Origin of the sequence: uncultured Chloroflexus sp. (assembly GCF_938091255.1) — a bacterium.
GTDB lineage: Bacteria > Chloroflexota > Chloroflexia > Chloroflexales > Chloroflexaceae > Chloroflexus.
This window is the reverse complement of sequence record NZ_CALLJH010000010.1, coordinates 57,672-103,429: the sequence shown is the minus strand read 5'-3', so window position 1 is coordinate 103,429 and position 45,758 is coordinate 57,672. Positions and strand designations below refer to the sequence as shown.

Sequence of the window (45,758 nt, the reverse complement as noted above, 5' to 3'; positions counted from 1 at the left end):
CAGAACTTCTTGAACCCGCCACCAGTGCCCGAAATACCCACGCTTACCCGCACATTCGGCGCCAGCTTGGAGAACTCCTCCGCTGCCGCTGCCGTGACCGGATACACTGTCGATGAACCGTCGATCAGAATGTCGCCGCGCAGTGCAGCAAGATCCGAGGCGGGTGCCGCCGTTGGCTGAGCCGGTGCCGCCGTTGGCTGAGCCGGTGCCGCCGTTGGCTGGGCTTGCTGCTGACCGCCACATGCTGCGATCACTGGGATCAACAGCACCATGAGCATAAAACCGTAGATCCATCGTTTCGTGCTTCGTACCATACGTGTCACTCTCCTTACCAAGCCTATCTGCGAATCGCAAGCATGCTCTACCATAGCAGAATGTCTGCCCGGTACACACACTTCATGGTGCAACACTCTAACAGGATGCAGAGAGCAACGCTTGCAGGGATACGATATCAGTGATGGTTTAAGAAAATATCATTGGATAGTTAACCAAATGTTAAATACAGGTGAACGTTCGGGGGAACAAGGCGGTTATGGACGAAATGCCAACGGGATGTAGACGTGCGAGACGAGCGCCGCCACCCGCACCTGCGTCGCACCAACGACGCTTCCCGGCCCGCTAAGGCTGATAGTCAGCAAACCAAGGTCAGCGACATCGCTTGCAGTCAACGTCACCCGCACGGTTTTACTGTCAATAAACGTAGTCGTCCGTGGTTGCCCGTTCACCAATGCTTGCGTCGCATCAGTGAAATCAATCCCGAACAGCAGCAACAATACCGGTTGATCGAGCGTCACTAATGGCGGGGTTGCTATCAGGGGCACTTGCAGCTCGAATGCACCGAGATCACAGCCGTTAAGCTGAGGTCGCGGAACACCACGCTGATCGTTCACCGGGCATGCCACACCGGCATCACGTGCCGGGCTATCGGCAGGAATAGCCATCGTTTGGGTTGCCCCACCGTTATTAGCTAATGCTCGCAGCAGGGGATCACGAAACTGCAGATCGGCAGTCTGGGTTGGCGCACTCTTGCCGGCAAAACACGTCACATCATTCCAAAAACTTGCACCGGTTAACCGTGGCGGGTATTGCAGGCTGCGGCCATCGTGAGTCAATTCACGCGAGCAGTGCTGCTGAATATTCCAGCTATTCCCGCCATTACCGGCAGTGTTATACGCAAACAGACTGTTACTGACGCTACCGTTGCCAGAATGACTGATTGCACCGCCAACCCAGCCAGCGTAGTTGTGGGCAAAGGTACTCGTTTCGATAATGAATGGTGCTGAACGGTTATTGATGACGTACAGCGCACCACCGTTGGCACTATAACCGGTTCCCTCAGCCTGATTCGCTACAAAGGTTGAGTTGACAATCCGTAGCGCAACTTGCTGCGGGAAGGCTACTGCGCCGCCCGAACCATCTTCACGTGGATTCCCTTCCGCCCCCGCTGTACGACGAGCACGGTTAGCGTGAAACAGGCTACCGCTAATCAAGACGCTAGGGTTACCGGTACCACCACCGCTACTCGTACCGCCGCCGCCAATGGCGCCACCCTGCCCGCGATTGCCACCAATAACAGCATTATGAACAAACGAACTATCAATGATCTCAAGACCACTGCTGTCTTCGTACATGTTGGCATGAATCGCACCGCCGGAATTGTAGGCTTGGTTATCTTGAAACACACAGCGCACCACTCGCAATCGCCGGTCAGCACCACCAAGTCCATCGGCTGAAATCGCGCCGCCGAGACTATCTTGCGGACGCGCGCCGATAGCGGTATTGCCCACAAAGACGGTATCCTCAACCAATAAACTGCTCTGTAACAGGTGAATCGCACCGCCAGCGCCGTTGTTGGCATGATTGCCTTCAAACCGACTACTAGTCACAATTACAGCGCCACCGCGGCTGTAAATCGCCCCACCACCGTAATCGTAGGCGTCGCGACCGGCAGGTACAGCGGTCAACGTCGTTTGGTTATCACGAAAGATAACCCGATCAATGACCAATGTTGGCGTAAAGGCTGGATTGGCAGCGGCGAAATAGCTCCGGATCGCACCGCCGCTGCCGTTGACAGCCGACTCATCGGTACCGCCGCCGCTGGCCCTGCCGCCAATGATCGTCAAGTTACGCAGCTCAAGCCGGCTAGCGCCGATCAGACCGGTGGTGTAGTGGTCAATCAACCGGCTATTGTTACCTTGCAGGATGATCCGTCTGCCGCCATCAATGATCGTCTGCGGCGCAGTAATGATCAACGGAGAGGCGAGCAGTATGGTGTGCGGATTCGGCCCGCAATTGAAGCTAATCTCGCCGCCGCCGGCAACTGCTGAAACTAACGCTGCGGCGGTGCAACTGGCCGACGTACCATTGCCGACCACTTTTGCTTGGGCGCGCGCCGGCATCGCTGGCCAGCCGGTGAAAACCAGCATGGCAATACCGATCCAAAGTATCGACCAGAACCGCTGGGTAACGATACGAGCACAAGCGCGGTTCACCATAGCTAGCCTTTCTGCGCAGAGCTGCTTTGTTAACGCAGCAGAGGAGCATCACCGAACGAAATCCCTCTGCATCAAACACGCCCCCGGTTTACCCCATCAATGCCTCGCGCAACGCACCAAGTGGCAACCCAGCCAATGCCTCTTCATCGCTGCCGGCCAAGCTCGACCAGAGCACAATCGCATCGGGATCGAGCCGGTAACGGCCATCGAGCTGGCGCAGCAGCCAGCGCAAAGCACGCACCTGCGCATCGGTATTGCCGGCGTCGCGCGTTGCCGGCCATCCTGCTGGGCGCTCAAGGGCAATGCCGATACTGATCCGGTTGAGGTTATAGCGAGTGCCGCCGCTAGTGGCAAACCCGGCATGCCATGCCGCCTTGGCTTCATCAACTAGCCGGTAGATGTGGCCATCGAGGCTAATCAGGTAATGGGTAGCAAAGCGAGAGTTGAAATCGGTCATCGCGGCAATCGTCTCGGCGACCGGGCCGGGAATAGCGTGGAGCACGACCATACTCACCCGCTCACCGCCGCGTTCGCTAAAGGCCAGCGCCGGCGGCGCCACTTGGGTAATATTAAACCCGCCATCGGTCGGCGGTGTGATTTCGGCGCTACGCACTGCCAACACCGGCGCCGGCATCGCCGCACCAAGCACCGGCATCCCATGCTGGCGGGCCAAGTCACTCAGGCGCTTCACCTCGCTCCACTTTGGCACCACATTGTAGAGCACGTCGAGCGCAAACGGCTGCAAGGCGTAGGTCGTCTTTTCGAGCGTGACTTGATAACTCTGAGCCAACGGCGCGCCAATCGCCCACTGGCGGGCCAACTGGTGAAAAGCCCAATCAGGGCGGTAGGTTGTACCCGCCTGCCGATAGGTCTCAGTCAGCAAAGCATCACGTAGCCGCACCGTCGCCGGGTCGGTCGCGGTACTGATTTGACTCAACTGACGCACATCTTTCCAATTGGGCACAAGATTGTAGAGCGTATCAACCGCAAACGCCTGATAGGCGTACTGCTTGCCGTCAACCGTGATCTGGGCGCTTTTGCCAACTGGCGGCCCCAACTTACGGGCCACGGCGTATTGATGGAACGCCCAATCAGGCCGGAAGGGCGAGCCACCAGCTTGATAGGTTGCCTCAAGCAAGGCACGCCCCAAGCCGCTGGACGGAATACTCCCACCCAGTAAATCGCTCAGCGTCTTAACCTCACCCCAATTTGGGACTTCGCAGTAGAGAGTATCACGAGCAAACGGCTGATAGTTGTACTCCTTGCCCTCAAACTTCATCCGCACGCTTGGCCCCATCGGCATGCCAAGCTGATGCTCGAGCGCGTACTGGTGAAAGGCCCAATCGGCATTGTAGCCTTGCCCCTTTGTTTTATGCCGGTAGCCCTCTTCGAGCAATGTTTCGATCAACCGCTCTTCATCCGGCGACGGCGTACCAATCTGACCGGGCGGCAGCGCCGGCGGCGGCGCAGCATTATTCAGATAAGCTTCGACTTGCGACCAGACCCACTCTTTGGTAACAGCCCAGCCGGGGCAGCTCTTCTGATTGGTGTAGTCACGGTGAAACGAGATGAGCTGGCGTGGCGGTATCTTGAGCCGGCGCGAGAGTTCGCCCATCACGGCGACCGAATGTTCCCAGACCTTGCCAGAGGGTAACACCCGATCAAAATAGCCTACCATCTCTAACCCGATCGAATACCAACCTTGTGCCAGCGATCCGTTCCCGGTACCGGCGTGAATGCCAATCTGCGCCATCGGCGTCGCTAGCCAAATCCCATCAGGGCCGGTAAAGATATGCGGCCCCGCCGTCCAACCTTTACCGGCATAAAACTTCTGAATCCCGCGCATAGTGGTCAAGCCGCGCCACATGGTCTCATCAGGTCGATAGGTGTGATGCAGCACCAACCGGCTAGGCGCGAGGCGACCAAAATCGTAGTTCGCGACGTAATCACGCCACTCGGCGATCGTCAGCATACGGTTGATAAAGGGCGGCGAGCCTTCGGTAGGAAAATCGGGCATAACCAAGCTCCTTCCGGCGCTAATCGGTCGCCGCGGCCAATCGCCGCGACCGAATGATCGATGCTGCAACCGAGGCCAGCAACGTCACGACAATCACTGCTAGCGAGACCGTGGTGGGGATATGTAAGCCATGGCCACCAAGAAACCAACCGGTGACCAACGGGGTAAGCATCTTGACCCCAATAAAGGACAGAATTATCGCTAACCCGAAGCGGAGATAGTAAAATGCGCGCATAAAACTCGCCAGCAGGAAATAGAGTGAGCGCAGACCGAGGATGGCGCAGATATTCGAGGTATAGACAATAAACGGATCATGGGTGATACCGAAGATAGCGGGAATTGAGTCAACCGCAAACAGCAAATCGGTGCTCTCCACAATCACCAGCACCAGCAAGAGCGGGGTTGCGTTGAGCCGGCCCTCTTCACGCACAAAGAACCGATCACCGCGCAACTCGGCAGTCACCGGCAGAAACCGGCGCACTAAGCGAGCCAATGGATTCTGTTGCGGATCGACTTCCGGATCATCATCTTGCCAGAAGAGCCGCACGCCGGTCACGAACAAGAACGCACCGAACAGGTAGAGGATCCACTGAAACCGTTCAATCAATGCTGCGCCGAGCAAGATCATCGAACCACGCATGAGCAGCGCGCCGAGAATGCCCCAGAAGAGTACGCGATGCTGGTACTGCGGTGGAACGCGAAAGTAGCCAAACAGCAATACGAACACAAAGATATTATCAACACTAAGCGAGTATTCGACTAAATAGGCGGTGAGAAAGTTGAGCGCATCTTCGGGGCCGCGCCAGAGCCAAATCAGGCCGTTAAAAGTCATTGAAAGCGAGATCCACACCAACGTCCAGATACCAGCTTCACGCGCCGAAACCCGATGCGAACGGCGATGAAACACGCCCAAATCTAGGGCTAATACGAAGAAGACAACTGCATGGAAGGCAATCCATGCCCAGATGGCGGTTTCCACGATAGCTCCTTGGTTGTCCTATGATGGTGATACACGTGGGACACACAGCGAAGGGACGCACAACCATGCGTCCCTTCCGGGTTACAAATCGATCCGATCGTCTTCAATGATCCGTTGCGGAAACCGCACCTGTGCCCGCATCCAACCAGCGGTTTCGTCACGGATCAAACTGAACGAACCGTCCAGATCGCTCTTCACCAGCGTTTCGATAATTTGCAGGCCCAACCCGCTGCTGGGGCGCGGCGGCGGCGGCGGATGGCGCGGGCCATCATCGCGCACTTCCATCAACACGTGCCCTTGCTCAAGCACCGCTTCCACCTCGATCCGGCCACCTTCGGCGGCAAGCCCGTGAGTTAACGCATTATCAATCAACTCGTTAATGACTAACGCCAATATGGTCGCATCGCGCGAGCCAATCCGCACCTCATCGCCAAGAATCGCAAACTCAACCCGGATATCAGACTCGATCAGCGGAGTCTGAACATTTTCGATGACTTGCCGGGCGACGGCGCCGACCGTCGTCACGCCAATATCATCACGCGATAGCAAATTGTGAATGGCAGCAATGGCTTGAATGCGGGCAGCACTCTCGCGCAACGCTTTCGCGCCGGGACTGGCTGGGTCAAGCCGGCGCAACTGCATTGACAACAGCGCGGCAATGGTCTGCAGGTTGTTGCGCACGCGGTGGTGCATCTCTTTGAGTAGCGCCGACTTGACGCGCAACGCGCGCAAACTCTCTTCGTAGAGACGGGCATTCTCGATCGCAATGGCCGCTTCATCGGCGAACGTGTTAAGCAGGCGCACCTGTTCGTAATCAAACAAGTGCGGCTCACGCCGGTAGAGGCAGATACCGCCGATGGTGCGACCACGGGCGCGCAACGGCATGCAGAAGAGCGAGTGGAAGTTCTCGCGACGGGCCACCTCAGGCAACTGTGGAAAGCGCGCATCCTGATAGGCGTTCATCACTGCCAATGGGCGGCCATCGCGCACCGTCTGAATGATCAGGTCGCGCACGCCATCACCCTCGCCGCCATAGCTGGCCACTAGCTTCAGATTACCATCATCGCCGACTTGAAAGATGGCCGCCCGATCGACCTTCGACAAATCGACCGCCTTCTCAGCGATCAGACTTAGCACATCATGCAACCCAATCTGCTCGGCGATCGACTTCGAGACCTGTTGGAGCGTGGTCAACTCGCGCAACTTCTGATGCAGGCGTTCGTCGGTCTGCTGATAGAGCTGGGCATTGGCGATAAAGAAGGCCAATTCGCCGGCAGCCATCTCGACAAACGAAATCTCTTCTTGGGTAAAATCGCGGGGCGCGATTGTCTGCACTGTAATCACGCCTTGCAGTTTATCGGCGCTAAACTGAAATCGCTCAGCCGAGAAGAGCACGATTGGCACCGCCAGCATCGAGCGAAAAATCTCTTCGCCGAGTTGTGGCTCACGATGGTAGCGCGGATCTTTGTAAACATCGCTCACCGAAACGGGATAGCCGAGTTGGGCCGCCCAGCCGGTCACTCCTTCGCCCAAGCGGGCCACCACCTGCCCGACCGCCGCCCGATTCAGGCCATGGGTCGCGCGCAAGACCAGATCATCGCGGTGCTTGTCGTATAAATAGATCGAACAGACCTCGACGTTCATCACATGCGCCACCGTCTCGACTACGGTTTGCAGCGAGGTGTCGAGGTCGAGAGTCGAATTAGCGGCAGAAATAATCCGGTGGAGACCATCGAGCTGGTCGGCGCGTTCGACCAGCCGCGCTTCCCATTCGCGGGTGCGCTGTTCTTCTTGAGCAGCACCAAACGCGAGCAACAATTCGCTGACCACCACCCCTTGCGACATAGGCAAACGGGCGGCCAGATGCAACCCTAGTTCGGTCAACACCTCGGCCAAACCACCGCAGGCATGCCACTCGGTACCGATCTGCCGCAACAAGCTCAAGCGCATCGCCGGATCAGACTGGTGTTCCAGCGCATCGATCAACATGCCGATCGACGGAATTGTCTCGCGCAACGCGCCGATCAGATCAGGCGGTTGCGATGTCAGCACCTCATACATTGGCAAGCTTGTCGCGCTCATAGACCACCCTCAACGAATGTTTGGGTCAATTATACCCCGTCGCGCAAGGATGATCAGCGCCAGCGCGTGAGAATCTTTTCGCGCTGAAATACTTGGGTTGCCAACCAGAGCAAACCGACCGCAACCAACGCCAATACCAGCGAGAAGAGGAGCGCCACCACCGGATTCAGCACAAACAACCCCAACATCTGGCCGAAGAAGAGCAACATCACCGGCACGATCAGCACGCCGGCAATTTGCTGCGCGCTGCGTGGATCGTTCACCCGCGCCGAGACCATCACTGTTAGCGCAACGGAGATGAGGGCTAGGAGCGGGCTGGCCAACAGCAACATGACCATCCACCCCGGATGCAACACCAACCCCGGCACGGCCGGATCAATGGCAACGAAGCCTAAACCGGCAGCAAAGATCAGCGCGCACAACCATGTCAAGGCGATACCGGGAATAATTGCCGCCAACACCTTACCCAGCAACACATCGCCGGTCGAAATCGGCGCAGCCAGCAGCGGCTCAAGCGTACAGCGATTCTTCTCGCCGACGATGCTGTACGAAGCGAGCACATTGGGAATCACCATCGGCAACAGCAAAAAGAGGGTGGAAAACTGGCGGCCAAAGATCACTTGGGCCAAGGCTTCGAGACCGAGACCGGCCAGCGCCGGGTCAATCGCCGCAGCCGGTATCTCGGCAGTATCAGGATCGCTGACCAGACCCATAGCGAAGATCAAGCCGAGCGCAAGGAGTGCCAAGATCAGTGGCGGCAAAAAGGTGCTAAGCAGCAAACCGCGCGAACGGCGCAACTCCAGCCACTCTTTGCGGATCAAGACGGATATACGTTCCCAATGGAGCATAGCGATTCTCGCTCTCTTTGGATTGCGCGATGCTATGGAATGCGGTCGTTTGACTGTCGCACTCCCCATAAGAGGCACCCAGTCAGACGGCAGTCTAGCGTTCAGCCTGAGCCATTTACCGTTACCGCCTCCTGTATCAGCTCGAGGTAAACCGTCTCGAGCGAGGGGGTAAACGGTTCGAGGTAACAGATATCAGCGCCGGCAGCAACCAACGCCCGCACCAGCGCCGGATTATGCTGGTCAGGATTGGCGAGACGCACCAACAACACCCGCTCCTCAGCAGACACTTCCGACACAAACGGTAACCGCTGCACTAACGGCGCTAGCGGCGCAGCCGGGCCGGCCAACACCACCCGCACGCTCTGGCCAAACAGGCGGGCACGGAGATTGGCCGGCGTGTCGAGCGAGATCAAACGGGTACGGAAGACGCCGATCAGATCGCACAACTCATCAGCCTCGGCCAGATTGTGAGTAGTGAGAAAGATCGTGCGCCCACCAGCGCGCAGCGTCTTAATCACATCGCGCACTGCCCGCGCCGCAGCCGGATCGAGGCCGGCGGTCGGTTCATCGAGAAAGACCACCGGCGGATCGTGGAGCAAGGCCCGCGCGATCGCCAACTTCTGGCGCATGCCTTTAGAAAAGCCGCCAACCGGATCGTGGCGTCGTTCCCACAATTCAAATAGCCGCAGATAGTGGGCAGCGCGCTCGGCGGCTTGCATCGCCGAGAGACCGTACAGACGGGCGAAAAAGGTCAAATTTTCGAGCGCGCTGAGGGTATCGTACAAGCCGGGAGTCTCGGTCAAAATACCGGTCGCGGCTCGCACCGCAGCGGCTTGATTCTGCACATCAAACCCGGCCACCCGCGCCGTCCCACTCGATGGCGCGATCAAGGCGCACAACATACGCACCGTCGTCGTCTTGCCAGCGCCGTTGGGGCCAAGAAAGCCAAAGATCGTCCCCGCTGGAATCACGAGATCGAGATCGGCAACGGCTACCAAGCGATCAAACTGGCGGGTGAGACGGTGGCATTCGATGGCATTCATAGCATTCTCGTGATCACATCGCGAAGGCGGTTGGCGGATCAGCTAACAGGCGCTACAGAATGGCAAGCAGTGTTTACAGACCTTCGATTATTATGACAAGTTGACGCCGCAGACAAGGCATGTTGATTGCGAAGCAAGTTGGCGCTGGTTGGTTGATCCGCTACCGGTAACAATCGCGCTTAGAGGATTGCTGCGGGCAGAGCGTACCCGCACTATGACATAGTACCACGAGCGATAGCGTTGGCGCAGCGGAAAGCTAGCCAAGATTAGTTTCAAACTGCGCTGCCCCGCGCAGCGACGCCATCCCCCGCGAGCACGAACTGCACCCACTCAGCGCCCATACCCGCTACCGCGGGAGATTGCTTCGGTCGAGCGGCACCCAGCAGCGCTGGTCGCCGCCGCTCTCGCCCTATGACAGATCTCAGCGAACCCCTGCCACAAGAGCAGAAAAAGGAACCATCGCAGTATTCCATGTCGTTGTATATTGTACAGTGCGAACCACGCGAACTAGACCGTCACTCGCGATGCGCATCACAAAGTATCGCATGCAAAGATTCCTGAGTTCCCTATAATAGCGGGTGCAGGGGCAACTGTTTTATGATGGAGGGTGTATGGCGCGGCAAGATTTAGCCAGTCTGATCCGGAACATTCCCGACTTTCCGATCCCCGGCATTCAGTTCAAAGATATTACGACCCTCATCGGCAATGGGCCGGCGTTTAGCGAAGTGATCGATCGATTGCACGAACGGTACCGCGACCAACAGATCGACGCCGTTGTCGGCATCGAGTCGCGCGGATTCATCTTTAGCGCACCGCTAGCTTACCGGCTCGGCGTCGGGCTAGTGCCGATTCGCAAGCCGGGCAAACTGCCAGCAGCGACATACCAAATCGAATACCAACTGGAATATGGGACAAACAAGTTAGAAATTCACCGCGACGCTTTCCAGCCGGGGGCGCGGGTACTGGTGATTGACGATCTGCTGGCGACAGGCGGTACCATTGCGGCGGCGTGCGATTTAATCGGGATGGCTGGCGGGCAGGTGGCCGAATTAGCCTTCGTGATCGAACTGACGTTCCTCAACGGGCGTGAGCGATTGCGCAATCATAACATCTTCTCGCTAATTCAATTTTAAGTGCCCTTGCTGTGGAAGCGCGGTAGCAGGCGAGATACTTGCCGCCGCGCTTTCAGCGCAACAGCTTGCGGTGATCTTGACATACGTGTTATACTAGACCCAAATCCCGAATGCAAGATGACCGTAGCGCTCCGTGACTCCTGCGCCGCTGGCGCTGCGACGATTTCCCCATCTTCACATTGCTGAGCAGGCATCGCACTGATTACCGGCTCTCGTTGTATGCTGGTTCAATACACAACAAAGTAATTTCGTTTCTGCATGCTTGATGATCATGTACCGCTTGATCCAACCGGCCAAAGGATCTGGCGCGTATGGATGAATTCAGTCTTGTTTCCCTTCATTCTTGCTGTTCCAAGGAGTACGTATCGTGATGACGGTGGCCGAACTAGAAAACAAAACGCTCGCGGATTTGCGCGAGATGGCACGTAAACTTGACATCTCAGGGGTTAGCGCCCTCAAAAAACGCGAATTAATCGACAAATTACTGCATGCCCAAACGATTGAACAAGCGGTTGATCCCGGCACCATTTATAGTGATGGCATCTTAGACATTATGCCGGAAGGTTTTGGCTTTTTGCGCGGCAATCGAATGATCTCTAGCCCCGAAGATGTCTATGTGTCGCAATCGCAGATTCGCCGCTTTGCCTTGCGCAGCGGAGACCGGATCTGGGGGCAGATTCGCCCGCCGAAAGAGAGTGAGCGATACTATTCACTCTTGCGAGTCGAAAAGATTAACGACTTAGACCCCGAGACGGCGCGCAACCGGCCCTTCTTCGATCAACTGACCCCGATCTTTCCTAACGAACAAATCAAGTTAGAGACAGAGCCAAACCTCTTACATACGCGGCTGGTTGATCTGATTGCGCCAATCGGGCGCGGCCAACGCGGCTTGATCGTCTCGCCACCCAAAGCCGGCAAGACGATGCTGCTCAAAGCGATTGCGAATGGCATCACCACCAACTATCCGGACATTCACTTGATGGTACTGCTGATCGGTGAACGACCCGAAGAGGTGACCGATATGCGCCGCTCTGTCCGCGGCGAGGTCATCTCTTCGACCTTTGACGAGCCGGTCGAAAATCACACCAAAGTCGCCGAGATGACGCTCGAACGGGCTAAACGGCTAGTTGAGATCGGGCACGATGTTGTGATTCTGATGGACTCGATCACCCGGCTGGCCCGCGCATACAACGTCGCTATGCCGCCGAGCGGGCGCACCCTCTCAGGCGGTATCGATCCGGTGGCACTCTACCCGCCCAAACGCTTCTTTGGCGCGGCACGGAACATCGAAAACGGCGGTTCACTTACGATTATCGCCACCTGTTTGATCGATACCGGCTCGCGTATGGATGATGTCATTTACGAAGAATTCAAAGGCACCGGCAATATGGAGCTGCATCTCGATCGCAAACTGGCTGAAAAGCGCATCTTCCCTGCGATCGACATTCAACGCTCGGGCACCCGCCGCGAGGATCTCTTGCTCAGTCCAGAGACGCTCCGCCAAGTGTGGACACTGCGCCGCATGGTGAGCATGCTCGGCGACAACGAGGGCACCGAGCTAATGCTGACCCGGATGGCAAAGACCAAATCGAACGCCGAATTTCTGCAAACCTTGAGCAAGAGTTGAAACGTTTATGGCGCTCGCTGCGTAGATCGTTGCGTCTGATGTCGAACCAGTCGCAGTCTGAGGAGGTCGCGGTATGAATTGTCCGCAATGTGGTTCGCCCGTTGCTCCGGGAACACGTTTTTGCACGAATTGCGGGTATCGGCTGGCGCCAGCTACGCCGACCCCACCGCCGATGCCGCCCACCCCACCCTCGCTGATCCCGTCGTCGGGCGATGCCGCGAGTATGGCCGATGTGTACGATAACCGTCCCGGTGAACGGCTTGATCTGCCTGAGCCGCCGGTAGCGGGCACTGGTGTCGGCGCTAGCGGTCTCCGCTTCAAGATCATTGGCACTACTATGCAGGCGGTCATTCTAGAGGTACCCGCCGGCCAGACCGTCTACTCGGAACGCGGCGGCATGAGCTGGATGAGCGCTAACGTCCAAATGCAAACCAATATGGAGGGTGGCTTAGGCGGCGCATTTAAGCGCATGTTCTCAGGCGAATCAATCTTCTTAGTCAACTTCACCCCCCAAGGCGGACCGGGGATCATCGGCTTCTCGGCTGAGCTGCCGGGCAAGATCGTCCCGCTCAACCTTGGGCCGGGGCAGGTCATGATCTGTCAGAAGGATGCCTTCATGTGCGCCGAACGCAGCGTTTCGCTCGATATTCACTTTCGCCGCAAGCTAGGGGCCGGTTTCTTCGGCGGCGAAGGATTTATTATGCAAAAGCTGACCGGGCCGGGGCTAGCGTTTGTCGAGCTTGACGGCGATATTGTTGAGTATACGCTGGAAGCCAACCAGATGCTGAAGGTGGATACCGGCCACGTAGCACTGTACGAACCGACCGTCCAGTTTGATGTCGAGATGGTGCGCGGCTTCAAGAACATTCTCTTCGGCGGTGAAGGGTTGTTCCTAACCACATTGCGCGGGCCGGGGCGAGTCTGGCTGCAAACGATGCCGGCAATGAATTTGGCCAAGAAGCTTGCCCAATACATGCCGAGCACTGGCGGATCGAGCAGTTCAGGTGGGATTAATCTTGGAAGCCTATTTACGAACGACTAAGAGGGTCGAGCGCTGCTCGGCCCTATCGCTCAATATCATTGTACGGGTCGAGCGCTGCTCGGCCCGTACCATTCCTACGACCAACTATCGTACACACCCGCAAGACACAAACAGCCCGCCAAGAGCGGGCTGTATGAGCATCTTCCCGGCTGGCTGAGCGAGCAAGGGCTAGACGAGGTTAACCAACTCGTTCGCCGTGCGCCGCATATCGAGGAACACCAGACCGAGCTTAGCCCGGCTTTGCGCCAGCGCAGTCAATACCGCTTCCTCACCGATAGCCATTAGGATCACGTACCCATCTTCACCACGCACAAAGACCTGATCGAGCTGCCCGCGCCGTAACTCGCTAGCGATACGCTCGCCGAGCGAGAGCATAGCAGCGCTCATCGCCGAGACGCGATCTTCTTCGACATCTGCCGGCAGCGCCGAAGCCATGATGAGGCCATCGACGCTCACTACGGCGGAGGCCTCAATATCGGGCGTGTTCATCGATAGGGCCTTAAGATGCCGCACCATCTCTTCGGTTCTGCTTGCCATTCATATCCTCCTTAGAGGCCGTCAGCCAGTTCGGGACAAAGACGAAACCGTGTGGGCCTTGACACTGACTAGTGCAGAACTACCTTTACGACGGCCTACACGTCGCTTATTCTACTACATCTTTGCAAGCACAGCAACTAGGTTTGCCGGCTTTTTGCCCATTGAGCGTTTGGTAGACCGCGGACACCGCTGTTATTGTAAGAGGTTTTTGGTTGTTGGTCAACTCTGCTATGGTGGCGCTAACCGACTGCGGAGTATCTCATCAGCGATGGTGACAGCCTGTTCAGGTGTGAGCAGACCACGCACAGCGCTAAGGTGCATATCAACCAGCGTTGTCCAGACCACTTCATTCGCAAGGCGTTCGGCGGGCATCGGCAAGCCCTGCTGAGCCTGTGCGCGAAAAGCGCGGGCCGCCGCCAATTGCACCCGATCATCGAGGTCGGTATCACTAAGCTGCAGGGCCAGTTGGGTGGGTTGGCGACCGGCAGCCAACAAGGCGCGCTGGCTATTGACCTCGATCATAAACCGCATAAACGCTTGCGCGGCAGCTTGTTCGGCCAGATCGGTTAAACGAGCATTGAGCACGATCACATCGGCCTGCACATACGGTTGGGGCGGGCGATCGGTGGCGTTTAGCTTCGGCAGCGGCGTAACGCCAAGCTGGTCGTTCCAGATCGCGCGATACTCGGCTTGGGCATGGGCCCAATCGATGGTCATAATCGCCTCGCGCGCCTGCAAGACGCGATCGACGACCACACCGTCGAGCGTCGCCAGCACGCGCTCATCGCGGTAGAGTTCGCTCAACCATGCTAACCAACGCTCGGCGCCCGCCCGCCCGCTGTCACCTAACACCACGGCGCCATTCTCATCAAACACCCGGCCACCAAAGGCATACAGGTAGCCAATTGTCCGGTCGAGCGCAAGATTGTAGGCCAACCCCCACACCGGCGGCATTCGCTCGCGATCGGTGAGCGCGCGTCCGGTTAGGAGCAATTCTTCGACACTAGCCGGCGGTTGGAGCACATTGGCGCGGTTGTAGTACAAGGCCAATGTATCAAAGCTGATCGGCAGGCCGAACAATGTTGACTGATCACCGACCGTCACACGAGCCGCGCCGGCGGCGGTGGGAATCAGACTATTCAATTCGCTGGCCGATATCAGGTCATCGAGCGGGCGCAGTGCACCTGCACTAACGAGCATACCGAGAGTATGGCTCTGGACGATCGCGAGATGCGGTCCGCCGCCTTCATTGACTGCGGTTGCCAAATCGATTGGCAATGACACCGCCGGTCTGGCTTGTACGATGATCTGCCATTGCGGATGCGTCTGATTGAACTGATCAACGAGGGTTTGCAAGACACGGCCTTCCGCTGCCGGCCATGCATGCCAGAGGCGCAGTACGACGCGATCAAATCGATTGGGTGGTGTGCTGGTCGGCGGCACGGAACATGAGACAAATACCAGCAGCCAGAGCAACAGCAAGCGGCGAAACAAAAACTGGCAACGCACATTATCCTCGCTGGATCAGCCGGGCTGCTTCATTATAACAGGATGCGTGCGGGGATTGAGAATAGCGCCAAGCAACTCAAGTAGCGCAAAGGGGCGAGCGCTTGTCAGCCTTGCGCCAAATTGACAGAATCACCAACACCCGCTACCCTAATAGTTCAGCCATCAACCAGAGGAGGTGTGATGATGCGCGTCGGGCTTGACTTTGGTACCACCAACTCAAGCGCTGCGGTCTACGATGGCCACAACCTGCGCTTGATCGACCTTGATCCGGTGAATGCGCAGCCGGCCATTCTGCGCTCGACGCTCTTCATTACTCGCGAGGGCGTGCCGTTCATTGGCCGCGAGGCGATTAACCGCTTTACCGAAGGTAATGTCGGGCGCGAAATTGAATACGTGTGGAAATATATTGGCGACGCCGAACTGACCTTTGCCGAGAGCGGCACGGTGACGCAAGCACTGTACGTCCCGGTTGACGCCAACGCGCCGGGGCGGTTGTTTCAGTCGCTTAAGAGCAGTTTGCGCGATCGTAGCTTTCAGAAAACCAACGTCTTTGGCGTCTATTACACGCTGGAAGAGCTGATTGCGCTCGTTTTGCGCATGATTGTCGAGCGGATCGAGCAGCAGCTCGGCCAGCCGATTAGCCATCTCGTGATCGGGCGGCCGGTACATTACGCAACTGATCCGGCCAGCGATGCGCTCGCGTTCCAGCGCATGCAAGCAGCTTGCCGGCTCGCCGGTATCCGCTCGTTCAGCTTTTTGGCAGAGCCGACGGCAGCGGCGCTGTCGTATGCCCGCACCAACCGGCGCACGCAACGGGCGCTGGTGTTTGACTTTGGCGGTGGTACGCTCGATATCACGATTATGGAACTCGACGAGCGCGGACAACCTACCTTCTTGGCAACTGACGGCGTGCCGGTTGGTGGTGATCTGCTCGACCGTCGGATCGTGATGGGCCGCCTGCTGCGCCACTTTGGCGAAGGCGCGACGCTCGGCGCGCGCCAATTGCCGTTCCCTAACCACGTGCTCGAACATCTCAGCGAGTGGCAGACGATTATTGACCTGACCCAACCTAAATATCTGGCAATCATTGATGAAGCCGTGGCTATCAGCGACCGTCCGCGCGAGATGCAGGCGCTCCGCACACTGGTGCGCAAGAACTACGGTCTGCCAATGTACGAGGCGGTGGAACGCACGAAGGTGGCGTTATCGCAAGCTGAACGAGCAACGTTCACGCTTGATATGGGCGAGATTACGGTGCGCGACGAGATCCCGCGCTGGGACTTCGAGCGGCTGATCGGCCCCGACGTGCGCGCGGTTGAGAAGTGTATTGACCGTGCTTTGCAGACAGCCGGCTTGCGGCCTGAGCAGATTGACGTTGTGCTGCGCACTGGCGGTAGCTCACGTGTGCCGCGCTTCGTGCGTATGTTGAGCGAGAAATTCGGTGCCGAGAAGCTGCAAGAGATGGATGTGTTTACCAGTGTAGCAGCGGGGTTGGCAGTGAAGGCATATGAGGAGTGAGTGATGAGTATGGTCATACACAGGTACAAACAACGAGCGAGTTGAGAGAAGTCAGATATAGCTTCGTTACACCTCCTTCGTACAATATGCCTTGATCTGGCATAACGCGAAGGAGGAACCTAATGAACGACATCTCTAGCACGAGAAACAATTTCACTTATGTCTTCCGCTGGCCATTTGGTAACGCCAGCTTTAACGATGTGACTCAGCATTTAGGGTCATTCTTCACTCAGATCGATTCGTCACTGGTCGATAACCTCAATCGCCGGTTGTGGAGCATGGGCATCGGTAGCAGCGCGGTGTACTGCTCGTTCAAGCGGTAAATATTGCCATAATCAACGGCACATATACCGTGACCTTTTCAGCCGAAGGACAACGCCTGCTCGGACTCGGTCAATTGTCCATTATGAATGGCCAACGACCACTCTTGGTCGATTCAGCAGGCAAGATCGTGGAAATAGGCCGCATCACACCCAATATTGCTCTTGTAGCAGCATCGGTGACGTCGCTCGTTGTCGCGACTGCCCATCTCATCGCAACTCGTGATCTTATCCAACGGATCGAGCTGCTGCAACACAACGTTAACTGGCTAATCAAAGCGCGTCAAATCGACCAGTGGGCAACCTTCGAGCGTATCTTCTACGCCGCGCGTGAGATCTGTGCGCGGCCAATTGATGAAACGGCCCGAATGGAGTTGTGGCGCATGCGGCAGGAACTTCGCGAGCAGCGCATCAGGCTGCGCCGAGAGTGGCAAGCGAAGCTAGCAGAGATAAAGATCGAACCGCTCTGGGTTGACCAACTGCCCCCTAACGTCGTCGAGGGGATCTTGCGGAATCCGTTGATCCGGAAGATGTATGATGATGCTCTTGTCCGAGAATAAAAGAAGACAACCCAAGCACTTGATCAAACCTTGAGCTACCCGTTGCTCATCGAACTAGGATGGCGGCTGGAGTATGTGCTGGCTGTCGCCAGCCAGACCGAGTTAGAGTTTGGGATGTCGATCAGCAATGAGGTGGAGGAAGTTGCGAACATTGTGCAAACCATTGCCGAAAAAGGGCAGCGGGTCAAATTGCAGTATTGGTTAGTCGAGCCGTATAACGAGCTGGTTGAGCGTTATCGCCAGCTTAGTAGGTGGGCGCCGGGTCGCGCATTGCCGGCGTAGCGGCTGTTAGCCCTCACCCCCAGTTCTGCCCTCGCTCCGCGGGAGCGGGGTGCAGTTGTCCTGACGCACTCCAGACGATACGAAGGCGAAGCGCTGATTAATGTCACGCATACGGACGTGATCTGCGGCATGCCAGTTCGTGCAGGTATTGTTGGCAACCCTACCCCGCAACGTAACACCACCGGTTATAATAGGCGCGAAGTTTCTACGACGGAGCGCCTATGCCGTTTCAACAGCAACTTGACGAAGCGATTGAGGTGTTGCAGGCCAGCGCAACACTCGTCGTTGCGATCGATGCGATCACGACGCTGGCAGCGGATGCGTTGCTGGCCGGGCATACCCTCTACACCGCCGGCAATGGTGGCAGCGCCGCCGATGCGCTGCATTTGGCGGAAGAGCTGATTGGCCGCTATCGCGGCAATCGCCGTCCGCTGCCGGCGATCTGTCTCAACGCCGATATTGGCGCGCTGACTTGCATTGCCAACGATTTTGGCTACGATGAGGTTTTCGCTCGCCAACTAGCTGCGCTGGGCAAACCGGGCGATGTGTTGGTGGTATTTAGCACCAGCGGCCATTCGCCCAATATCCTCAATGTGTTGCGCACAGCCCGATCAAAAGGTGTGATCAGCATCGCATTGCTCGGCAAAGATGGCGGCGCGGCTCGCGCCTTGGCCGATCATGCGCTGATTGTGCCGAGCAATAACACGGCTCGTATTCAAGAGGTGCATACGCTCATTCTGCATGCGATTTGCGAAGAGGTTGAACAACGTTTTGCCTCCACGACGAATGCAGAAAAGGTTTAAACCAAACGTGCCAAGATTTCTCTGCACACATACAGTACTCACTTGACAGCAGGAGCAAAAGGAAACCATGAACCGCATCCTTGTCACCGAGAAGATCGCCGCCGAAGGTCTGAACGTCTTGCGCCAAGCCGGTACGGTTGATGTCCGGCTCGATCTCGACAAACCAACGTTGTTGTCTATCATCGGCGAATACGACGCCCTCGTCGTGCGTTCGGCGACGAAAGTTACCGCCGAGGTGATCGCCGCTGGCGAGCGGCTGCGGGTGATCGGGCGGGCCGGCACCGGCGTCGATAATATCGATGTCGATGCTGCGACCCGGCGCGGCATTATCGTCGTCAATGCGCCGGCTTCAAATAACGTGGCCGTCGCGGAATTGACTATCGGCTTGCTGCTCTGTCTGGCCCGGCGCATTCCACAGGCGCATGCCTCGGTACAGAGCGGGCGCTGGGCGCGCAACGATTTTGTCGGTTGGGAGGTGCGCAGTAAAACGCTCGGCCTCGTCGGGTTGGGGCGGATTGGCTCGGAGGTGGCACGACGGGCGCGGGCGATGGAGATGGAGGTGATCGCGTATGACCCGGTTGTTTCGTTCGACCGCGCCGAGCAGTTGGGCGTGGCGCTGGTGACGCTCGACGAGCTGGTACAGCGCAGTGATGTCGTCTCGCTGCACGTGCCGTTGATCGAGAGCACGCGCAACCTGTTCGACCGTGAGCGGATTAGGCAGATGAAGCGCGGTGCGTACCTCATCAATGCAAGCCGAGGCGGCATCGTTGATGAAGGAGCACTGGTCGAAGCGCTCAACGACGGCCATCTGAACGGCGCGGCGCTCGATGTCTATACCCAAGAGCCGCCACCTGCCGATAGCCCGCTGATTGGCCATCCCAAAGTTATCACCGTCCCGCATATTGGTGCTTCAACTGTCGAAGCGCAATTGAGCGCCGGCACCGAGATGGCCGAAGGCGTGGTGATAGCATTGACCGGCGGCACGCCGCGTTATGCGGTGAACGCGCCATTTGTCGCACCGGAAGCGTGGAATGTGTTGCAGCCATACCTCAGTCTGGGCCGGCTGCTCGGCACACTGGTGATGCAACTGGTGAAAGACCCAGTGCGCAGCTACGATCTCGAACTGGGTGGCGAACTGGCCGAGATGGACACCCAACCGGTGCGATTGGCGGTGTTGCAAGGCTTGCTAGCGGCTAGCAGCGTCGAGCGGATTACGCCGGTGAACGCACCGATCATTGCCCGCGAACGCGGTCTACGACTTACTGAGCGAGTTCGTCCTGAAGCCGAGAATTACGCTGGCCTGATTACGTTGCACGTACAAACGGCAGAACGCACGCGCACCTTCAGCGGTACCGTCCTGCGTGGCGAACCGCACATCGTCCAGATGGACGGCTACTTCGTCGATTTTGTGCCGCAGGGAGCACTCTTAATTACCTACCACCACGATCAGCCGGGTATGATCGGCAAAGTCGGACAGTTGCTCGGCGCGGCGGATGTCAACATTTCCGGCATGTACGTAGGCCGGCGTGCTCCCCGCGAGCAAGCAGTGATGGTCTTGACGCTCGATGAACCGGCCCCACCGCACGTGATGGAGCAGGTGGCGGCCATTCCGGGAATTGATGCAGCGTTTAGTGTGATGTTGTAGGACATTTGCCTCCTTACCGCCCGTGTACCTCTGCCACGTGGTGGCAGAGGTTTTTTCTTGGCTTGACTCTCTCTCATCTATAACGTTCGTTTAGGCGAAAACTGAACTTTCGCGCAACAACTCTGCGATATGACATTGGTATCCTCCATCCCATCCGCAGTACCAAGCGAAGGACACGCTGAGCGAGTATGCACTCAACCTTCACCAACTACCAAAAGCTACGGCACTGTCCAAGCACTCAGGGGACATCGCTGAGGGTCAATCGCGGTGAAATCTTTGCGTTGCAAGGGCCAAACGACGCCGGCCAATTTACCGCACTAAGCATTACCGAGGGAATTGGTAGAAATCTAGACGCCCGTACTGCTACAAGATACCGCAGCACGGGCAATCTATGCACTTAGCAAACTTCAGAAAAAGTGTGGATGCCGGTTATCCTCTGGGCATCAGAGGAGTGAAGATCATGGCCGCGACATCTTGCCACCGCATTTCACGCCTCTGGGCCTCCATAATGCGTATGGTTCAGACACACGCTCAAACCAACCTAGGCCGCACTCTCGGCTTCAGCCATCGCCTTCGCCGGCACTAACAGCAGGCGGCGATCCAGTCGGAACATCGTCACAATACCGAGTATCTGCACAACGGCGAGGGCTACCAGCAAGACGAAATAGACCGGTGAGAACTTCTCAACCAACCCGTTCTGCACCAAGCCAACGTGCAGGAAGAACATGCCGAATACAAACAGGCCAACTGCCGGGCAAATCAGGCCGTAGGAACCGGGACTACGAGCCGGGCCGTTCAGATAGGTACGGAAGTAACCCACCCGCTGCAACACCGACCAACCGAACAGACCGGCCAAGAGTTGCAGGCTAAAGAAGACCGCCGTCATCAACAACCGGTGCGGCGCTTCAATGTGCAGCTCAAAGCCACTGTGTAGGCCGTGGCTAATGCGCAAGAAGGCAATGCCGATCAGGGTTATGAGCGGGATTGGCATCCACAGGCTTGGCGCTGCCTCAACCGCTAGCCCGCTGGTCAACATTGCCCGCACACCCAACACCAGCAGCACCAGCGCCAGCACAATCGCCGCCGAGATGAAAAAGATCGAGCCGAGCATCGCGATGCCGATCGTCAGCTTGACCGTGCTCATCGCCGCTGGCGCCGCCAGTCCAACGCCAACCATTGCGAAGGCGAAGGATGCCATCAACTGGGTCAAGTTGTTGTTGCGCGTACAGTCGAAATGGCCAGTAACAATCGCGCGACCAAAGATGTCGGCGAAGGTGCGCAGGGCCAGCACACCCACGGCAAAGAAGGCCGCCAACGAGAAGGGGAAGAGATATTCAACCACGTTCCACAGACCGGGCACAAACACCGCACCGAGCACAAAGAGCACGTTAATCGTCATCGCCAGTGTCAGCGGCAGAGTCATCAACATCACTGCACCGTTGGTTTCGCGCAGTTGTATATGCGCACTGCTGCGGCGGAAACGAGCAAACTCGCTCAGATTCCAGATCAACGACTGGACATGGCGGATAGCGAAGAGCGCAATACCAGCCATCGCCAACAGCAAGAGTGCCTGCCCGACGAGATCCGACTTCGCCCAGAGAGCAGCAATGCTATCGAACGTTACAATGGGAGTTTTTGGATGGGGAACGAGAAAGTTCAACCAGATGAAGAAGGTAATGGTCATCCCACCATTACCAAGCGCCGCCAAAAAGTAGGTCGGCACATACTGCTCGCCGAGTGTCCGCAATCCCGTCAAACGACTGATCAACTGACTCATAGATAGGCAACCTCCCTACTTGTCACAGATATTTTGACCTTTTGCCCATAAGATGCAATATATTGGGTGAAGGTTACACAATTCGCCCAACAAAATAGGGCGACGCATCCGTCGCCCCACACCGGTGGTTGATCACGCCAGTTATCGGCCTTTGGCAGCGGTCAACGAACGCCGGCCACGGGCAACATGTTGCGGCGCCGGCGCCGCGACCAACCACAGCAGTGCAGTCATTGTCATAGCCGACAACAGACACCACAGACACGTTGCCCCAATCACAAACGGCTCAAGAAAGGTGAGGTAGAGCGAGAAGAGCGTACCGGCCAGCGCCATTACGACTAACGCTTGGCGGGCAAGGCGGAGATGCGCAAAGTGATCGAGCAGCCATGCCACAATGATTGCGAGATAGCCAGCCAAACCAATCAAACCCACCGGAATACCGAACAACCGGGCATACGCACTCTGATGAACGGTATTGCAATCGCCGACCGGCCCACAGACCGCGCTTTGCTGGTTCACTTCAATGAAGGCCAGATAGCCCGCCAACAACACGCCTACCGCTGCCAAGACCGGAATCCAGCGCAAGCGGATGCCGAGCAATGGCCAGTCGAAGGGCCAGCGTAGGCGCGTAACGGCGACAAAGAACGCAATGGTCATTCCAGTCAACACCAATAACGCGAGCGTATTGGCGAACGGATCACGACTGAATGGCGACGATGCCGGTGGCGCAACCGGTGCAGCACCCGCCTCAAACGTCGCCGTCAGCGGCTCGATGCCGGGGATGGCCGGCCATGCATTCCCGCCGGCGGCGAGCGCCTGTTCGATCAAACCGGACAGGCGGGCCGGGATCTCATCACTGCCAACCAGATGGGTTTGGCCAAACAACAAGGCCGGTACTCCTTGGCGGCCAGTAGGGACAGCAAAGGTTTGCAATGCCGCACTGTACAACGACTTCCCAGTAGGAGTCGTCACATCTATCGTGAGGATTTGCAACTGGCTACCATAGCGGGCCTGCAACGGCGGCAACACTTCATCGAGCACGACGTGACAATGCGGGCAGGTTGGCGAATAAAAAAGGACGGCGCGAGCAACCGGGGCCTGTGCGAACGCCGGCGACACGCCGAGCAAAGCGATCAACACTACCAGCATCAGCCCAAAACCACGTAGAGCCATGACAACCTCCTTTCAGCATTACATGCATGATATTGGTTGCCATAGCGAGTGAGTAGCACAAATCACCCAACGAATAAGTACAAATTACGCAACTAGCCCAACGGCGTATAGATTGCGCCGCGCGGAGTCAGTTGGCTGCGGAAGAGGATGGGGCGCTCGCTCTGCCACGTGAGAGGTTGGGGAACGACCGCGGGCAACGCCGCGCGGAGGGCGCGCAGCTCAGCCGGCGTGGCTGCGGGGCGGGCACGAGCAAGGGTGATGTGAGGGGTAAAGGGGCGGGGATCGGTGGGCAAACCAACCGACTGAACAACGCTGACAAGCGATTGGAACAGCGCCTCTAGACCAGCCAGATCGCCGCTGAGACCAACCCAAACGACGCGCAACGAACCGGTTGGCGGAAAACAACCCAGCCGGTCGAGGCTGAGACGCAAAGCTGGCGCAGCAATAGTGCGCATCCCGACCAGCAACGGTTCCACTAACCGTTCTGGCGTCTCACCGAGAAAGTGGAGGGTGAGATGCATACCGACCGGGTCACTCCAGCGCACAGCTCGGCTATGAGCACTGAGGCGCATCTGCACATCGCGCAACTCACGGCGGACCTCGTCCGGGAGGTCAAGCGCAATGAAAAGGCGCATAGTTGGTTCAGCAGTCGGCGATGGATCAGACATAGCTGTATGGTGAAGCTTCCGGCAAATCCGATGCTATTGTACAACAAAAAGCAACTGCCTTTTACATCAGCGAGTAACGGCATGATACTGTTGAAGACGATTGGTGAAATCCGCGTGAAAAGGCGGAATAATAATTAATCCATCCAGCGCCCAACCTACAAAAATCTACTATCATGCCAATCGTATTACGTGTTAGACCATATCGATCACACGTTTATTTGTATGATCGTGATGAAACTCACCATATTCATATAGATCATGATAACCTCATTGCTAAGTTCTAGCTTGATCCTGATATGAGGTTGGCAGAAAATCGAGGTTACAACTACAAAGAGTTACGCGATATTGAACGAATCGTCTGTTCAAACCTAGAGATATTACGCTATGAGTAGGGCCAATTTCTATCACGATCACCCTACCTAGAATAAGGTAAGCTTCGATCAGCGATAACACTCTTACGGTTAATTGGGAAGGTGGGCGAACTATTTCAGCGCCAATTGCATAGTATCCGCGCTTAGCGTGTGGCACACCAGCAGAACGTGCCAACTTCTAAATCAGCAGCGCCGGCTACGGCATCCACCGACCGGATCTAGACGAAGATATTGGTATTGAGGGATTATTGCCGAGAAACGTTCCAAATGAGCGCGCGACATCGGTTGAGCGCTGGTTACGGCGACGGCAAAAACGCCAGTGAACGATCATTCGTGCGCTCAACTATTGTCATTCTGCCTACATCAATCTCTTGCTACTCTCTACTCCCAGCCAACACCTCCCGCCAGACCTCAATCGGCTGTGCACCGGCCAGCAGACGGTCGTTGACAAAAAAGACCGGCGTGCCGAAGACACGCAAGGCATGCGCCTCGCTGACATGGCGGGCAATGACGGCTTTGGTCTCGGCGCGTTCGGTGCAGACTTGTAACGCCGCTGCATCGAGGCCAAGCTCGGCAACGATGGCCTCAATGTGGCGCTGCGCTGTGGCCGCGTCGCGTTGCCATGCTTCACTAGCGGCAAAGAGGGCATTGTGCATCTCCCAGTAGTGGCCTTGTTCGCCAGCGCAGAGCGCCGCCAGCGCAGCACGTTCCCCTTGCGGACTACTGACCGGCATGTGCTTGACGACGTAGAAGACATTCCCGGTCGCAATAAATTCTTCAACCAACGTGTGGAAGGTGAGAAGGTGGTGGCGACGACAGAAGGGGCAGCCGAAATCGGTGAATTCAACGATAGTCACCGGCGCGGCGGGATCACCGAGCACGGCGTAGGGTTCAGCGCTGAGGCCAAGGCGGGCCATGCTCGCGGTGAGAACGCCGTTTTCGGTGATGGCCGGCGTTGGCGTCACGGTCAGTGATGGCGTTGGCAAGGGCGTTTCCCCCAAGCGGATGACGCGCGCAGTGGGTGCTGGCACTGCCGGCGGTTCAGGGGTAACCGTTGGTAAGCGCGCAATCGTGGGTGAGGGTGTGGGAAGATTCGCGGTTGCGGTGCAGCCGGTAAGAAAGACGAGGAAGAAGATGAAGGCACGAATTGCGTTTACTGAGCGACTTTGATAATAGGCCATAGCGCGAGCCTTTGTTTAACGACAAAGTGGCAAGCAAGAAAAGCATACCATACCTTGCCCGCGACCATTTCCGGCCCACAAAAATATCATTGCGAGGGAGTGGCGGCACCCAGCCGCGCTAGGTGGCACCCGACCGAAGCAATCTCCTCTTTCGACAGCAACAGACACTGAGCGGGTAGCTCCCGTGCTCGCGGGGACTACTTCGCCGCCTCCGGCGACTCGCAATGACAGAGGGGCAAGCGAGGAAGGGCGTCACCGCGCTCGGCGTGACGCACATAGACAGAGAGGGAGCAGCGGAACACAGCCCCCACCTCAGCCTTCCCCCGTTGGAGGAGCGAGTCCCTTACCTCTCCCCTCGTGGGAGTGGGGCACGATCATCGCTCATGCTCGCGGCAGATGGCTGCGCTGCGCATAGGAGTATTGAGATGCGGCAGTTGACCCGCCGCACTCCATAATCCTTACCCGCTCACCGGCGCAGCAACGAGACCAAGCTCGCGCAGCACTTCGTCCATGTGCTTGACCAGCACAATTTCGAGCTGTTCTTTAGCTTCGGCGGGCACTTCGCGCAGATCGATCTCGTTTTCGGCGGGCAACAGCACCTTGCGCACACCGGCCCGCTGCGCGGCCAGCAATTTCTCTTTCACCCCGCCAATCGGCAAGACTTTCCCGCGCAATGTCACCTCGCCGGTCATCGCGATCCGCTTGTCCACTTCGCGCTTGGTGAGCGCCGAGACAAGCGCGCTGGTGATAGTAATGCCGGCTGAGGGGCCATCTTTAGGGACAGCACCAGCGGGCACGTGAATGTGAATGTCGCTCTTTTGGAAGACCTCACTCTCGATACCCAACTCAGTGGCCCGCGAACGAGCATAAGTTAACGCCGCCCGGGCCGATTCTTTCATCACATCACCTAATTGGCCGGTGAGGATCAACTGGCCGTTGCCGGGGATCACACTCACCTCGACGAAGAGCACATCACCGCCGGCTGGTGTCCATGCAAGGCCGGTAACAACACCCACCTCGTTCTCGCCGAGCAACGTCTCGCTACGGAAGCGTGGCGGACCGAGCAGTTCATCGAGATCGGCGGCGTCAATCTGAGCCGGCAACTCTTGGTTTTCGGCCAGCCGGGTCGCCATCTTGCGATACACCGCGCCGATGCGCCGTTCGAGATCACGCACACCGGCCTCGTGGGTATATTCGCGAATCAGCCGTTGTACCGCAGCCGTCGTGAGTTCTGGGCCACGTGCCGCCATCCCCTGCTCGTTCCGCTGACGCGGAATCAGATACCGGCGCGCAATTTCAAGCTTCTCTTGCTCGGTATAACCCGACAGTTCGAGCAACTCCATCCGGTCGAGCAGCGCCGGCGGGATAGTGTCAGCGCGGTTGGCAGTGCAAACGAAGAGCACTTTGCTCAGATCGAACGGCACATCGAGATAGCGATCAACAAAAGCGACGTTTTGCTCAGGGTCAAGCACTTCAAGCAACGCCGCCGCCGGATCACCCTGAAAGCCGATGCTGAGTTTATCAACTTCATCCAGCAGGATGACCGGGTTATTGCTGCCGGCACGACTGAGACCTTGGATGATCCGCCCGGGCAGTGCGCCGATGTAGGTACGACGGTGACCACGGATCTCAGCTTCGTCGCGCACACCACCCAACGCAACACGCACAAACTTGCGCTCAAGGGCACGGGCAATCGAGGCACCCAGACTCGTCTTCCCTACACCGGGCGGGCCGACAAAACAGAGGATAGGCCCGCGTGCTTCGCTGTTAGCACCCTCTTCCTGCCGCAACTTACGCACCGCCAGATACTCGACGATCCGCTCTTTGATCCGTTCAAGGTCGTAGTGATCCTCATCAAGCACTTGCCGCGCCCGCGTCATATCGAGATTGTCAACCGTGCTGTTGTGCCACGGCAGATCGAGGATCCAATCGAGATACGTCCGAGCGACGGTATACTCAGCCGCACCGGGTGGCATCCGCTCTAACCGAGTTAATTCTCGCTCGGCCTCTTGGCGCGCTTCGGCAGGCAGGTTAGCTTCTTCCAGCCGCCGGCGTAGCTCGGCAATTTCGGCAGCGTGATCGTCAGTCTCGCCAAGTTCACGCTTAATTGCCTCAAGCTGCTGGCGCAAGACATACTCGCGCTGGTTCTTCGAGACCTCTTCCTGCGCCTTGCGCCCGATCATCAAAATTTCACGCTCCCGTTCGAGCAGGCGCAGCACGTGCTGCAATCGCTCGGTGACCTCGAGCATATCGAGCACCGCCTGCTGATCGTCAAGGTTGAGGTTGAGATTAGCCGCAATCAGGTCGGCCAGCATACCGGGATGGGGCGCATTAGCCGCCGCCATCGCCAATTCATCGGGCAGATTCGGGCTAAGCTCAACGATCTGCTGGAAACCGGCCAAGGCGGCCCGCGCCAAACCCGACACCTCCACCGGCACATCAACCGGATCGCGCGAGATGCTGACCCGCGCTTGCGGGTATGGCTTAAGCGACACCCAGTGCTGCACCTTGATGCGAGCCTGCCCTTGGAGCAGCAACTGCACGCCACCCTGCGGCATCCGCATCATGCGCACAATCACCGCCGCCGTGCCGGTAGGCGCCAACGCCGCCGGATCAAACTCCTCGCTCGCGTGCGCTCGGCGAAAGACGCCAATGGTCTTAGTTGAGAGCGCCGCTTCATCAACCAACTTCACCCAAGCGTCGCCACTCACCACCAACGGCAAAAACATGCCGGGAAAGAGCACAGCATTATTGATCGGCAAAACCGGCAAAACTTCGGGTATTTCCGGTGTTGCCGGACGGGGAATAGGGATTGGTTCACTCACGGTCGTTCTCCCTCCAACACCGGAATCACTACCTGCCGCAGCGCACGCCCGGCGAAGGGCAGGTGAATTTCGAGCAGGCCATGGATTGAGCGGGCGCTGGTCTGTTCGGGATCAATCAGGCGCTCGAACGGCACTTCGATCTGAAACACGCCGGCGGCAATTTCCATACGGTGCAGACGGCGCAACCCCGCCGGCAACGACAATTGGCGTGCGCCGGCAATGCGAACGACCTCTGGGTAGGCTTCGATCTGCAAGGTGGCCGGATCAACGCCGGCCAGCTCGATCACCAGCACCATTTCACGATCGGTCTCAAAGACGTTCAAGGGCGGCGACCATGGCCGGCTGTCGAATTGGGCATACGGTAACCGGCTGCGTAGAATGCGAATGTACGACGAATCGCTCATTGTTTGCTTCCTTTACAGTTATGGCTCGATAAGGAACGAGCGCTTAAAGAGTTCGTACCGCCGTGTGACCTGACGCACCCGCCAACCCAATACGAGCAAGACCACGCCAATTGCAATGAAGAACACTGCGGCAAGGTATGCCAATAGCTCAGGCCAAATGATCACTGCTACGCCGAGCACCACCAACGCAATCCCTTGCGAGAGGTAAAACCACCAGAGCGCCGAGAGTTCGGCAGTGATGTAATCAAATGGGCGAAAATCGATCGAATAGACCGGCATTGCTCCACCTCCTTTCATTCATACCAATCGGCGTCAACCCACGTGGTGACGCGATCGAGTGCGCGCCGGTAAGCCAACTCGGCGCGCAAGCGGGCAATTTCGCGTTGCATTGCCAACATACGCCAGCGCATGCTCAATACAAGATCGATGACATCGACAGGCACTTCTAGATCGTCAATCAGCCGGCGTATCCGGCGCAATTCATCAAATTCGGCTGCCGGCAATTGGGGAATTGGGTGAATGTACCCCAACTCTGCAAGATGTTGAAGCACCGATACTGGCAGCCCAACGACACGTGACAGTTCCTCTAAACTCATGCGTCGCACTAACATAGGCGGCGTCTCCTCGTGTGGCGAAGCACTGCTTCACTATCGGTAGACGAAGCACTGTTTCGCTATGGGTGGACGAAGCAGTGCTTCGTCCCTACAAGGGTTATCGTAATTCGGCCAACGTCACCGGCAGGGTCTGTTCGCGGCCATCACGGATGAATGTCACCTGCACGGTTTCACCGACTTTGGTTTCCGTTTCCAAATACACCAGCAATTCCTGAGTAGTGGTAATAGATCGGCCATTGATAGACACAATCACATCCCCGCCAATCGGCAAGTTCCAATTGCCAACCCGCCCTAACCGGTTGGGGCCGCGCAAACCGGCCCGCGCCGCCGGGCCGTCGGCCACTAATTCGGCAATCAACAATCCCTGAGTCACCGGCAATCGCATTCCGGCCCGCTCGAAGAGCGCAGCCCGCTGGGGAGTCAGTTCGATCACGCGCACGCCCAGTGACGGGTGTGGATAACGCCCCTCGCGGATCAAGACCGGCACGACCCGCTGCACCGTGCGCGCCGAGATTGCGAAGCCGATACCGGCATTAGCTCCACTAGGGCTGAGGATGGCCGAATTCACCCCAATCACCCGCCCCGACAAATCGAGCAGCGGCCCGCCAGAGTTGCCCGGATTGATCGCGACATCTGACTGGATCACCTCGCCAATGAAGCGCTGGTTCGGGCTTTCGATCACGCGGCCCAAGGCGCTGACGATGCCGAACGTGAGGGTGCGCTCTAGCCCGAACGGGTTGCCAAGCGCGAGCACAAATTGGCCGACATAGACCTGCGTCGAGTCGCCGATCGGCAACGGGCGAATCTCGTTAGCCGGCAGATCAACTTTGATTACGGCTAAATCGTTTGACGGATCGCTGCCCGCGATCTGCGCCGGTACTGTGCGGCCATCGGCCAACGTTACCTGCAATTCATTGGCATCGGCAATCACGTGATAGTTGGTGATGATGTGCCCTAAGGTATCGTAAAAGAAGCCTGATCCGCTCCCTTGGCGTGGCACCGGATTGAAGAAAAAGTCATAACTAATCGAGCGGCTGGTAATATTGACAACACTCGGCCCGGCCTCGCGGTAGACAGCCGCGATCTGGGCTTCTAGATCGGTCGCGGTCAGCGGGATAATCGTCGGTGCTCCAACAACCACCGGGGTCGGTGAAGGCGCAATAGCCACCGCCGCCGGACGATTGCCGGCAAACGCTGTCCATATAAACGCGCCGGCGATAACGGCCAGCAATATCAATTCGATGAATAACACGATCCAACGACCGCGACCGGGTTGTGGCGACATAGAAAACCTCGTGGCAATTTTATTTCTTGTTGGAATCGCACGGCCACTAGAGCCGCACGGACGGGCGGCTTCACTGGCCGGATACTGTCACGAACGCTTGCGATTACGGATCAACTCGCGCAACGTATGCAATTCAGCATCGCTCAACGGTTCTGGTAACACCAACTTCACCCGCGCAAACAGGTCACCGCGTTCAGACGGGTTTTCTAGCTTTGGCATACCCTTGCCACGCAACCGGAAGACCTTATCAGCTTGGGTACGCGGTGGAATCTTGAGCGTCACCGTGCCATCGATCGTCGGCACGCGCACCTCGCCGCCTACCGCTGCCGTAAAGGCATCAACCTCGATCGTGGTGGTCAAATCATCGCCGTCACGCTCAAACTGCGGATGCGGCTCGACTTCGACCACCAGATAGAGATCGCCGGCTGGGCCGCCACCAATGCCAGCAGCGCCCTGCCCACTTAGGCGCACACGGGTACCGGTACGCACCCCTCGCGGAATGCGCGCTTCGATCCGCCGGTCGCCAACTTGCAGCGAGCGCGTCGTGCCAGAAAAGGCCTCTTCTAGGGAAACCGTCACCGGCGCTTCGAGGTCGCGCCCGCGGGCCGGACGGCTAGGCCGGCGGAATTGCGGCTGCCCAAAGATCGAGCTGAAGAAGTCAGAGAAGGGACTATCAGCTCCAAATAGGTCTTCAAGGTCTTCGGGCGAGACATTATAAGTGTACACCTGCTGACCCGGCGCCGCCTGCCATTGGCTCCAGTTGAAATCGCCGCGCCCGCCGCTACGCTGCCAGCGCTGATAGTACGAGCGCAACTCGTCGTACTTGCGCCGCCGTTCAGGATCGCTCAGCGCCTGATAGGCTTCGTTAATCTCTTTGAAGCGCTCTTCGGCTTTCTTGTCACCCGGATTGACGTCAGGATGGTATTGCCGCGCCAGTTTGCGGTAGGCTTGCTTAATCGCCTGATCGTCAGCATCGGGGCTAAGGCCCAAGATGGCATAATAATCTTTGAATTCCATAGTATTTGTACCATCTCAATGATGTGATATAGGTAGCGCAACCGCACGACCTCACTATTGCGCCGCAGGTCCGACAGCCCTCATACGCCGGATTACCAGCGCAAGATGCCGGCCAACCCGCTGAAATCGCGCAGCAATCGCTCTTCGGCTACACCCGACATAAATTCAAGCCGGGTCGCAAAGGCAGTGCAGGCGTCAACCAGCACATCACGCAAGGCAATCGGTTGCGGTTGTGTTTCGGGCTCCAGTATCATCGCCTGCTCACGGCTACCGGCCAACAAACCGTTGCCAGCCAGCCATACCTGCTCGTTGAGCCGCCACGGTGCCAACAAGACGCTCAGCCGGCCTTCTTGCAGCGCAGCCAACACCGGATCAATGCCCCATACGCCGGGTTGGCGCATCACCTGATCAAGTAACTCTTGCTCATGAACCTGTTCGACATATTCAAGCGCCGGTAAGACTTTTGCCAGCACATGGGCCGGCGCTGCGTCGGGGTGAGGCAGATCAGCCACGTGGGCCACCACCATCTGCTGGACGGTACGCGGCAACAGTGCTGCAAATTGCTTCGTTGCCTCATCCCGGCCGAGCAAAACCAGTCGGCGAATGCCGAAGTGGGCCAATGCCCGCTCGGTCAAACCTGCCAAGCGTTGCAAGTAGCGCGCCGCGATATTCTCCATCCGGCGCGCGAAGCGATCGCGGTTACCCATTGCCTGCGCACGCAACCGCTCACGCAACCGCTGTGGGTCAAACTGATCGACTTCGCGCCAGAGATCGGCCTCGACGCTGCGGAAGACATCGGTATGCTCGACAATCTCGCCCAAAAAGACCTCATAGAAGCGCCAGCCCTCGCCGCGCAACCAAACGACCGCCGCGCGCTCGTATTGGTCAAGCGCATAGATGATCGGGGTAATGTACGGCTCGCCCCAACGCGCCTCTACCCGGCCATTGCTCAAATCGAGCAGCGGCAGCGCGATGTGCAGCGGCAAGCGCGTTATCGCGACCTGCGAATTTGCAAGCTCAGCCGCAAAGATCGCTAACGTGCGCGCTTCGGGGGCAAACTCTGCCTCGAGCGCGGTGATTACCGCCTGCTCTACCGCAGCCGGCGCGGCCAGCGCCTTCACCGCATTGCGCGCCCGCAACTCCCATGCCCGTCGCGCATTGTCTGGCTGCGTAGGATCGACCTCAACATACAACGACAGCACCGGCGGCTGCAACGCTCCCAACTCGGCTCGGATCTGTTGCACTGTGTCGCGATCGATCATATATTCCTTCCTTTCTGGTGATTACCGCCACCAACGCGCAATGAGATTGGCAATGACGGTCAACACCAGACTCACCACCAGCATAGTGCCGAGTGGAATAAAGATGGTTAGATTATCGCGTTCGATCAAAATATCGCCGGGCAGCCGGCCTAGCCACGGTAAACGGCCGGCAGCTAACACTACCAGCCCGATCACGATCAACACCACCCCGGCGCCGATCAACCAACGTCCTAGCTCGGTCATGGCTGCACCTCATAACGGGCAGACGAACGCCCCAATATTTGTCTGCTTTGGTATTATGGTGAAATGATATTAGCTGGCGGTCAACGAGGTGCTAATAATGTGTTAGAAATGCATGCCGAGAGCGATTCCGGCAACCGTGATCAGGCTTGCCAGCACCTCTTGCCCGCCGACCAACGGCGTCGGCGTAGACAGGCTACGCGGCAACAGCCCAATCCAACAGCGCAACCCTAGCAACCCAAAGGCTACCAGCACGGGCCAGCCGATCCAGCCTGCGATCACCAATCCGCCCACCAACCCCAAGGCAGCGCCATGCCACCAAAATGCCGGCGCGCGGTGTGCCGGTTCGTTGCGGGCGAGGCGTAAGCGAATCCGGACATAGATGATCGCGGTGACGGCTTGTAAAGCCAGCAGCATCCATGCCAACAACGCTCGCGATGCCGGCCAGCCATTTGCCATCATGATTGCCGCCGCCAACGCACTGATCGCCACTGCGCCGCACAGCTCGGCGGCTAGCGCGCGACTCTCTTTGCGCAGATCGAAGAACAATTGGCCCAATGCAAAGGGGACTGCCAGCGCGATCGGCAACCAAACCGGCGCTGCTGCGGTGCTGATTGCTACGCCAAGGCCAGTCAGCGCGATCGCGCCGTACCCCAGCGCAAAGCGCTCGGCCCAGACGGTGCGTGGATACCGTTTACCGCGCTGGTAATCACCAAACGCCAACTTCAACGGCTGACGGGTCAGAAACGCGCCTAATGCAGCTATGCTCAACCCAATTCCAGCCAGCGATGGGGCCAGCCACAGCCCTAATAGCACCGGCGCTGCCAACAAGCCCCAACCGCCGTGCTCGACCGGCAAAGCGATCGGTCGCAAACGTACTTGTGATGATTTCGCTACTGCTACTTGATTATCGCTTTGCATCTGCACATCCTTACCGTAATCCTCTGAGCAACAGCAACAACATGATCACCGGTGTACGCGCCTGAATACTGTGCGGCAAATGCGCTGGCATATGCACCCACGTGTTGGGCTTAGCATCAATCACCTCTTGACCAAGCGTTACCCGTGCTTCACCTTGCACAAAATGGAGAATTGCCGGCGTTGCAGCGGTGTGCTCCGATAATGCTTGCCCAGCGGCGAAGCCGAATAACACTGCTTTGATCGTCTCGTCTTGGTAGATGGTTCGGCTGATCGTGCCATCCTCCGGGATAGACACCTGTTCAATGAGCTGGCGAACTGTGGCGAGATTCATCGCTTCTCCCTTCTTACACACTGGACGGAGAGGCACTACAGGATAGGCAGCTTTTGCTCAAGGCTCGTAGCAACACACATTATCAAGTGCATCATACCAAATCTATGTCGTTCGCAACAGCCTGTCCGTAGAGCAACCACACCACGCTAGGCCTCGTAGCACGGTAACCCAGAGACAGATTCCACCGATCAAGAGTGGGAGAAATCCCCCCATCATTAACCGAGCATAATAGGGTATACTGCTCATGAGAGTCTTAAATGACAAAGATGAGATGGAATGTCCATCGTCATTTCTTCATACAGGTAGAAAGAGAATTGCTATGGGTCAAAGTCGTCAATCATTTCCCACCCCGACAATGCAAGGATGGTCAATATCAGCACTGATTACCATTGTCCTGATTGCGATGATCGGCGTGTTTATGGCAAGCAACGCAGTCACAACGATTGAAGCTGGTACTCGCGGTGTCTTAAAGACGTTTGGTGAGATTACCGGTATACTTGACGAGGGCTTGCACTTCCGCATGCCGTTTATTACCTCAGTAACCGTCGTCGAAGTGCGTACTCAACGCTACGTGTCGAATTCGAGTGCTGCGTCGCGCGATTTACAGACAGTTACAACGGAGGTTGTGATTAACTATCGTCCAGATGCCTCGCAAGTTGACCGGCTCGTGCGCGAGATCGGCGTTGACTACGAACGGCGAGTCGTTGATCCCGCTATTCAAGAGGCGATCAAGGCCGCAACTGCCCGCTTTACAGCGGAAGAATTGATTACCCGCCGGCCAGAGGTCTCGGATTTGATTTTAAGTGTGTTAAGTGAACGGCTCCTACCACGTGGCGTGATCGTCGAGAATGTCTCGATCACCGATTTTAACTTCAGCCCAGAGTTTGCCCGGGCCATTGAAGCCAAGCAAGTGGCCGAACAAGATGCATTACGCGCTTCGCGCGAGCTAGAGCGCGCACGGATCGAGGCACAACAGCAAGTGGCTCGTGCTGAGGCAGAAGCTAAGGCTCGGCTCGAAATTGCTCGCGCCGAGGCCGAGTCGTTGCGCTTGCTTGGTGAAGTTGTTTCACCACAATTGCTGCAACTGCGCTTTATCGAGCGCTGGGACGGCATCTTGCCCCGCTTTGTCGGCGGTGACAACGGTCTACTGACGATGCTTAGCATCCCGACCGACGACATCTTGAACGAGCCGGCAGCCACGCGCGCGACACCACAGAACATCGCCCCGGCGGGAACGGAAGCGGCGCCGAATCCGTAAGTGCGTTGCTCGTCGGTAACGTGTGTGTAACGACCATCTCTTTGCTTGTCATTGCGCGCCGCGCAGGGCGCGGCGCGGCAATTTCCCCCACGAGCAGGAGCATCCTGCTCACGCATTACATTCCGCTAAAACGGGAGATTGCTTCGGGCGCTCCGCGCGCTCGCATATGAGAACCTCCACTTGCGGAACGACAGCGTCGGCTACGCTCACTTATCGCCCCACTCTCCATTTGACACCACACCCGACTTCTGATATATTCTCTGCGCTATGAGAAACATACACGCATCTACCAAGCAGAGCAAGCGCGCGAAGAAGCCGGCCGCAAGGTCTGGTTAGCTACGCTTGTCTGCTGTGCGTAAGAGACAAGACCCGGCTCGCCAGACCGAATGGTGGGCCGGGTTAATTGTTTGTGTCTGGAGGGACGTATGAAACAGATTCGCACGACTAGCCCAATCGCGTACACGCCACGTTACTGCCGGCCCGAACTCTTCGGCTCCTGTCAAGTAAGAGAGGTGCTACCGTATGTCGCTGCCTGAGCGCCTGTTTTTTGTCGATACGACCCTGCGCGAAGGCGAACAGTTCGCCAGCGCCCGCTTTACCACCGCGCAACGGATCGCTATCGCCGAGATGCTCGACGCTTTTGGCGTTGAGTACATCGAAATGACCTCGCCCGCCGCCTCGCCGCAAAGCGCGCGCGATCTCGCCACCATCGCTCGCCGCGGCTTGCGCGCTCGTATCCTCACCCATATCCGCTGCCACATGGCCGATGCCCGCCTCGCCGTCGAACACGGCGCGCAAGGCGCTAACTTGCTTTTTGCCACCTCTGAACCACTGCGCGCGGTCAGCCATGGCCGGAGTTTGAGCGAGATTCTGGAAGAAGCGCAACAGGTGATCAGCTTCTTGCGTGACCACGACCTCGAAGTGCGCTTTTCAAGCGAAGATAGCTTCCGCACCGATCTCGCCGACCTGATCCGCATCTACCGCGCTGTTGAGGCAATGGGAGTGCAACGGATCGGCCTCGCCGATACGGTTGGCATCGCCACGCCACGGCAAGTCTACGAGGTGGTCAGCGCAGTGCGCGCCGAAGTCAATTGCGACATCGAATTTCACGGCCATAATGACAGCGGCTGCGCCATTGCCAATACCTTCTGCGCTGCTGAAGCCGGCGCGACCCATCTTGATGTGACGGTGCTCGGCATTGGCGAGCGCAACGGCATTGCTAGTCTGAGCGGGATGATCGCCCGGCTGGCTAGTGTAGACCCGGCCCGCGTGCAGCGGTACCGGCTCGATCTGCTGCCCAAGATTGATGAGACGGTCGCCACCATGCTCGGGATCGAGATTCCGTTCAATCAGTGCATCACTAGCCCTACCGCCTTCCATCACAAAGCCGGGATGCACACCAAGGCGGTGCTGGCCGATCCGCGCAGTTACGAAGTGCTCGATCCGAATTGGTTTGGCCGCCAACGCACAATCGCGATTGCCCATCGCCTAGTGGGATGGCACGCCGTCGCCGAACGAGCCCGCGAGCTGGGTATTACCCTCAGCGAAGCGCAAGCCCGCGCCGCCGCCGCCCGTATTAAGGCCCTTGGCGATGAACACGATCTTGATGGCGCGATGATCGACGAAATTTTGTATAGCTACGCCGAATAACGCCCGTGGCCGCATAGCACGCGGCCACCAACCAAACGAGGATACGACTATGCCAACGATGAGCGAACAGATTTTGAGCCGCGTCGCCGGTCGTCCGGTGCGCGCTGGCGATGTCGTGACGGCGAACGTTGATCTGGTGATGGTGCATGATAGCTTGGCCCCCGGCATCATTCGCATTCTGCACCAAGAGTTGGGCGCCGAGCGGGTGTGGGATCCGCAGCGGGTGGCAGTGGTGATCGACCACGTGGCTCCCGCTGCCAGCGTGCAGACCGCCGAAAAGCAGCAAGAGGTGCGGCGCTGGGTGCGCACGCAAGGCATCCCCAACCTGTTTGATGTCGGGCGCGGCATTTCGCACCCGGTGTTGGTTGAAGAGGGGTTGGCCCAGCCGGGGATGTTGATTTTGGGCAGTGATAGCCATAGCACGGCGTATGGCTGCGTGGGAGCGTTTGGCAGCGGCATGGGCAGCACCGACATTGCGCTGGCGCTGGCGACCGGCAAGACATGGCTGCGCGTGCCGGAGACGATTGTGGTACGCGCGCGCGGCACGTTTGGCTTCGGCGTCGGCCCGAAGGATTTGGCCCTCCGCGCCGCCCGCTTGCTCCGCGCCGATGGCGCCACCTACGCCGCGATCGAGTGGCACGGCGTCGAGCAGCTCAGCGTGATGGAGCGGATGACGCTGGCGACCCTCTCGATTGAAATGGGGGCCAAAGCTGGCATTATCTCGCCTGCTGGTCTCGACCTCACCGGCCCGCTGGTGCCTACCGTCGATGCCGATGCGCAGTATCAAACGGTGGTTGAGATCGATCTCGGTCAACTTGAGCCACAAGTCTCCGCCCCACATTATGTCGATAACGTCGCCGATCTGAGCGATCTGGGCCGGGTGGCGGTTGATGTGGTCTACCTCGGCACATGCACTAACGGCCACTACGAAGACATGGCGGTCGCGGCCCAGATCTTGGCCGGACGCCGCCTCGCTCCGGGAGTGCGTATGATCGTCGTGCCGGCCAGTGCGCAAGCCTTGCAACGCGCTGCTAGCGATGGCACCCTCGCTACGTTGCTCGCTGCCGGGGCCACGATTGGTACACCGGGTTGCGGTGCATGCATTGGCCGTCACATGGGAGTGCTTGCCCCCGGCGAGGTTTGCCTCTTCACCGGCAACCGCAACTTCCGTGGCCGCATGGGCAGTCCCGAAGCGCAGATCTACCTCGCCTCGCCGGCAGTCGCCGCCGCAACGGCACTTACTGGCTATCTAACCGATCCGCGTACAGTGATGGATGGCCAGCCGGTCGTATCGCAATAACGCTCAGTGCAGAAAGAGAGGCTTTGCTATGGCTCGTGTGTGGCTCTTTGGCCCCGATATCAATACCGATCAGATCGTTCCCGGTCGCTATGCGCCGTATATGTTGAAGGATGAGAGTGAACTGCGTCGCTACCCGTTCATCGAACACCGGCCCGATTTCGCGCCCAACGTGCGCCCCGGCGACATCATCGTCGCTGGCAAGAACTTTGGCTGCGGTAGCTCGCGCGAATACGCTCCGTTAGCTTTGCGCATGGTCGGCGTTGGCGCAATTATCGCCCCGCTCTTTGCCCGCATCTTCTTCCGCAACGCGCTCAACCTCGGCATTCCCTGCTTTACCGCCGATCTGACCGGCGAGCTGACCGATGGTGATGAGGTTGAGCTTGATCTGGAACAGGGACGGATTACAACCAGTGATGGGCGCGTGATCCACTTGCCACCGCCACCGCTCTTCCTGCGCGAGGTGTGGGCCGCAGGTGGCATTGTGCCGTTCTACCGCCAGTATGGTCGTTTCCCCGGTGAGGTGGCGTGATGCAGATTTGTGTCATTCCCGGCGACGGAATCGGCCCGGAGGTGATGGCTGTAGCGACGGCGGCGCTGCGTGCGCTGGCGCCTGACCTCACGCTGACCGAAGCTGAAGCGGGGTGGGGCGTCTTCCAGCGCACAGGCGTCGCTTTACCCGCCGAGACACTGGCGGCAGCCCGTGAAGCGACCGCGATTCTCTTTGGCGCAGTCGCCTCGCCAAGTCACCCGGTGCCCGGTTACCGCAGCCCAATTGTCGAACTGCGCCGCACCCTCGACCTCTACGCCAACATCCGGCCCACAGTCGGCCCCGGCGTTGATCTGGTAGTCGTGCGCGAGAACACCGAAGACCTGTATAGCGGGCGCGAGCGGCTCGAAGACGATGGAAACACCGCCATCGCCGAGCGGGTCATCACCCGCGCCGCCTCGGCCCGTATCGCCCGCACCGCTTGCGAAATAGCGCACGCACGCCAAGCAGCCGGTCATCCCGGTAAAGTCACAATCGTTCACAAAGCCAATGTGCTGCGTGTCACCGACGGCCTGTTCCGCACCGTGGCGCTGGAAGTCGCCGCCGATTTCCCCGAATTGACTTTTGAGGAGCGGTTGGTTGATGTGGCCGCAATGCAACTAGCTGCCCAACCGCAGCGGTTTGATGTGATCGTCACTACCAACCTGTTCGGCGATATTCTCTCGGACATTGCCTGCATTCACGGCGGTGGCTTGGGTGTCGCCGCCAGCAGCAATCTCGGCCACGGTCGGGCGTTGTTCGAGCCGGTGCATGGCGCGGCGCCCGACATCGCCGGACGCGGCATTGCCAATCCAACCGCAGCCCTCAACTGCGTGGTGATGCTGCTTGAGTGGATCGACCGGCCCCACGTGGCCGAACGGCTGCGCCGGGCCATGGATGCCGTCGCCGCTGCTGACATTCGCACCCCCGACGCTGGCGGTGACGCAACAACTCGTGAAGTAGCCGATGCTATTCTGGAACAGATCGCAACCCTAGCTTGAAAGGAGCACCTAACTATGCACGCTGAATGCCCCGAATGTGTTGCCTTGATCACGCTGCCGGCCAACACGCTAGAGAGTGAGATTATCGCTTGCCCCGATTGCGGCGCTGAATTGGAAGTTGTTAGCTTGAACCCGCCTACCCTCGCCCTCGCCCCTGAGGTCGAAGAGGATTGGGGCGAATAACGACCTTATGTCTACCCAACAAAGGAGTTCATCGATGCGCGCCGAATGCCCCGAATGCGCCGCCGAGATCACGCTGCCGGCAGGCACGCTTGAAAACGAAATCATCGCCTGCCCTGATTGCGGCGCTGAATTGGAAGTTGTCAGCCTCAACCCGCCCACTCTCGCCCTCGCCCCTGAGGTGGAAGAGGATTGGGGAGAATAGGAGAACCGATTATGCGCATTGCCGTCCTCTGCTCGCGCATCCGCGCCGAAGAGAAGCTGCTCTTTCAAGAGCTAGAACGCCGCGGTCTCGATTATGTCAAAATTGATGACCGCGAGCACATCTTTGACCTCCACCAGACCAGCTACCCGTTTGATGTCGTGCTCGAGCGCGCCATTCAGCATAGCCGCGCACTGTACATGCTCAAAATCCTTAACGACGCCGGCGTACCAACGGTCAACACCTACCACGTCGCCCTCACCTGCGGTGACAAGTTTCTCACTACGCAGGCGCTCATCCATGCCGGGGTGCCGACGCCACGCTGTTTGCTCGCCTTCACGCCGGAAAGCGCGCTTGAAGCGATCGAGCAGCTCGGCTATCCGGTGGTGCTCAAGCCGGTAATCGGTTCATGGGGGCGGATGGTGAGCAAGATCAACGACCGCGACGCCGCCGAGGCCATTCTCGAACACCGTGATGTGTTGGGTAATTACCAACACTCAATCTTCTACATCCAGCAGTACATCAATAAGCCGGGCCGCGACATCCGCAGCTTCGTGATCGGTGACGAGTGCATTGCGGCGATCTATCGCACCAGCCCGCACTGGATCACCAACACTGCCCGCGGCGGCGTCGCCACGAACTGCCCGGTCACGCCAGAGCTGGCCGATCTGAGCGTGCGCGCCGCCCACGCGGTCGGCGGCGGCGTGGTCGCGATCGATATTCTTGAGACACCAGATGGCGAGTTGTTGGTCAACGAAGTGAATTACACGATGGAGTTCCGCAATAGCATCGACACCACTGGGGTTGACATCCCGGCCCGGATTATCGATTACGTGGTAGAGGTGGGCAGCGGGCGTCGTAGTGTTTAATGAGGCGTGTATGACTTTGCGCGTTAGCATTGTGGGAGCGAGCGGCTATGTCGGCGGCGAACTGTTGCGCCTCTTGCTCGACCACCCGCACGTGACAATTGTGCAGGCGACCAGTGCCCGCAACGCCGGGAGATACCTCTATCAGGTGCATCCCAACTTGCGTGGCCGCACCAATCTGCAATTCGTCCACCCCGACACCTTACAGCCGTGCGATCTGCTCTTTCTAGCCCTACCTCATGGCGAAGCGGCGCAGGCCATCGAGCGCTACGCCGCCCTCGCCGAGCGGATCATCGACTGTTCGGCTGACTTTCGCCTGCGCGATCCGGCGGTTTACCAGCAGTGGTACGGCAATCCGCACCCGGCCCCGGCGTGGCTGGAGCGGTTTGTGTATGGGTTGCCCGAAGTGAACCGGGCCGCCCTGATCGGCGCGCGCTATGCCAGCGGCGTCGGTTGTAACGCCACTGCCACCAACCTTGCCCTGTTGCCGCTGGTGCAAGCCGATCTGATCGACCACACCCGACCGATTATTGCCGACGTGAAGGTGGGATCATCGGAAGGCGGCGCGACGGCCAGCGACGCCAGCCACCACCCCGAACGATCCGGCGCGGTGCGCTCGTTTGCGCCGGTTGGTCACCGCCACCTTGCCGAAGTCGAACAAGTGACCGGCTTGCGCAACGTTCATATGTCGATCACCGCGATCGAGCTCGTGCGCGGTGCGTTAGCGACAGTGCATGCCTTCGCGGCGCGTGACTTGACCGAAAAGGATTTGTGGCAGGCGTACCGTGGCTTTGCCCGTGAGCAGCCGTTTATCCGTATCGTGAAGGAACGGCAGGGGATCTATCGCTATCCAGAACCGAAGATACTGGCAGGGGCCAATTACGCCGACATTGGCTTCGCCTACGAGCCAACGACCGGGCGGATTGTCAGTATCTGCGCGATCGACAATTTGATGAAGGGGGCTGCCGGCAGCGCTGTGCAGTGCATGAACCTGATGTGTGGTTTTGCCGAGACGACGGCGTTGACGTTTATGGGGTTGCACCCGTAGGAACAGGTTGATGAGCGTTTTATGGAGTGCGGCAGTCATGCTGCCGCATTTCACCCCTGTGGGCAATCGCGACCCTCAGCGCCGCACTGGGCCATCCATAAAGTAGGGAGTGCAGCAGTATAACTGCCGCACTCCCCAGCTTCAAAGAAGCCGGCTTGCAACCGGCCTCTATTCATGTTCGGTCAATTGCTGATCGGCCAATTCGGCCTGCAACGCCTGAATCGCTACTAGCAACTGGCGCTCGCGCTCGGCCAACGTGGCCGCCATTGCGCGCGCCGCCGACAATTGTGCAGCACGGGCTAAGGCCGTCGCCCCAGCGGGGACGGTATCATTTTCTAGACGGGCAACCGATTGGCGCGCCCGCTCAAGGCCGGGGCGCAAGCTGTTGAGGCGAGCGGTAAGTACTTCGATGCGCTGGCGAAAGTGATCTTGCATGGTTTATCCTCCACATATTCGCCGGGCACATCCGTAGCGCCGCGGCGACAATGACCTGAGCGGCACCGTCGCCGCGATCCGCCATCTAGTATATCGTGTTTGCACATTTTTTGCAATGGGTGTGCAGAGATGGTGAAATACAATGCGCAGGGAATATTGCTTTCCCTGCGCATTGTGCTGTGTTACGTTACTCCAAAGGATTGATCACGCCATCGCGATACACTTCGATCACCAGATCGTGTTCGATGCGGCCAGCACAGCGAGTCGTCTTTTGCTCTGGCGGTTCGTCGCCGATCGTCTCAACAGTGACGACAATGGTTATATCAATGTCGGTGTAGGCATTCTTCTGCGTGCTGATCCGCCAGAGCGGTTCACCGAGCGTATCGCCTTTACCCACATATTCGAGTTTGTCGAGCGTATAGCGGGTGTCGACATTGCCACTGATCGACACACCAACACACCCCGTTAGCGTCGTGCTCATGAGCAACCCAACCAACAACAGCGCTATCCGGCGGCGCGATCGCCACGCGAGGATGCCGGGAGGCACAAAGACCAATGCCAGCCACACCGGCGCAGCATTACTCGTGGCCGGCGGTGGGAAGACAACCTGCATCTCGCCTTCGATCGCATCAGGTGAGATCAAGGCTAATGCCGCGAACTGCGAGGTATCATCCGCTTCGCTGGTCAGCGAGGCTGCCCCTCCGTCAAAGACAAAGGCCAGTTCGTTCAGACCGCTCCACTGGTACGAACCGCGCGGTGCCACTATCAACGAAATCGCTTGAGCCAGCTTAATCAGATCGGCTAGATCATCATTAAAGTTTTCATTGTCATTCACACACGATACGGTCGTGCTGATCACCTTCTGGCTCACCATGATCCAGTCACCCTGCAAATCGACCACATGCACTTTGGCCTTGAAGGTGGCTGACTGATTGCGGGCCAAGGCTACCACCCGCACCATGTCGTAACCCATACCGCGATGGATTGGGCCGAGCACCAGTTGGCTGGAGCCATCGTGATACGTGACCGGCTCATCGCCCCGCCGGTAAAACAGCTCCACTCCCGGCTCAATGGTGAGCATGACCGGCCAGCCGGATGTGTTCGGGTTAGCTCCGCCGTTCACCACACTCAACGGATAGACGGCGCCACTGTCAATAACGGCTTGGATCTGGTACTCAGGCGGACGGCCATTTGGCGTTTGTTTCTCGATCTGCGGCGCCTCAGCAGTCGAACTGAGCACAAAATGATCACCCCTGTTGCGGCGAACGCTGATCACATCACCGACCCGGCTGGCTTGTTGCAACACCTCCGGCAGCATGATCCCGGTATTGGCCCGTTCCGGCGCCACCCCAAGCAAATAGCGGGCATAATCATCGAGGTTAGCGCGCAGCTTCGCTTGGCGCGCTTCATCCATCAACGGGTAGCTGCCCTCGTTGATCGCCTTCACCAGCTCTTCCTCGCTCAGCGCGCAGGCACTGTTCGCGCAGAGGTTGACCTTCAGCAATTGGGCGTGAATGTAGCGCGATTCATCGTTCCGTCCCCACGTGAACGGTTCGGACTGAAAGCCAAGCTTCGGCCCATCAACCGTCGTTTGGCCGTACTGAGTGAGGTTGTGCTCTTGCGCTGCCGGCTCGATCAGAAAGACCAAGTTCTCAGCGGTTGTCTCTAACCACCACGCCTTGATGCCAGAGAGGGCCGCCACCGTCATCGCATACTCTTCATCTTGCACCCAGTGGGCCAGCTCGTGAATCAGTTCGTAGCGTCCGGGCGGGTTGGCGATGGTTTGGGCGCTATCAACCGGCAACGAGAGGATGCTACTCTTGGGGCTGTATGCCGGCGCGTTGAGATCAGGCTTGATCACCACGAAAATAGACGAGTTCGACTTGGCTGCGGTAAACCCTTTCTGAGCAAAACTCCGCAGAATCGAAGCGATCTGGCGAATCACTTCATCGGCCTGATCAAGCGTGAACTTGGCCGTCATTGGCCACATCACGTAGATTTGGCCATTGGTGCGGCACAGTGTGTTCGACGTCCATTGCAAACAGAGATGATAGTCGTCGGCGGCGAATGCCGGCGGGGGTGCGAGTACCTGCCACAGCTTTCCATCGCTCGCGGCGCTCTGCGGGCGAGCCACGAAGTAGCGGATCGTACCACCCCCGCCATTGCCGGAGGTGAGATCAGGCACACCGGTGGGCGCCACCCGCACTGCCAGCTCCAGTTTTCCATCACGTGGTTCTTGATCGAGCACCGCCAGATAGGTGTCATCGACTAACGCCACAATGCGCGATTCGGGTGAAGCGGCGGGCAGCGACAGCGTGACCCGGCCCCGACTATCGTTTGGTGCAGTCACTGCGTAGAGCGGCGTCTCGATCACGGCCTGTTCTTGCAAGGCGACGGCCAATGGACCCTCAGCGGCGCTGAGGGCAACCGTAATCGGCTCGCCGGTTTCCATAACGGTGGGTGGGGCAATGATTTGCGTGCCGTATTCATCGGTGTAGGGTTGACCATTGGGTTGCACCGGCAGGCTGGCTAACGGCTTTACTTCCATCACCAGCGGAGCGGGAACAGCGGTTGGCGGCGGCGCAACCGTCGCCTCCGCGCCACCCGGTGTAGACTCGCTCGCGGTGGGAGGGCCGGTCACGCAAGCGGCCAAACCGCTCCCGATGACAAGAATAAGGAACCAATAGAGGGCGCGTGAGATGCCTTTAGCAGGACATGGAGCAAACGGCGGACGAGATGGGGCGAGCATACGGTTCCTCCTTGGCGAAAGGATGGTTCGGCACAGG

At 58.2% G+C, this 45,758-nt stretch carries 43 protein-coding genes; 18 read left to right on the top strand and 25 right to left on the bottom strand.

The genetic code is table 11. From position 1 onward, the window contains the following. The 7 genes from Q1A00_RS05280 to Q1A00_RS05250 form a co-directional block, all read right to left on the bottom strand. Positions 1-314 (bottom strand): substrate-binding domain-containing protein (locus tag Q1A00_RS05280; RefSeq protein WP_366917415.1); only part of this gene is annotated, 314 nt, incomplete at its 3' end. A 216-nt stretch (positions 315-530) separates the two neighbouring features. Then, positions 531-2,495 carry a choice-of-anchor Q domain-containing protein gene (locus Q1A00_RS05275; RefSeq protein ID WP_299755590.1) on the bottom strand — a complete coding sequence of 655 codons (1,965 nt, stop codon included), beginning with the start codon at positions 2,493-2,495 and terminating at the stop codon, positions 531-533. An 88-nt stretch (positions 2,496-2,583) separates the two neighbouring features. Beyond that, entirely contained in the window at positions 2,584-4,512 is a 1,929-nt protein-coding gene (locus tag Q1A00_RS05270; RefSeq protein ID WP_298406028.1) for an N-acetylmuramoyl-L-alanine amidase, read from the bottom strand. Between the two features lie 19 nt (positions 4,513-4,531). Beyond that, on the bottom strand, positions 4,532-5,491 hold the full coding sequence (locus Q1A00_RS05265) for a TerC family protein (protein ID WP_298406031.1): 960 nt from the start codon (positions 5,489-5,491) through the stop codon (positions 4,532-4,534). A gap of 81 nt (positions 5,492-5,572) precedes the next feature. Continuing rightward, positions 5,573-7,573 (bottom strand): GAF domain-containing protein, encoded by a 2,001-nt coding sequence (locus Q1A00_RS05260; RefSeq protein WP_298406033.1) that lies wholly within the window; start codon positions 7,571-7,573, stop codon positions 5,573-5,575. 53 nt (positions 7,574-7,626) lie between these two features. Beyond that, a complete protein-coding gene (locus Q1A00_RS05255; RefSeq protein ID WP_298483158.1) occupies positions 7,627-8,421 on the bottom strand; it encodes an ABC transporter permease subunit in 795 nt (264 codons plus the stop codon). A gap of 101 nt (positions 8,422-8,522) precedes the next feature. Further along, positions 8,523-9,464 carry an ABC transporter ATP-binding protein gene (locus Q1A00_RS05250; RefSeq protein WP_298406037.1) on the bottom strand — a complete coding sequence of 314 codons (942 nt, stop codon included), beginning with the start codon at positions 9,462-9,464 and terminating at the stop codon, positions 8,523-8,525. Positions 9,465-10,075: 611 nt separating this feature from the next. Between Q1A00_RS05250 and Q1A00_RS05245 the strand changes: the two genes are divergently transcribed. The 3 genes from Q1A00_RS05245 to Q1A00_RS05235 all read left to right on the top strand — a co-directional run bounded on the left by Q1A00_RS05245 (position 10,076) and on the right by Q1A00_RS05235 (position 13,266). Further along, positions 10,076-10,597, top strand: a complete 522-nt coding sequence (locus tag Q1A00_RS05245) for an adenine phosphoribosyltransferase (protein WP_066789559.1) — start codon at positions 10,076-10,078, stop codon at positions 10,595-10,597. A gap of 370 nt (positions 10,598-10,967) precedes the next feature. Further along, positions 10,968-12,224, top strand: a complete 1,257-nt coding sequence (gene rho, locus Q1A00_RS05240) for a transcription termination factor Rho (RefSeq protein ID WP_298406148.1) — start codon at positions 10,968-10,970, stop codon at positions 12,222-12,224. A 73-nt stretch (positions 12,225-12,297) separates the two neighbouring features. After that, complete coding sequence (locus tag Q1A00_RS05235) at positions 12,298-13,266, top strand: TIGR00266 family protein (protein WP_298406039.1); 969 nt, start codon at positions 12,298-12,300, stop codon at positions 13,264-13,266. A 168-nt stretch (positions 13,267-13,434) separates the two neighbouring features. Here the strand turns inward: Q1A00_RS05235 and Q1A00_RS05230 are convergent, their stop codons facing one another. Both Q1A00_RS05230 and Q1A00_RS05225 read right to left on the bottom strand, forming a co-directional pair. Further along, complete coding sequence (locus Q1A00_RS05230; protein WP_012256185.1) at positions 13,435-13,803, bottom strand: roadblock/LC7 domain-containing protein; 369 nt, start codon at positions 13,801-13,803, stop codon at positions 13,435-13,437. A gap of 228 nt (positions 13,804-14,031) precedes the next feature. Then, positions 14,032-15,312 (bottom strand): extracellular solute-binding protein, encoded by a 1,281-nt coding sequence (locus Q1A00_RS05225; protein ID WP_298406048.1) that lies wholly within the window; start codon positions 15,310-15,312, stop codon positions 14,032-14,034. A gap of 180 nt (positions 15,313-15,492) precedes the next feature. On the opposite strand from Q1A00_RS05225, the gene Q1A00_RS05220 reads away from it, so the two are divergent. The 6 genes from Q1A00_RS05220 (at position 15,493) to serA (ending at position 20,440) form a co-directional block, all read left to right on the top strand. Beyond that, complete coding sequence (locus Q1A00_RS05220; protein ID WP_298406049.1) at positions 15,493-16,830, top strand: Hsp70 family protein; 1,338 nt, start codon at positions 15,493-15,495, stop codon at positions 16,828-16,830. Between the two features lie 122 nt (positions 16,831-16,952). Beyond that, positions 16,953-17,153, top strand: coding sequence for a hypothetical protein (locus tag Q1A00_RS05215; protein ID WP_298406050.1), 201 nt, complete (start codon positions 16,953-16,955; stop codon positions 17,151-17,153). Between the two features lie 29 nt (positions 17,154-17,182). Further along, entirely contained in the window at positions 17,183-17,710 is a 528-nt protein-coding gene (locus tag Q1A00_RS05210; protein WP_299755579.1) for a hypothetical protein, read from the top strand. A 30-nt stretch (positions 17,711-17,740) separates the two neighbouring features. Then, the gene (locus Q1A00_RS05205) at positions 17,741-17,992 is read left to right on the top strand and encodes a hypothetical protein (RefSeq protein WP_299755576.1); all 252 of its coding nucleotides are present in this window, start codon (positions 17,741-17,743) and stop codon (positions 17,990-17,992) included. Between the two features lie 221 nt (positions 17,993-18,213). Beyond that, the gene (locus Q1A00_RS05200) at positions 18,214-18,795 is read left to right on the top strand and encodes an SIS domain-containing protein (protein WP_298406053.1); all 582 of its coding nucleotides are present in this window, start codon (positions 18,214-18,216) and stop codon (positions 18,793-18,795) included. A gap of 67 nt (positions 18,796-18,862) precedes the next feature. Next, positions 18,863-20,440 carry a phosphoglycerate dehydrogenase gene (gene serA, locus Q1A00_RS05195; RefSeq protein ID WP_298406055.1) on the top strand — a complete coding sequence of 526 codons (1,578 nt, stop codon included), beginning with the start codon at positions 18,863-18,865 and terminating at the stop codon, positions 20,438-20,440. Between the two features lie 541 nt (positions 20,441-20,981). Here the strand turns inward: serA and Q1A00_RS05190 are convergent. The 14 genes from Q1A00_RS05190 to Q1A00_RS05125 all read right to left on the bottom strand — a co-directional run bounded on the left by Q1A00_RS05190 (position 20,982) and on the right by Q1A00_RS05125 (position 34,506). Beyond that, positions 20,982-22,217: a hypothetical protein gene (locus Q1A00_RS05190; RefSeq protein WP_298406057.1), complete on the bottom strand. Its 1,236-nt coding sequence runs from the start codon at positions 22,215-22,217 to the stop codon at positions 20,982-20,984. Between the two features lie 141 nt (positions 22,218-22,358). After that, positions 22,359-23,387, bottom strand: a complete 1,029-nt coding sequence (locus tag Q1A00_RS05185; protein ID WP_299755571.1) for a vitamin K epoxide reductase family protein — start codon at positions 23,385-23,387, stop codon at positions 22,359-22,361. 92 nt (positions 23,388-23,479) lie between these two features. Then, positions 23,480-24,055 (bottom strand): RNA 2',3'-cyclic phosphodiesterase, encoded by a 576-nt coding sequence (thpR, locus tag Q1A00_RS05180; protein ID WP_298406061.1) that lies wholly within the window; start codon positions 24,053-24,055, stop codon positions 23,480-23,482. Between the two features lie 745 nt (positions 24,056-24,800). Further along, positions 24,801-25,607: a DsbA family protein gene (locus Q1A00_RS05175; protein WP_298406063.1), complete on the bottom strand. Its 807-nt coding sequence runs from the start codon at positions 25,605-25,607 to the stop codon at positions 24,801-24,803. Between the two features lie 458 nt (positions 25,608-26,065). Further along, positions 26,066-28,432: an endopeptidase La gene (gene lon, locus Q1A00_RS05170; RefSeq protein WP_298406064.1), complete on the bottom strand. Its 2,367-nt coding sequence runs from the start codon at positions 28,430-28,432 to the stop codon at positions 26,066-26,068. Continuing rightward, positions 28,429-28,836: an Hsp20/alpha crystallin family protein gene (locus Q1A00_RS05165; RefSeq protein ID WP_298406065.1), complete on the bottom strand. Its 408-nt coding sequence runs from the start codon at positions 28,834-28,836 to the stop codon at positions 28,429-28,431. The genes lon and Q1A00_RS05165 overlap by 4 nt, the downstream gene beginning before the upstream one ends. A gap of 18 nt (positions 28,837-28,854) precedes the next feature. Then, entirely contained in the window at positions 28,855-29,115 is a 261-nt protein-coding gene (locus tag Q1A00_RS05160; RefSeq protein ID WP_298406068.1) for a hypothetical protein, read from the bottom strand. A gap of 14 nt (positions 29,116-29,129) precedes the next feature. Beyond that, the gene (locus tag Q1A00_RS05155; protein WP_298406070.1) at positions 29,130-29,447 is read right to left on the bottom strand and encodes a chaperone modulator CbpM; all 318 of its coding nucleotides are present in this window, start codon (positions 29,445-29,447) and stop codon (positions 29,130-29,132) included. 100 nt (positions 29,448-29,547) lie between these two features. Beyond that, on the bottom strand, positions 29,548-30,735 hold the full coding sequence (locus Q1A00_RS05150; protein WP_298406072.1) for a trypsin-like peptidase domain-containing protein: 1,188 nt from the start codon (positions 30,733-30,735) through the stop codon (positions 29,548-29,550). Between the two features lie 87 nt (positions 30,736-30,822). Beyond that, positions 30,823-31,752, bottom strand: coding sequence for a J domain-containing protein (locus tag Q1A00_RS05145; protein ID WP_298406073.1), 930 nt, complete (start codon positions 31,750-31,752; stop codon positions 30,823-30,825). Between the two features lie 92 nt (positions 31,753-31,844). Then, positions 31,845-33,014 (bottom strand): VLRF1 family aeRF1-type release factor, encoded by a 1,170-nt coding sequence (locus Q1A00_RS05140; protein WP_298406074.1) that lies wholly within the window; start codon positions 33,012-33,014, stop codon positions 31,845-31,847. A gap of 21 nt (positions 33,015-33,035) precedes the next feature. After that, positions 33,036-33,257, bottom strand: coding sequence for a DUF2905 domain-containing protein (locus tag Q1A00_RS05135; protein ID WP_066791680.1), 222 nt, complete (start codon positions 33,255-33,257; stop codon positions 33,036-33,038). A gap of 102 nt (positions 33,258-33,359) precedes the next feature. Further along, positions 33,360-34,175 carry a YwiC-like family protein gene (locus Q1A00_RS05130; protein WP_298406077.1) on the bottom strand — a complete coding sequence of 272 codons (816 nt, stop codon included), beginning with the start codon at positions 34,173-34,175 and terminating at the stop codon, positions 33,360-33,362. Positions 34,176-34,185: 10 nt separating this feature from the next. Beyond that, a complete protein-coding gene (locus Q1A00_RS05125; RefSeq protein ID WP_298406078.1) occupies positions 34,186-34,506 on the bottom strand; it encodes a cupin domain-containing protein in 321 nt (106 codons plus the stop codon). A 319-nt stretch (positions 34,507-34,825) separates the two neighbouring features. Between Q1A00_RS05125 and Q1A00_RS05120 the strand changes: the two genes are divergently transcribed. The 9 genes from Q1A00_RS05120 (at position 34,826) to argC (ending at position 42,537) form a co-directional block, all read left to right on the top strand. Beyond that, on the top strand, positions 34,826-35,764 hold the full coding sequence (locus Q1A00_RS05120; protein WP_298406079.1) for a prohibitin family protein: 939 nt from the start codon (positions 34,826-34,828) through the stop codon (positions 35,762-35,764). Between the two features lie 522 nt (positions 35,765-36,286). Continuing rightward, positions 36,287-37,414 carry a homocitrate synthase gene (gene lysS / locus Q1A00_RS05115; protein WP_298406082.1) on the top strand — a complete coding sequence of 376 codons (1,128 nt, stop codon included), beginning with the start codon at positions 36,287-36,289 and terminating at the stop codon, positions 37,412-37,414. A gap of 49 nt (positions 37,415-37,463) precedes the next feature. Beyond that, entirely contained in the window at positions 37,464-38,714 is a 1,251-nt protein-coding gene (locus Q1A00_RS05110; RefSeq protein WP_298483148.1) for a 3-isopropylmalate dehydratase large subunit, read from the top strand. A 28-nt stretch (positions 38,715-38,742) separates the two neighbouring features. Next, positions 38,743-39,243, top strand: a complete 501-nt coding sequence (locus Q1A00_RS05105) for a homoaconitate hydratase (protein WP_299755560.1) — start codon at positions 38,743-38,745, stop codon at positions 39,241-39,243. After that, positions 39,243-40,241 (top strand): isocitrate/isopropylmalate dehydrogenase family protein, encoded by a 999-nt coding sequence (locus Q1A00_RS05100; RefSeq protein WP_298406088.1) that lies wholly within the window; start codon positions 39,243-39,245, stop codon positions 40,239-40,241. Before Q1A00_RS05105 ends, Q1A00_RS05100 begins: the two co-directional genes overlap by 1 nt. Positions 40,242-40,256: 15 nt before the next feature. Next, positions 40,257-40,424 carry a lysine biosynthesis protein LysW gene (lysW, locus tag Q1A00_RS05095; protein WP_028459069.1) on the top strand — a complete coding sequence of 56 codons (168 nt, stop codon included), beginning with the start codon at positions 40,257-40,259 and terminating at the stop codon, positions 40,422-40,424. Positions 40,425-40,458: 34 nt separating this feature from the next. Continuing rightward, positions 40,459-40,626, top strand: coding sequence for a lysine biosynthesis protein LysW (gene lysW, locus Q1A00_RS05090; RefSeq protein WP_298406090.1), 168 nt, complete (start codon positions 40,459-40,461; stop codon positions 40,624-40,626). An 11-nt stretch (positions 40,627-40,637) separates the two neighbouring features. Beyond that, positions 40,638-41,492 (top strand): lysine biosynthesis protein LysX, encoded by an 855-nt coding sequence (gene lysX, locus Q1A00_RS05085; protein ID WP_298406092.1) that lies wholly within the window; start codon positions 40,638-40,640, stop codon positions 41,490-41,492. Between the two features lie 10 nt (positions 41,493-41,502). Further along, positions 41,503-42,537 (top strand): N-acetyl-gamma-glutamyl-phosphate reductase, encoded by a 1,035-nt coding sequence (gene argC, locus Q1A00_RS05080; protein WP_298406093.1) that lies wholly within the window; start codon positions 41,503-41,505, stop codon positions 42,535-42,537. A 168-nt stretch (positions 42,538-42,705) separates the two neighbouring features. Here the strand turns inward: argC and Q1A00_RS05075 are convergent, their stop codons facing one another. After that, positions 42,706-42,972, bottom strand: coding sequence for a hypothetical protein (locus tag Q1A00_RS05075; RefSeq protein ID WP_066791651.1), 267 nt, complete (start codon positions 42,970-42,972; stop codon positions 42,706-42,708). A 187-nt stretch (positions 42,973-43,159) separates the two neighbouring features. Continuing rightward, the gene (locus Q1A00_RS05070; protein WP_299755553.1) at positions 43,160-45,721 is read right to left on the bottom strand and encodes a hypothetical protein; all 2,562 of its coding nucleotides are present in this window, start codon (positions 45,719-45,721) and stop codon (positions 43,160-43,162) included. Positions 45,722-45,758 lie beyond the last annotated feature (37 nt).

What these genes read in the sequence shown, in the direction of transcription:
- Q1A00_RS05275 (WP_299755590.1), bottom strand. Translation starts at nt 2,495, where the DNA reads ATGGTGAACCGCGCTTGTGCTCGTATCGTTACCCAGCGGTTCTGGTCG.
- Q1A00_RS05270 (WP_298406028.1), bottom strand. Translation starts at nt 4,512, where the DNA reads ATGCCCGATTTTCCTACCGAAGGCTCGCCGCCCTTTATCAACCGTATG.
- Q1A00_RS05260 (WP_298406033.1), bottom strand. Translation starts at nt 7,573, where the DNA reads ATGAGCGCGACAAGCTTGCCAATGTATGAGGTGCTGACATCGCAACCG.
- Q1A00_RS05255 (WP_298483158.1), bottom strand. Translation starts at nt 8,421, where the DNA reads ATGCTCCATTGGGAACGTATATCCGTCTTGATCCGCAAAGAGTGGCTG.
- Q1A00_RS05250 (WP_298406037.1), bottom strand. Translation starts at nt 9,464, where the DNA reads ATGAATGCCATCGAATGCCACCGTCTCACCCGCCAGTTTGATCGCTTG.
- Q1A00_RS05245 (WP_066789559.1), top strand. Translation starts at nt 10,076, where the DNA reads ATGGCGCGGCAAGATTTAGCCAGTCTGATCCGGAACATTCCCGACTTT.
- rho (WP_298406148.1), top strand. Translation starts at nt 10,968, where the DNA reads ATGACGGTGGCCGAACTAGAAAACAAAACGCTCGCGGATTTGCGCGAG.
- Q1A00_RS05235 (WP_298406039.1), top strand. Translation starts at nt 12,298, where the DNA reads ATGAATTGTCCGCAATGTGGTTCGCCCGTTGCTCCGGGAACACGTTTT.
- Q1A00_RS05230 (WP_012256185.1), bottom strand. Translation starts at nt 13,803, where the DNA reads ATGGCAAGCAGAACCGAAGAGATGGTGCGGCATCTTAAGGCCCTATCG.
- Q1A00_RS05220 (WP_298406049.1), top strand. Translation starts at nt 15,493, where the DNA reads ATGATGCGCGTCGGGCTTGACTTTGGTACCACCAACTCAAGCGCTGCG.
- Q1A00_RS05215 (WP_298406050.1), top strand. Translation starts at nt 16,953, where the DNA reads ATGAACGACATCTCTAGCACGAGAAACAATTTCACTTATGTCTTCCGC.
- Q1A00_RS05200 (WP_298406053.1), top strand. Translation starts at nt 18,214, where the DNA reads ATGCCGTTTCAACAGCAACTTGACGAAGCGATTGAGGTGTTGCAGGCC.
- serA (WP_298406055.1), top strand. Translation starts at nt 18,863, where the DNA reads ATGAACCGCATCCTTGTCACCGAGAAGATCGCCGCCGAAGGTCTGAAC.
- Q1A00_RS05190 (WP_298406057.1), bottom strand. Translation starts at nt 22,217, where the DNA reads ATGAGTCAGTTGATCAGTCGTTTGACGGGATTGCGGACACTCGGCGAG.
- Q1A00_RS05185 (WP_299755571.1), bottom strand. Translation starts at nt 23,387, where the DNA reads ATGGCTCTACGTGGTTTTGGGCTGATGCTGGTAGTGTTGATCGCTTTG.
- thpR (WP_298406061.1), bottom strand. Translation starts at nt 24,055, where the DNA reads ATGTCTGATCCATCGCCGACTGCTGAACCAACTATGCGCCTTTTCATT.
- Q1A00_RS05175 (WP_298406063.1), bottom strand. Translation starts at nt 25,607, where the DNA reads ATGGCCTATTATCAAAGTCGCTCAGTAAACGCAATTCGTGCCTTCATC.
- Q1A00_RS05165 (WP_298406065.1), bottom strand. Translation starts at nt 28,836, where the DNA reads ATGAGCGATTCGTCGTACATTCGCATTCTACGCAGCCGGTTACCGTAT.
- Q1A00_RS05160 (WP_298406068.1), bottom strand. Translation starts at nt 29,115, where the DNA reads ATGCCGGTCTATTCGATCGATTTTCGCCCATTTGATTACATCACTGCC.
- Q1A00_RS05155 (WP_298406070.1), bottom strand. Translation starts at nt 29,447, where the DNA reads ATGTTAGTGCGACGCATGAGTTTAGAGGAACTGTCACGTGTCGTTGGG.
- Q1A00_RS05150 (WP_298406072.1), bottom strand. Translation starts at nt 30,735, where the DNA reads ATGTCGCCACAACCCGGTCGCGGTCGTTGGATCGTGTTATTCATCGAA.
- Q1A00_RS05145 (WP_298406073.1), bottom strand. Translation starts at nt 31,752, where the DNA reads ATGGAATTCAAAGATTATTATGCCATCTTGGGCCTTAGCCCCGATGCT.
- Q1A00_RS05140 (WP_298406074.1), bottom strand. Translation starts at nt 33,014, where the DNA reads ATGATCGATCGCGACACAGTGCAACAGATCCGAGCCGAGTTGGGAGCG.
- Q1A00_RS05135 (WP_066791680.1), bottom strand. Translation starts at nt 33,257, where the DNA reads ATGACCGAGCTAGGACGTTGGTTGATCGGCGCCGGGGTGGTGTTGATC.
- Q1A00_RS05130 (WP_298406077.1), bottom strand. Translation starts at nt 34,175, where the DNA reads ATGCAAAGCGATAATCAAGTAGCAGTAGCGAAATCATCACAAGTACGT.
- Q1A00_RS05125 (WP_298406078.1), bottom strand. Translation starts at nt 34,506, where the DNA reads ATGAATCTCGCCACAGTTCGCCAGCTCATTGAACAGGTGTCTATCCCG.
- Q1A00_RS05120 (WP_298406079.1), top strand. Translation starts at nt 34,826, where the DNA reads ATGGGTCAAAGTCGTCAATCATTTCCCACCCCGACAATGCAAGGATGG.
- lysS (WP_298406082.1), top strand. Translation starts at nt 36,287, where the DNA reads ATGTCGCTGCCTGAGCGCCTGTTTTTTGTCGATACGACCCTGCGCGAA.
- Q1A00_RS05110 (WP_298483148.1), top strand. Translation starts at nt 37,464, where the DNA reads ATGCCAACGATGAGCGAACAGATTTTGAGCCGCGTCGCCGGTCGTCCG.
- Q1A00_RS05105 (WP_299755560.1), top strand. Translation starts at nt 38,743, where the DNA reads ATGGCTCGTGTGTGGCTCTTTGGCCCCGATATCAATACCGATCAGATC.
- Q1A00_RS05100 (WP_298406088.1), top strand. Translation starts at nt 39,243, where the DNA reads ATGCAGATTTGTGTCATTCCCGGCGACGGAATCGGCCCGGAGGTGATG.
- lysW (WP_028459069.1), top strand. Translation starts at nt 40,257, where the DNA reads ATGCACGCTGAATGCCCCGAATGTGTTGCCTTGATCACGCTGCCGGCC.
- lysW (WP_298406090.1), top strand. Translation starts at nt 40,459, where the DNA reads ATGCGCGCCGAATGCCCCGAATGCGCCGCCGAGATCACGCTGCCGGCA.
- lysX (WP_298406092.1), top strand. Translation starts at nt 40,638, where the DNA reads ATGCGCATTGCCGTCCTCTGCTCGCGCATCCGCGCCGAAGAGAAGCTG.
- argC (WP_298406093.1), top strand. Translation starts at nt 41,503, where the DNA reads ATGACTTTGCGCGTTAGCATTGTGGGAGCGAGCGGCTATGTCGGCGGC.
- Q1A00_RS05075 (WP_066791651.1), bottom strand. Translation starts at nt 42,972, where the DNA reads ATGCAAGATCACTTTCGCCAGCGCATCGAAGTACTTACCGCTCGCCTC.
- Q1A00_RS05070 (WP_299755553.1), bottom strand. Translation starts at nt 45,721, where the DNA reads ATGCTCGCCCCATCTCGTCCGCCGTTTGCTCCATGTCCTGCTAAAGGC.